Here is a 56,687-nt window from a genome sequence, read left to right as displayed (position 1 = left end):
GCAGCGCCACCGCCGCCGGCACCAGATAGTTCAGCGAGGCCGCCTGCGAGACCTGCCCCTTGCGCAGCAGATAGAGCAGCAGGGCGATGGCGCCGGCCGACAGGCCCAGCACCGACCACGCCATCGTCGCCCAGACGGCGAACGAATTATCGAAATGCGGGGTTTCGAGCAGGAAGGCGAGCGGCGCGAGGAAGACGAAAGCGCCGACATATTGCAGCAGCGCGATCGTCCTCAGATCGCCGCTATGCAGATGCTGTTTCTGATAGATCGAGCCATAGGTCACCGCCGCCATGCCGGCGACGTTGACGAGCACCGGGATCAGCGGCACGGCGTTCGCATCGGTTGCCATGAGCTTCGGCGCAATCGCGATGATGATACCGACAAAGCCCAGCGCCAGCCCGAGCTTCTGCCGGCGCGACAGCCGCTCGCCGACCAGAAAGGGCGCAGCCACCGCTGTCATCAACGGCTGGAGCGCCGAAATGAGCCCGGAAATCCCCGCGGGGACACCGTGGGCAATGCTCCACCAGACGCCTGTCAGATAGATCCCATGCAGAAACACACCGCTGATGGCGGCATGCAGGCTGGCGCTGCGGCCTTCCAGCCACCGCGCCCCGCTGATCAGACAGATGCCGGCAAAGAGCACGATCGCCAGGCCGAACCGGATAACGAGAAACAGAAGCGGGCTTGCATGAAATGCACCGAACTTGGCCACGATCCAGCCTGTCGACCAGAGCAGCACAAAGACGGCAGGGATGAGACGCTCGATCATGACAAGACGCGATTTGGGGGTGGGCCAGCGCGGCCGGATTAACGCTTCATAGGCCCATTGTTCCCGGGGGTCCAGCCCGCACATTTCTCGACTGCTCAAATTTTAGACAGCGCACACATGCCTTTTCCGAAGGCGCGGCCAGACCCGCCCATTTTTTAAGCGGAAACCCGGATGCCGTGCAAGCAACGGTCATGGAACTTTCTTAGAAATCAGTCATTTATACGAAATCGATATTATTCGCTTGGAACTGTGCATGGTTCTTGCATTATCGGTATTGTTGTATTCATATGAACAAAAAACGGGGGAACACGGCATTGGCATTTGATGAAATGTTGAATGCAGGCGCAGATCCAAGACCGCCATACCGCTCCTATCATGAATGGTATGCGGCGCAGGATCCGGCAAACCTGATTGCAAAATCGCGCGACGCAGAAAACATCTTCCGAAAGACGGGCATCACCTTCAATGTCTATGGTCATGAGGACCAGTCGGAAAAACTCATCCCCTTCGACATCATTCCCCGCATCATTTCCGCCCGTGAATGGCGCAAGCTGGCCCAAGGCATCGAACAGCGCGTCATTGCGCTCAACGCCTTTCTCGACGACATCTACCACAAGCAGGAGATCGTCAAGGCCGGCCGCGTCCCCCGCGCGCTGATCGAAAAGAACCCCACCTTCCTGCCCGAGATGATCGGCATGCGCCCGCCGGGCGGCGTCTATACTCACATCGTTGGCACCGACATCGTGCGCACCGGCGAGGACCAGTTCTACGTTCTGGAAGACAATGCCCGCACGCCCTCCGGCGTCTCCTACATGCTGGAGAACCGGGAAACGATGATGCAGATGTTCCCGGAACTCTTCTTCGCCAACAAGGTGCGTCCGGTCGAGGATTATCCCTACCAGTTGCGCCAGAGCCTTGAAGAGCTTGCACCTCCCGGCTGCAAGGGAAAACCTCGCGTCGCGGTGCTGACGCCTGGCATCTACAATTCCGCCTATTATGAACACTCCTTCCTCGCCGACCAGATGGGCGTGGAACTCGTCGAAGGCTCGGACCTTCGCGTTATCGACGGTAAGGTCTGCATGCGCACGACGCTCGGCTATCAGGCGATCGACGTGCTGTACCGCCGCGTCGATGACGACTTCCTCGACCCGCTGACCTTCCGTCCGGACAGCGCGCTCGGCATTCCCGGCATCATGGATGTCTACCGCGCCGGCAACATCACAATTGCCAATGCGCCGGGAACCGGGATTTGTGACGACAAGGCGATCTATTCCTACATGCCGGAAATCGTCGAGTTCTACACCGGTCGCAAGGCCATACTCGAAAACGTGCCGACATGGCGCTGTTCGGAAGAGGACAGTCTGAAATACGTGCTCGAGCATATCGACGAACTGGTGGTGAAGGAAGTTCACGGCTCGGGCGGCTACGGCATGCTCGTTGGTCCGACCGCCACCAAGAAGGAACGTCTGGACTTTGCCGAAAAGCTGAAGGCCAAGCCCGCCAATTACATCGCACAACCCACCCTGTCGCTTTCGACAGTGCCGATCCTCGTGAAGAATGGCGTGGCCCCCCGCCACGTCGATCTTCGCCCCTATGTCCTTGTTTCGAAGACCGTGAAGATTATCCCCGGAGGCCTCACCCGCGTGGCGCTGAAGGAAGGCTCGCTGGTCGTCAATTCCAGCCAGGGCGGCGGCACCAAGGACACCTGGGTTCTGGAGGACTGAGAGAATGCTCGGACGGACTGCAAACGGACTCTACTGGATGTTCCGTTACATCGAGCGCGCCGAAAACATCGCGCGCCTCATCGACGCCGGGCTTCGCATGGCCCTTACCCGCTCCGGCGCCACCGACGGCGACTGGGACGGCGTGCTGCAAAGCGCGGGAATGCAGCAGGCATTCCTGGAGGAATACGAGGCCGTCACGGATAGCGACGCCATCGACTTCATGCTCAGAAGCCGCAACAACCCCTCGAGCGTCATGTCCTGCATCGAGGCCGCGCGCAGCAACGCGCGCATGGTGCGCACGGCACTGACCCGCGAGACCTGGGAAGCGACGAACGAGTTCTGGATCGACCTGAAGCAGCTGCTCGCCCGCAAGGTGCGGCCGCAGGACCTGCCGAGCGTCATCGAGACGATCAAGCGTCGCGCCGGTCTCGTACGCGGGGCCTTCCACGGTACGATGCTCAGAAACGAGATCTACAATTTCTCGCGGATCGGCACCTTCATCGAGCGCGCCGACAACACGGCCCGTATCCTCGATGTGAAGTATTACGTGCTCTTGCCCTCGGTTTCCCATGTCGGCTCCTCGCTCGACAATATCCAGTGGGAATCGATCCTGCGCTCGGTCTCGGCGCATCGCGCCTATGGCTGGGTCTATGACGCAGTCTACAATCCCGCCAATATTGCCGACTTCCTGATCCTCAACGGACAGATGCCGCGATCGCTGCACTATTGCTACGAGAAGATCGTCGCCAACCTGTCCTATCTGGAACGCGAGTACAAGCAGCGCCTCGACGCCCACGACACCGCGGACGCGACGCTGCGGCTGCTCGAAAAGGGCTCGATCAAGGATGTGATGGACCAGGGCCTGCACGAATTCCTCGAGGATTTCATCGGCCACAACAACCGTCTCGGAATGCAGATTTCCGAGGGTTACCGTTTTTATTGAGCCTGAGCGGACCGCGACATGCGACTGAAGATCAGCCACACGACCGAATACACCTATGACGACCCAGTGCAGTATTCGCTGCAGCGCCTTCGCCTGACGCCCAAATCCGGCCCGACGCAGAAGGTGCTTTCCTGGAAGACCTCCGTGGAAGGCGCCAAGCTCGAGGTCGGCTATGACGACCAGTACCAGAACTATACCGAACTGGTCTCTCTGAACGGCGAGCAGCATTCCATCCGCATCGTCGCCGAAGGCGAGGTCGAGACCATCGACAAGGCCGGCGTTCTGGGCCCCCACACGGCCTATACGCCGCTCTGGCTCTATCGCCGCGACACGCCGCTGACCAAGCCTGGCAAACTCATCCGCGAACTGGTCAAGTCGCTCGATGCGGCCGAAGACTTGCCGAAGCTGCACCAGCTGATGAGCCGCATCAGGGCGCGCATCGTCTATACAGCCGGCACGACGGATGCGGCAACGACTGCCGAACAGGCCATGGAGCTGAAGACCGGCGTATGCCAGGACCACGCCCATGTGTTCATCGCTGCCGCGCGCCAGATGGGTTTTCCCGCCCGCTACGTCTCCGGTTACCTGCACATGCCCGGCAACCCGGCGCAGACGGCGAGCCATGCCTGGGCTGAAGCCCATGTTGACGGTCTCGGCTGGGTCGGCTTCGACGCCGCCAACGACATCTGCCCCAACGAGGATTATGTCCGCATCGCCTGCGGCCTCGACTACAAGGACGCCTGCCCCATCTCCGGCATGATCCATGGAGTCTCGGCAGAAACGATGAAGGTCGCGGTCATGGTCGAAGGCCCGAGCCAGTCGCAAAGTCAGAGCCAGAGCTGAAGGTTTAGCCGCAACTGAAAACGAAAAAAGGCCAAGCTATGCTTGACCTTCCTCATTGTCTACGCGGCACCAGTTCATCCGTGGCTCGCCTCTCGCTGACAAGGCTTTTCTACCGCAGGTATTTGACGGCAATATGACATGGACTACACTTGGTCCCTGCCGGTATGGTCTTCCGGAACCGGGAGGCTTCGGGATGCGGACGTTGGAACAGGCCATCAATGCGGCAGCACCTGTAAGGGGTGAGCGCTTCGATGGAAGCGACCTTCAGGAATTCCACATCAGCGAGGTGGAGTTCCGCACCTGCCGCTTCGTCAACTGCAATTTCGACTATGCAAGCGTCCGCGCCGCCAAGTTCCTCCAATGCAGCTTCGATCACTGCACCTTCAAGGAAGCCACGTTCAAGGATTGCGTCTTCGCTGAGGGCGAGACGGGCAGTGACTGGCGCTACTGCGACCTCTCCAAGGCCGAGTTCGAAAAGTCCAGCCTTTCGCTGAACAAGTTCGTCGGCTGCCAGGGCTACATGCTCTCCTTCACCGATTGTGCGGCACCGGGGCTCAAGGCGGATATCGAGGCACAAAGGAAGGTCCGCAGCCAGGTGATCCCCGGCGGCCTGCGCTTTATCCGTTGCAAGCTGCAATATGCCGAATTCGCCCCCGGCGATCTTAAGGACAGCATTTTCCAAAGCTGCGACCTGCGGGACGCCTCCTTCGCCGGCGCGAAGCTGAATGGCGCCAGCTTTCGCGGCTCAAGCCTCTCCAACATCGACTTTGCGGGCGCTGTGCTCGATCATGCCAATCTCTCGCATGCAAGCTTCGACGAGCTGGACTTCCAGTCCATGGCCTCGTTCCGCGCGCTCACCGTCACGCGCGATCAGCACGAGGCGATCGTCACGTCATTCGGTCTTCTGACGGCGGGCTGATCAAAGCAAATCCGGGCGCAACGGTTTCGCGTCTGAAATTACGTAAAACAAAGAGATAGCGTCAGCCGCACCGCGCTCCATTTCGCCAGGGCCGATCCACCACAAGCCACTGAAGATCGGCAAGGGCGAGAGAGGGGGCCCGCGTCCCGTTTGCCGCAAAAAGGCTCGGACAGGGTTGGATCTTCAAGATATCCGCCGCTGAACAGATGCTTCGCATTCAAGCCCGGCTTGAGACAACCCTGAGCAGGACGCCATGATCTTGGGACAAAGCCTTTTCGACGCCGTGCTCGACCGCCTCGCCGAAGAGCGGGACGACGAAGCAACAGAGCAGGAAGCCGCCTCCCCCAGCCTCGGCATACGCGGCCTCAATGCCGGCTTTGTCAGCGCCTCCGTCGGCATTCCACTGCCCGGAGGAGAGAGCCGCCTGCATGACGCCTATTTCGACTTCGAGGACAGGCCTTCGGTCATGCCGGAGCCGGTTTCCGACCCGCCTTTCGAGCGACTTGAGGCCCGCACCTTTTCGCGCCTCACCCCGCAGGATGTCGCCGAAGACCTCAAGCTTTCAGAAGCACGCTCCGCCGAAGCGCTGCACAGCCTGCGCCGCGCCTTCGCCCGCCAGAACCACCCAGACATGGTCGGCGAGCAATGGCGCGAACAGGCGACGCTCCGCATGAAGATCGCCAATCTGCTGATTGATGAAGCGCTGAAGCGCCTGCCGACGTCAGGGCGCTGAGGACTTACGCGTCGCGCTCGGCCGCGCGTGCCGCCTCAGCCTCTGCCTTCGCGGCCGCCTTGGCATCGGCATTGGCCCGATGCTCCGGGTAGCGCCAGATCAGCTCCCAGGCGGCAAAAAGCCCAACCCCGCCTGCAATCGTGCCCCAGAAGGGCGAGCCCCTTGTCAGCTCCAGCACCGACCACACAGCCAGAATGCCGACGATCAGCAGCCGCACCCACAGCGGACGGTAGATCGGATGTTCCGGCTCGATGTTCAGAAGCGGCTTCTTCATGACGATATGACCTCCGTGGACCAAAGCTGCCTCGCGGACGCGGCGTAACCGTTTCAGGCGTGGACGCTTGCGTAAAATCTATTGGCTCTGCGCAAAAACCGCAGCGGCGCTCTCAAAGTCTGCGGCAATACGCGTCTCGCGCAGCGGGCGGACGGAGGCCGTGATTTGACTGTAAAGCGGGTGCGCCTTGTATGCATCAAAATCGGCCAGCGTGTCGAACTCGGCATAAACGACAAGATCGACCTCATTGGCATAGAGATCGCGCTTGAGGTTGACGCCAACCTCAAACAGTTTCGCATGCGGAATTTCACCGAGACGCTGAAGACCCGCGCGCGCCTGTTCAAGATGCGCTTCCGAAACGGTAAAGAACACGACGTGTCGGATCACGCAAATCTCCAATCCTGCGAACGGTCCTCCGCCATAGTACAAGCCGCCGCCGCGCACAAGCAACCGCATGCTACGGGGCAAGCCCGATGGTGGCCCGCGAAGGGAGGAAAATGACCCCGCAACTCTCCTCGCCGCGCCCGGCACGACCCGCCACCGGCACCCCGCTGGACATTCAGGCACACCTTGACCACGCCCCAAATATTGTTATACATAATAACTAGTTTTGGGAGGAACACATGCCAGTGATATCCATGCCGGGCATTCGCCCCGTCAATTTCGGCACGCTCGACGTTTCGGTGACACGCGCAGAGAATGGTGCAACCTATATCCGCCCGGTCGCGCCCATTGGCGATGTTCCTGTCTCCACCATCGCCGTTCTCGACCACTGGGCCGAGCATATGCCTGACCGGCTGTTCCTCGCAGACCGCATGCCCAATGGCGAATGGCGGCGCGTGACCTATCGCGAAGCGCGCGACCTCAGCCGTGCGATCGCGCAATATCTCATCGATCACAAGCTCTCGGCCGACCGCCCTGTCGTCATCCTCTCCGGCAATTCGGTCAATCACGGCCTGGTCGCACTGGGCTGCATGACCGCCGGTATCCCCTACGCGCCGATTGCACCCGCCTATTCCACCAAGTCGAAGGACTTCGACAAGCTCCATCACGTCTTCGACCTGATCACCCCCGGCATGGTCTTCGCCGAGCATATCGAGCTGTATAAGGATGCGATCCGCGCCGTGGTACAGGAAAGCGTTCCCGTCTTCGGTACGGGCGACCTCTCCACCGTGCCCGGCGCGCGTAATCTCAACGAGATCCTGTCGCAGCCGGCCACGGACGCCGTCGATATCGCCATCTCCGGTCTCGGCCCCGAGACGATCGCCAAGTTCCTTTTCACCTCCGGCTCGACCGGCAAACCGAAAGCCGTGATCAACACGCAAGGCATGATCTCGGCCAACCAGGTGATGATCCGCGACACGCTCGCCTTCCTCAAGGACGAGCCGCCGGTTCTGGTCGACTGGCTGCCGTGGAACCACACCGCCGGCGGCAACCATAATTTCGGCATCGCGCTCTTCAACGGGGGCTCGCTCTACATCGACGACGGCGCACCGACACCGATCGGCATCCACAAGACCGTTCATAACCTGCTCGACATAGCCCCCACCCTCTATTTCAACGTGCCCAAGGGCTATGAAATGCTGGTGGAGCATCTGCGGTCGAACGAGACGCTGCGCAAGCGCTTCTTCTCCCGTGTCAAGGTTCTGCAATATGCCGGGGCAAGCCTTGCCGACCATGTCTTCAAGGCGCTGGAAGACCTCGCCATGGAGACCGTCGGCGAGAAGATCATGATCATCACCGGCTACGGTTCGACCGAGACCGGCCCGTTCCTGTCCACCACTGTCTGGCCCGTCAGCCGTCCCGGCGAAATCGGTCTGCCGGCCGCCGGCTCCGAGATGAAGCTGGTCCCGAATGGCGAGAAGCTGGAAGTGCGCGTCAAGGGCGCCTCAATCACGCCCGGCTACTGGCGTCAACCCGACAAGACGAAGGAAGCCTTCGACGAGGAAGGCTATTACCTGATGCAGGATGCCCTGCGCTATCACGACCCGAACGACATCGCCAAGGGCCTGCTCTTCGACGGCCGCGTGACGGAAGATTTCAAGCTCGACACCGGCACATGGGTCAACATGGCGAGCGTCCGCGGCGCGACCATTCGGGGCCTGGCGCCGCTGGTGCGCGACCTCGTGCTCACCGGGCTCGATCTGCCGCATATCGGCGGCCTGCTCTTCCTCGATTATGACGCCTGCCGTCGCGAGTTCCCGGAGCTCGCGACCGTCGAGGACACGGCCACGATTGCGCAACATCCGGCGCTCGTCGCCCGCATCCAGTCCGGCCTCAACGATCTCGCACGCCAGTCCACCGGCTCCTCCACCATGGTGGCCCGCGCCATTATCCTCGAAACGCCGCCTTCGCCGGATGCCAACGAAATCACCGACAAGGGCTCGCTCAACCAGCGCGCCGTCATGGCCACCCGCGCCGCGCATTGCGAGGCACTCTATGCGGCCGAGATTCCGGCGCATGTGCTGGTGGCGAACAGGAAGGGCTGAAATGTCCCGGCCTCACCCCCTCACCCCGCCTCCGCTTCGCTCGGCGGACCTCTCCCCGAAGGGGCGAGGATAAAGGCGAGGCTGCGGCTCCAGCCCTCTTCTCCCCGGCGGGGAGAAGGTGCCGGCAGGCGGATGAGGGGGAGCTCCGATTTCGAAGGCCAGAGGCCAAAATCCACCACGCACAAGAGGAAAAACCCCATGGATATCAACGGCATCACAGTCGCCATCACCGGTGGCGCATCCGGCCTCGGCGCAGGCGTCGCAAAACTCCTTGCCTCAAAGGGCGCGAAGGTCGGCATTCTCGATCTGAACGTGGATCTGGGCGAAGCGCTGGCAAAAGACATCGGCGCGACCTTCGCCCGCTGCGACGTCTCGGACGAGGCAAGCGCGATTACCGCGCTCGACGCACTGGAAGCTAAGAACGGCGTGGCTCGCGTCCTCGTCAACTGCGCAGGTATCGGCACCGCGAGCCGCATCGTCGGCCGCGATGGCCCGCATTCGCTTGCCGCCTTCGAGCGCGTCATCCGCGTCAACCTCATCGGCACGTTCAACATGATGCGTCTGGCAGCCCATCGCATGCAGACGCTCGCGCCGCTCAACGATGGCGAGCGTGGGGTGATCATCTCCACCGCCTCCGTCGCCGCCTTCGAAGGCCAGATCGGCCAGGCCGCCTATTCCGCCTCCAAGGGCGGCATCGTGGCCATGACGCTGCCGGCCGCGCGCGAGTTTTCCAAGATCGGCATCCGCGTCAACACCATCGCGCCGGGCCTGTTCAAGACCCCGCTGATGAACGAACTGCCGGACGAGATCCAGGCCAGCCTCGGTGCGTCGATCCCCTTCCCGTCGCGCCTCGGCTCGGCAGAAGATTTCGCCAGGCTCGCCGTCTCAATGATCGAGATGAGTTATCTGAACGGCGAAACCGTGCGCCTCGATGGCGCGCTGCGCATGCAGCCGAAATAAAACAATCTCATTCGCACGACATCGCCTATTTCTTGTATCTCCTGAATTCGGCCGTTCCCCCGGTCGGTTCAATCACAGTGATAGAGGCGCCATTCGACATATCCTGGGAGGAAAACCCTGAATACGTAAACTGGATTTCGAATTTGCAGATGTTCTTCGGCAAATTGTCGATCGAGTCGCATTTGTCGAAGAGATAACCGCTCATTCCGTCGCCAGTCACTGTTGAGAAGTCTATTCTGGCTCCGAAACCTGCGAGGCAACGGATATCTTCCTTGTCAGCGAGGAAACAATTGACCGTGGTCTGTATCAAGTGACCGTCATATTTGTGGCTCTGAACTCCAAGATCGTTGCCTTTGACTTTCTTGGCGCTATTATCCCATGCAAACGCGGTCGATGCGGACAAAATTACTGCAACGCATGTAAGAAAAAACCTCACGAGATACCCCTTCCTAACCTGACCATTTGTCACCCCGACGCATTCCCCGCGCGCGCCCCGGAAATGCATCGTCAAAGTAGCGCAATCTGAATTTTGCACTACGCTCATAAATTGTCCAGATTAGAATCAGAAATACATCATTGAGGGCGAGCGCCTCCACGTAACGCCGGGCACAACGTTAAATATTCAATGGTTCGAATGGAATGACCTACTCCGTCAGCCGGTTCACGAGGCGGATCAGTTCGTCACGGGCTTCCGGCCCGCCGAGCTTTTCGATCATGCGGTCCTCATGCGCCTTCCAGGTCGTCAGCATGTTGTCGGCGAACTGCTCGCCGAGCGGCGTCAGGTAAAGCGCCTGTACCCTGCGATCGGTCTCGGACTTGCGCCGCTCCACCAGCTCGCGGCGCTCGAGCCCGTCGACGATGGCGACAAAATTGGCCCGCTGGATGCCCAGCGCCTCCGCCACCTCGCTCTGCTTGAGGCCAGGATTGTGCTTGATAAGGAGGACGACGGAGAAATCGGCAGGGCGCAGGCCCTCGGCCGCGAAGGATTCACCGAAATCCTGGAAGACTGCAAGCTGTGCGCGGCGAAGCCGATAGCCGACCGCTTCGCTCAGGACTGAATAATTGATAATGGCATGCCTCCCATTCCCCGAAGGTATTGGCCCCGAAGGTTTGGCAAAGATTACATAATTCTCCACCAATTGCAAAAAATCGCCATAGCGCACCTTGCCCAAGCTTCTCTACAGTTATACTATATAACTAATTTCGAAGACGACGGCGAAATGCCGATCGCGCATGGGGGAGGCCAAGACAGATGACCGACAGCAAGCAGAATATCCGGATCAGCCTGGAAGGCAATCTCGCCTATCTGACCTTCTGCCGCCCCGAAAAGCGCAATGCCATCAACGACCGCACGCTCGCCGAGTTGCGCGCCTTCTTTTCCGCCCCGCCGCAGGGCGTGCGCTGCGTCATCATGAGCGGCGAAGGCGGGCATTATTCGGCCGGACTAGACCTCTCCGAAGCCGTAGAGCGCAACTCGGTCGACGTCTTCCGCCACTCGCGCAGCTGGCATGAGGTCATGGATCTGATGCAGTTCGGCGGCCTGCCGATCGTCTCGGCCATGCAGGGCGCCGTCATGGGCGGCGGTCTGGAAATTGCCGCCGCCACGCATGTTCGCATTGCCGAACCCTCGGTCAAGTTCCAGCTGCCGGAAGGCAAGCGCGGCATCTATGTCGGCGGCGGCGCGACCGCGCGCATCTCCCGCATCGTCGGCCCCGACCGCATGACCGAAATGATGCTGACCGGCCGCATCTATTCCGGCGAGGAAGGCCAGAGGATAGGCCTCGCGCACTATCTCGTCGGCGAAGGCGAAGCGCTCGCCAAGGCGAAGGAACTCGCCGAGAACATCGCAACGAACTCTACGCTCATCAACCAGATGGTCATCCAGGGCATCGCCCGCATCAACGACATGAGCCGCGCCGACGGCCTCTATGTCGAAAGCCTCACCGCCGCCATGACCCAGACCGGCCCCGACGCCCGCGAAGGCCTCAAAGCCTTCCTCGAAAAGCGCAAGCCCAACTTCTCCTAACGGCAACGGGCATCTGCCCTCCCCTCAACCTCAAGAAACCCGTGGGCGCAATCGCATTTCGAGTTGAAGCGCCCGCGCGAACACGCTAAGAAGCCGCATCGGATCGGCGAAAGCCGTAGGCAAGCACCCGTAGCTCAGCTGGATAGAGTGTTGGATTCCGATTCCAAAGGTCACAGGTTCGAATCCTGTCGGGTGCGCCATTTCAGTCTAGAACAGCGAACCATCGAAGCCGCCGTTTCATGGCGTTGACGCCAACTTTGGCGCGGCGATCGGATCGGATCTGTCCCCGTTCGGCGTTGCGACGGGCCTGACACGGGCAAATATCTGGATTGAGGCGCCTGAGATTCCCGCAGACTTCAGTGATGCGGAGAGCTCACGACTCGAAAGTGCGAGCCGCGACGTAGAGGCCCCATCAACCGAATGGACGATCTTCGCCAAAGACCGTGGCCTCAAACCGCTCACCGATCAGTTTGTGGGTCGCGGTATCGGGATGAAGGCGATCGGGCAGCGGATGATGTTCATGGTCGGCCTCCCCGTAAAGCTCCCGCCCGTCCAGATAGTGGAGGTTGGGATCGCTCCCCCGCCTCTGCGCGGTGATTGCGCGAAGGGCGTCGCGGATCAACGAGAGCGTCAGCTTGCCAACTGCCGTGTCGGTTTCGCTACCCGCCGCGCGGAACTTCAGTTGACCGTCCGAGAAATCCGGCACACTGGGGCCAGGTGTGACTTCATGGATCGGGCAGAAGATCGGGGAAACGATCAGCAACGGCGTGGTCGGATGTCCGTCACGGATCGTATCGAGAAAGCCATGGACCGCCGGACCGAAAGCGCGCAGCCGCATCAGGTCCATATTGACGACATTAATACCGAGCTTGAGGCTGATAAGATCGGCTGGCTGGTCCCTTATGGTTCGCGCGAGGAACGGATCGAGCAGCGCGCTGCCGCCGAAACCCAGATTCAAAAGATCGACACCGGCGATGGATGCCGCAACCGCAGGCCAGATGCCGCTTGGATGCACCGCGTTGGAGCCATGACTGATCGAGCTGCCATGATGGAGCCATATCCGCTGACCGGATGGCGGGACCGGCTCGATGGGGGCATTTGCGTGAAGAGCGACCAGTTCCGTCACCTCGTCATGCGGCAACCAGATTTCGATGACCTTCATGTTGTCCGGCAGCGTCTCGAAACGCAGCAGGCCGGGCGCGCCCGGCTCCATGTCGGCGACAAGGTTTGCATCGGCCGCCCACCTCGCCAGATCGATACGCACCACATTCCCCGTCGCGATACTGCCCTGACCGGCGAGGACACCGTCGATCACGAGATCATAGATCCCATCCGGACGCGCCGGCATTCCGACATAATGCCGCTTTGTCGGCAGAGCTTCGAGGGCGATCGTCGTGGCCCGCGTCCTGAAGCACAGGCGCATGCCGGATGGCTGCTGTTCCACCATGGAAAGCTGCGGATCGGTCCACTGCGTCCGCGCCCATTTGGGCAGTCGGTGCGGCAGGAGACCGGCTGGCGTCTCCTCAAGCTCAATCCAGCCACGCAGCATTGCGGCAGTGATGGGAGTCCTGCGCCAATCGGCATTCGCTTCGAACATCGCAAATCCAGTTCGTGTTGTTCAGGCAGCAAAGTGCGGAAGCATCGCGTCATTGCTATGACCCCGGCAAAGCCGGCCTCGCCCGACCGCCGCGAAACGCACTGTTTACCGCGCCGGAAAGACGGCGCCGAGCCAGGCATGAACCTCCTGGGCCAGACGCAGCGGATTGTTTCCCTGGCAATGCGCATCGGCCCCGGTTTCCGGTCCGAGCACCAGCAACTGGCTGCCTGGCGACGTCACGCCTTCGCTCCAGTTCCGTGTCTGCTTCTGCCAGACGCCGCCCTCCTGTGTGCCTAGCACCGAAAGAAACGGCATCCGCACTTTTGCAGGATCGGCATGTTTATCCTGCCACTTGCTGGCGAGAGAAGACAGGTCTTGCGTCCCACACTTCCACATCAGGACGTCCATGTTCCTCTCGGCAGCCTGCGACGGATTGGAATGGGCGCCAACCGCCGCCATGAAAAGCTCGACCGGTTTGGACAGGACCGGCGTGGCGATGACCGCAGCGAGCCGCGGCTCCTCGGCGGCAGCCCGGGCAGCAAAATAGCCGCCAAGACTCATGCCCAGCAAAGCCAGCCGAGAAAAATCGACACCGCAATTCGCACGGAGAAAATCGAGCACAGCCCCCACCGGCTTTTCGGTTTCGGGCTCCCAGAAAAGCCCGTCGGCCGCCGTGGCGCCCTGCCCAGGCAGGTCCACCAAAGCGACGTGATAGCCCCTGTCGATATAGTAGCGCCCCTGCGACAGGAAGCGATCTTCATGACAGGTGTCCGCGCCGCCGATCACCAGCATCGTGGGGGAAGCGGGATCGCTGGCGCGGAAGAAGTGCCCCGGCAAGACGGAGCCGCCATAAGGCACCTCAAACCGCTCCGACGGCAGACCCAGCTCGTGCATCGCCAAATCGAAAAGCTGCTGGCTGCGGCGGAACAGGAACAGGAACCGGTCGCCCGGAGAAATAAATTGCCACGCAAGACGGAAGCAGGTGAATGCGCGTAGACGGGTCTCGCCGGCAGCACGGGTCTCGCCGCGCGAAATCCATTGATCTGCTTGAGCGATCAGGGTTTCGCCCTGACCCTCGAAGGCGCTGGCCCAGGAATCGGCATTGCCATCCTCGATCATCGTGGCGACCTGAAAGGCCTCCCCTGCCGAGATGCCGCCGGCCGGAGCCCAACCGAGAGCACCGAGGAAGAAGAGGTCCATATTCGGATCGGAAAAGCGATAACGCTGGCTAAGCCTTTGGGTGGAATAGTCTTCACCACCGGTTGCGATCTCTTGCTTTGACATTGTGGTGCCCTAATGTGACATGGAACAGGCGCCGAAACCGGCGTTAAAGCAAATATATTCACTTTAAGGTCGGCATGTCAACCAGACGTCCCGGCGGGCGAACCGCCATTGTAAAAGCAAAGGCATTCGAGGCGGCGCGCGCTCTTGCAGTCGAGCAAGGCCTCCACAACGTCACCATGCCGGAAATCGCGAAGCTGGCAGGCATCGCCCCGACCAGTCTTTATCGGCGGTGGGGCGATGTCGGATCTCTATTGATGGAAATGGCCGTGGAACGGCTCAACGAAACATTTCCTTTGCCCGACGAAGGGGGCCTTCTGGCAGATCTGACCCAATGGGCGCGACGGATTGCCGCCGGACTGAACGCCGATGCCGAGGTCAACTTCTTCCGTGTGCTGCTGGCCACCACGACCATGTCGCCGGAAACCCGAAAGCTGATGCTGGCGCCGCGGCTGGAACAGCTTCAGGCAATGCTGGCTCGCGCCGCTACGCGCGGCGAGGCTACACCGGAGGCAGAGGGTGTGATCGATCACCTGCTGGCGCCGCTCTACATGCGCGCGATTTTGGGATTGCCGATTGATGAACGCTATGCGGATAAGCTCGTAAGGACATTGTTGGAGAGACTGACGCCTGAGATGCGCTGATCCGGTTTCCATTTCCTGGTCCGATGCTCTAGGAGAGCGTGCACCTTATCGCTGATGGCCCGCTCGACCGATTTTCAAGGGAAATTTGCATCAATGGGCTATAGCGTAGGCATAGTTTCCGTCTTCACCCGGCACAGCGCGCCATTTCTTCAGTTTATGTATGTCTGCACCTTGTTTGACTTACGGAGCCATCTATATCTTCCGACGAGTGCCTGCCTGCCCGCTTTTCGTATGACACACAGCGGCAAAACGACTAAGGATTCCGCCATGAGAATGTTTGTTCTTGTTGCAGCCATGGCTGCCGTCGTTCCGACCGCAGTCTGGGCCCAGACCGAAGACCCTGATCCGGCCGCCATCGATATCGTTGATGCGATCGAATGCCGGCTTGATGCGCCGACCTTCAACGCCCTGCTCTTTGCTTTGGGTGACGACGTCGAGATGGTGCAAAAGCGCGGTTGGACAAAGGTCGGTTCAAAGAACCTCATGCTCGCCGAATATAAACTCTCCAAACCGATCACGGTGGCCGGGCATTATCAGACCCGGCGCATAGCGTTCACGTCGAGCGCGGTGCTGGCCATTCTCGACCTACCCGATCCGGCACCGCTCGCACGCGAGCTCGGCATCACCAACGCCGCCGATTCTGGCCAGCTGCTCGACGCACTGCGCAAGGAAGGCCCTGTGCCGTCAGAAATGGCTGAGGCGATGCGCCGGTCGGGCAAATTCCTGGGCGAGAAGGTCGTCTCCGACACAACCGAGAAGGCAACCGCGGAAACCCGCTTCGGCAGTCATACGGTGATCGCCCGCAACCTCTCCACGGTCACTTCGCACCCCGGCAAGACGCTATACGGCTGCTCGTACCGGATCACGGTGCTCGACAAGAACGGAAAGCCTCTTTGAGTTGAAGACCTGCCCCTCAGAACGGGGGACGATCTGCCTCGGAACAGCAAAAAACAACGGCGGCGGCCGAGTGACCTCGACCGCCGCCAAATCATTACTTATAAGAATTGCGCCAGAGGCGAATATGTGTCTTTAAAAATTGCTGCCATTATGTTTTCTGAATAAATAACTACCGCTAGGCGCGCAATATACCGGAAATGCGCGCGAACCATTTTGAGACGCCAGGTCGAAAAAACGTCCCTAAAAAGGCCACGTTCTCAGGACTGCAAGGTGGCTAGGACCGCAGCTTCGACCAACACTTTTAGATTTTCGGAGGATGCAGGACTTATCTTCCATGACGCCCCAGGACCAACATTCGCGCCTGCCCTTTGCTCACATCGAAATCGATCCTTCCCAGCCGGCACCTCTGGACGCGGCGCGGCAGATCGTGGCCATGATGTTCGACCTCGACGCGCCGAGCCCGGAGGTCGCCGATCATTTTCATATGAACGTCACGGTGTATGACCTCGGACAACTCCAGATCTCCACCTGTCTCTCCTCCGCCAGCATTCTGCAGCGATCTCAGGCCCTGATTGCACTAACCCGCGTCAACCACTTCCTCGTGCAGTTCTATCGCAACGGCAGCTTCAGCGTCACGATAGAGGGCGAGAAGGTGGCGGTCCCGTCGAGGGCTCTGGCCTTTTTCGATCTGACGCGCCCCTGCACGATTGAGGCAGAGCGCGTTGACAATCTCGCGCTGGCCGTTTCACCCGACCTGCTGCTTCCCCTGGTTGCCAATCCGGACAGTATCCATGGACTGGTACTTGCGGCAGACAATGAGGCCAATGTTGCCCTCACCATGCATCTCGACGACCTGTGGCACAGACTGCCGGAGATGAGCCAGCAACAGGCGCAGGAGGAAGCCCAGGCGGTGGCGGCGATGCTGGCGGCGGCGATTGGCGCGCAAGCAAACACACGCTCAATGGCGCGCGCGTATCTGCGCAAGAGCCAGTTCGGAGCAATCTGCCGCTGGATAGACGAAAATCTCTGCGACCCCTCGCTGGCACCGGCCGATATCACCCGCAAATTCTACATCACCCGGCCGACGCTCTACCGGATGTTCGAGCAGCGCGGCGGCATCATGAAATACATCCTCGAACGGCGGCTGGAAAAGGTCTTTCATGATCTGGTCGATCGGTCTCGGCCGGCAGAGAAGATCGGCACTGTCATGCGTCGCTGGGGGCTGCGCGACCACACCTCTGCCGGTCGTGCGTTCCGCTCCTATTTCGGCGTCATGCCAAAACAGGTCCGCTCGCCCCAGTCGTCGCAGATGCGGTGGTTCCCGGTCAGCAGCACGGAAGCGTTCCGGGTCCGGAATATCGAGCAGCTGGGCCCACTTCTGAGGAAACACAAGGTGCGGTTCAGACAGGAGGATGGCACCGACGTGGAAGTGCCGGCCGAAACGGACGAAGCCGCCGAAGAATTGTCGAGCGTGTAATCGGGCCTGACGCCGCCTATATAGCCTCATGTCTGCCCCTACGAAGCAGCGCCATTGATCGAAGGCGAAGGACATGGACGCGATTGAAACCAAGCGACTGTTGTTGCGAAACTTCCGACCGGAAGACGCCGAAGATCTCTATGCCTATCTGCATCAGCCGACCGCACCCTGCTTCTTCTCCATGGCGCTGAAGGACAGGAACGCTGCGGAAGATGAAGCGGGCCAGCGGAGTGAAAGCGACGAATATCTTGCCGTATGCCTCAAGGACACCGGCCGCCTGATCGGCGACGTCTTCGCCATGCCGGAAGAGGATACCTATTCTATCGGATGGAACTTCAATCCGGAATTCGGCGGTCAGGGTTACGCCACCGAGGCGGCTCAAGCCCTGCTCACCCATCTCTTCACCACCGTAAAAGCCCGCCGGCTCTACGCCTATGTTGAAGAGGTCAATGCGCCCTCGCGCCGTCTCTGCGAGAGGCTGGGCATGCGGCAGGAAGCGATGTTCATCGAATTCGTATCCTTCGAAAACGATGCGAACGGCGATCCAATCTACGAGAACACGGCCCAATATGCCCTTCTGAAGAAGGAATGGGCGCTACGCTCCCGCCTATCGTGATGACAGAGGCGCCGCTGATGTCGGCACCGATGCCCCTGAAGGCTCCATCGACAGCAGATCGCCCTGCCCGGCTCCCCGGAACGCAATCTCGATCGGAACTGGAAACAAACTGATGGAGCGTTTCGGGCGCTCCCGTTTTCGCCAGAAGATCCTAGAGCATTTCCGGTGAAAGCCGCATCATCCGAAATACTCTATCTATTTGTTTTTACGCAATTCCGAAAGAAAACCGGTTCCCACTTTTCCTGGAATTGCGCTAGCTGGCCGACCTCAATAGAGCGGGCTGCAGCTCCGCATGTGCCGGGGCAGGCTCCGCAATCTTGCCGGCCCCGGTCGTCAGGAGTTTCCCGAAGGCTGCGATGTCCACGGGCGGGCTGAAGAGATAGCCCTGATACATCACGCAACCGGCTTCCCGCAGCCGATCAAGCTGTTGCGGCGTCTCCACGCCCTCGGCAAGGACCTGCAGTCCAAGTTTTTCCGCCAGCGTGATGATCGCCTCGGTCACGACCATGTTCGACCTGTTTGTCAGCATGTCGCGCACGAAGGCCTTGTCGATCTTGATCTGCCTCAACGGGAAGCGATGCAGAACGCTGAGCGAGGAATAGCCGGTGCCGAAATCGTCCAGCGACCAGAGGATACCGATCGCCCTCAGCGTATTCATCTTCGCAATGGTGGCCTCGATATTGTCGATGAACATGCTCTCGGTCAGTTCAAGCTTGAGCTTCGAGGGCGTGACGCCGCTGAGGCGGACGATTTCGCAGACACCCTGAACAAAATCCGGCTGGCGGAACTGCGATGCACTGACGTTGACCGACATGGTAAGATGGCGCGTTTCAGGCTGCACCTCCCACTGGGCAAGCTGCGCGCAAGCGGCCCGCAGAACCCAGTTGCCGATAGGCACGATCAGACCGGTCTCCTCGGCAAGCGGAATGAATTCGGCCGGTGGAATATTGCCCATTTTGGCATGCGGCCAGCGAATGAGGGCCTCCGCACCAACAACAACACCCGCATCGTTGAACTGAGGCTGATAATGAAGCGCGAAATCCCCGTTCGCGATGGCCTTGCGCATCTCGACATCCATCATGCGCCTGACCGAGAGATCGGCATTCATGATGAGGACGATGAAGGTCAGTTCGATAACCGCGGTTATGGTGTTGGTCCAGACGCCGATTGCGGCGACATTCTCGGGAATGACGAGCGCCGGATCGTGAATACCGATGGATGTGTTGGAAAAGACAGCAAAGCCCACCAGGCAAAGTGCCGGTATGACATATTTCATGTAGATGCCGCCGGAACGATACACGAAATATCCGCCAAGGGCGACGGAGAGAAAGTGCATCTGCGTTGCGCGATGCACACCCTCAGGAACATTGTCGAACAGGCAGGAAACGGCGATGAATAGCGGCAGGAAATGCGCTGCCAGAAGCGATGCCGCCTTGAGCCGGCGCTGATAGGCAAGCCACAAAAGGCAAACACCGAAGGCGATCAGGACGACATGCATGGCCGCAAGTAACGGCCGGTCGAAAAGAACGAACGCAGTGCCCCAGCCCATACCGATCAGGATTGTGATTATGCCGGAGCCCAATAAATTGGCCCTCACCCGGCGTCTATGGCCATCATCGCGCATGAAACACTTTAAAATTGAAGCTCGAAAACGTATACGCGAGTTTCGATACGCCTTAAGATCTAAATTAGTCATAAAATGACAAACAGCATTTTACGGATACAGCCACATTGTCGTCGATCAGGGCCAGACTTTTCACTGATCCACAACTGTTGCAAGAACACTGAGCAAACTTCACGGTCTCTGAAACACGCACTTTGGGACAGATGCGACCTTATCCGTATGTCGTGATCTCGACGCTACCCGACATCTCTCAAGCCTCCATGGTCATACCAAATTGCATATAATACTTAAGTTACACGCCTGAAAGTTTGACTTGGTTCAACCACTATGTCAAAAAGCAAAAAGACTTTGCATTTTGGTAGTACCATATCCGGGAGGGGTAACTATGGGGACTTGGAGTCAAATTTATGATCCGTTGGGCAATATCTGGCTCTCGAGCCTCTTCGCCGCGGTGCCGATCATCTTTTTCTTCGTCGCGCTGACGTTTCTGAAGCTCAAAGGCTATGTCGCCGGCACGATCACGGTTGCACTGGCGCTCGCGGTCGCGATCTTCCTTTATGGCATGCCCGTGCCCATGGCGCTCGCTTCGGCGGTCTACGGCTTCTTCTACGGGCTATGGCCGATCGCCTGGATCATCATCGCCGCAGTCTTCCTCTACAAGGTCTCGGTCGAAACCGGGCAGTTCGAGATCATCCGCCGCTCGATCCTCTCGGTGACGGAAGACCAGCGCCTGCAATTGCTGCTCGTCGGCTTCGCCTTCGGCGCGTTTCTGGAAGGGGCAGCCGGTTTCGGCGCACCGGTGGCCATCACCGCCGCCCTCCTCGTTGGTCTCGGCTTCCAGCCACTCTATGCCGCCGGCCTCTGCCTGATCGCCAACACCGCCCCGGTTGCCTTCGGCGCCATGGGCATTCCGATCATCGTCGCCGGTCAGGTCACGGGGCTCGATCCCTTCCATATAGGCCAGATGGCCGGCCGCCAGCTGCCGCTTCTCTCGGTTCTCGTGCCTTTCTGGCTCATTCTGATCATGGACGGCGTACGCGGCGTGCGCGAAACATGGCCGGCGATCCTCGTGGCCGGCGGTTCGTTCGCCATCGTCCAGTTCTTCACCGCCAACTTCGTGGGCCCGGAACTGCCGGATATCACCGCAGCGCTGGCCACCCTTATCATCCTACCGCTCTTCCTGAAGGTCTGGAAACCCCGCCGTATCTTCCGTTTTGAAACGGCCAACAATGGGCCGGCTGAAGCGCCGAAGACGACCTACACCGCCGGCCAGATGGCCCGCGCCTGGTCACCCTTCCTGATCCTCACCGTCTTTGTGATGGTCTGGAGCATCGCTCCCTTCAAGGCCCTGTTTGCCGGAAAGGGCGCGCTCAGCGGCATGGTCAGCCATCTCGGCGTCCCTTTCCTCGACAAGCTGGTCATCAAGCAACCGCCGATCGTGACAGCCGCAACGCCATTTGCCGCCGACTTCAAGTTTGACTGGTTCTCGGCCACCGGTACGGCGATCTTCCTCGCAGCCGTCGTCTCGATCCTTCTGCTGCGCATGAAGCCTGCCCGCGCCGTCGCCACCTTTGCCGAGACGATCAGGGGACTTCTGGTCCCGATCTATTCCATCGGCATGGTGCTCGCCTTCGCCTTCATCGCCAACTATTCGGGCCTCTCCTCGACGCTCGGCCTTCTGCTGGCGCAAACGGGCGCAAGCTTCACCTTCTTCTCGCCCTTCCTCGGCTGGCTCGGCGTCTTCCTCACCGGCTCGGATACGTCGGCCAATGCGCTCTTTGCCTCTCTGCAGGCGACCACCGCGCATCAGATTGGCGTCAAGGATGTGCTCCTCGTTGCCGTCAACACGACGGGCGGCGTCACCGGCAAGATGATCTCGCCGCAGTCGATCGCCATTGCCTGTGCGGCAACGGGCTTGATCGGCCGCGAATCCGATCTCTTCCGCTTCACGGTCAAGCACAGCCTCGCGCTTGCAGCTCTGGTCGGCATCATCACGACCGTGCAGGCCTATCTCCTGCCGTGGATGATCCCCTGACGAGAATGTCGCCGCCGGATATCGCATCAGGCGGCGACACAAATGGGCATTGTGAAAGGCTGAGCAGGAGCGCTACAACGTTCCCCCGTCTCCGCCTGACATGATCAACTGAGGGCTTCCGAAGATGCCATCGACCAACGCCTCCACGCCGCAGCAGCGCGTCACCGACCGCGTTGAACAGGCAATCGAAACGCTGATCGACGAACGCGCTCTTGCCGTCGGCGACCGGCTGCCCTCCGAACGCGCGCTGGCAGAGATGCTGGGTGCCTCGCGCAATTCGCTGAGGGAAGCGCTGATGCGGCTCGCCGCGCGGGGCCGGGTGACGATTCGCAAGGGCGGCAACATCATTGCCGACCCCGGCGAAACGCGCTGGACCAGTGCCACCATTGCCGAACCCCTGACTCCGGTCGTCGCCGGCAATCCGGGTTTCGGTCACGACGTACTGGAGGTGCGCCGCGGGCTGGAGGGTCAGGCCGCCTATCATGCTGCGCTGCGTGCAACGCCGGACGACATCGCGGCGATCCGCGCGTGCTTCGACCGACTGGCGGATGACCACGCCAGCGGCGATGCCGTAGCGGAAGCCCATGCGGACGCCGCTTTCCATCTGGCCATTGCCGACGCCTCGCATAACGCCGTACTGCGGTCGGTCATGGCGAGCATGTTCGACCTCCTGCAAAGCAGCATCTCGCAGAGCCTTGACAAGCTCTATATCGTGCCGCGCACATTCGAGCGCCTGTCCGAGCAGCATCAGGCGCTGGTCGAGGCCATCGCGAGCGGCGATGCTGATGCAGCCCAACTTGCCTCCGACACCCATCTCGAATTCGTTGCCCACACCATTCGCACCATTGACGAGGAACGTGCGCGCATCGAGCGCGCCGAAACGTTCCGCCGCACCACAAGCCCGAGGACCTGACACGCCATGATCATATCGTCGCCCACCGACTATCGCGAAGCCGCCCGCCGCCGCCTGCCGCCCTTCCTGTTCCATTACATCGATGGCGGGGCGAATGCCGAATACACGCTGGGCCGCAACGTTTCCGACCTCTCCGAAATCGAACTGCGCCAGCGGGTCCTGAAGAATGTCGAAAGCCTCGACATCTCGACCGAGCTCTTCGGCCGCAAGATGGCAATGCCCGTGGCGCTTTCCCCGGTTGGCCTGACCGGCATGTATGCCCGGCGTGGCGAGGTGCAGGCCGCCCGCGCCGCCACGTCCCGCAACATCCCCTTCACGCTCTCAACCGTCTCGGTCTGCCCGATCGAGGAGGTGCAGAAGGCCTCTCCCGCTCCGATCTGGTTCCAGCTCTATGTCCTCAAGGATCGCGGCTTCATGAAGAATGCGCTGGAGCGCGCCATGGCGGCGGGAATCACCACCCTGGTCTTCACCGTCGATATGCCGACGCCTGGCTCGCGCTATCGCGACGCCCATTCCGGCATGTCCGGGCCCAACGCCGCCTTCCGCCGTATGGTGCAGGCGGTGCTCCATCCGCACTGGGCCTTCGATGTCGGCCTCTTCGGCCGCCCGCATGATCTCGGCAACATCTCCGCCTATCGCGGCCAGCCGACCAAGCTCGAAGACTATATCGGCTGGCTCGCCAACAATTTCGATCCGTCGATCTCCTGGAGCGATCTGGAGTGGATCCGCGACTTCTGGAAGGGTCCGATGATCATCAAGGGCATTCTGGATGCAGAAGACGCCCGCGACGCCGTGCGCTTCGGCGCGGACGGTATCGTGGTCTCCAACCATGGCGGCCGTCAGCTGGACGGCGTGCGCTCAACCGCTCGCGCCCTGCCCGATATCGCCGACGCCGTGAAAGGCCAGATGAAACTGCTTGCCGACTCCGGCATCCGCTCCGGCCTTGATGTCGTGCGCATGCTGGCGCTCGGCGCCGACACCGTCATGCTTGGCCGCGCCTTCATCTACGCACTCGCAGCGAACGGCGAAGCCGGCGTTGCAAATCTCCTCGACCTCATCGCCAAGGAAATGCGTGTGGCCATGACACTGACCGGGGCACGATCGATTGCCGAGATCGACCGCAGCATGCTGGCAGCGGGATAACGGCGGCGGGATGATGCCGACTTGAACATCCGGCGGCAGGGCATGTCACAAATGCTTGAAAATTGTCTTGGTTCTGTCGTCTGATGATGGCATGAGCATGCGAAAAGTCGGACGCCTTTCAACGCGTCACGCTTGCCCGAAGCCTTGCCTTTGCTTCAGACCGAAGGCCCAGACAAGAGGATCTCCGCCATGACGGACACCACGCTCGAACGCGATGACATCTCGGAGAGCACCATCGTCGATTTCGATGCGGGCGATGGCGAGACGGCTGCTGCGGTCAAGATGGAAACCTATTCGAGCAACCTCAATGTCGCCAAGCAGAAATCCGTCCGCCTGGTCGACGCCATCACCGGCGCACCGCTCAAGCGCAAGGACGCAATCCGCGTCGACGACCTTCGTCCCGCATTGGCCGAGTACATCCGCAACCAGCATCCGACGATCACCTCCGACGACTATGTCAGCCGCCGGGCCATGGACGACCTGCGCGGGCGCTATATCGCGGAACTTCTGAAGGACGAGCGCGGCGAGATTTCCTTCCTCGAAGCGGAAGTGGTGGAAAGCCTCAAGACGCATGACACGCTGACGGAAAACATCGAAGACGAGTATGACGATGTCCGCACCCTTGGCGACCGCGTCGCCGACTGGGTCGCGGCCTTCGGCGGAAGCTGGACCTTCATCATCGGCTTCTTCGTCTTCCTCGGCTTCTGGATGATGCTCAACGTCGCGCTGGGCGAAAAGGAAGCCTTCGACGCTTACCCGTTCATCCTCTTGAACCTCATTCTCTCGACGCTCGCCGCCTTCCAGGCCCCCATCATCATGATGAGCCAGCGGCGTCAGGAAGCCAAGGATCGCCTGCGCGCGCTCAATGAATACAAGGTCAACCTCAAGGCCGAACTGGAAATACGCCACCTGCATGAAAAGGTCGATCACCTGCTGAACCGGCAGTGGGAGCGGCTGACCGAAATCCAGCAGGTGCAGATCGAGATGATGAACGATCAGGCCAAGGCGACGAAGCGCATGCTGAAGGCGGCCCGCGACATCAAGCCCGCCAAGCCGCCGAAACCGACCAAGACCACACCCAAGACCACCACCCCGCCCGCCGGCAACGTGTGAGCGTCATCCATCCGCCATCTTTGCGGCATCTCTCCTCGAACCGCAGGACCGCTTTGACCGGAAACGGGACGGCAAAGCTGAACGCCAGATGAACGGCACATTCCGGCATCGTTCAGCCCTGCGGAACTAGTCTCTCACTGTTCGCTGATGAGGCGACCGACGAGACAAACGGATCGCCCCCGGACAAGGCGCTGAACAGATCGCGCCGACCAGGGCTTTTGAGGAGAACTTTGATGACCAACATGTTTGGCAAGGCAATTCTGGCAGCAGCCATCGGCCTCAGCGCGCTGGCTGCCATCCCCGCAACGGCATCCGCCGATGAAATCGTCGTGATCCGTGACGGTTGGCACCACGGCTGGCGCGACCGTTACGAACGCCGCTACGAATATCGTCCCCGGTACGAACGCTATGACGGCCCCCGCTACGGCTACTGGGACCGCCCCTGGCGCCGCCACCATCACGTGCGCTGCTTCGAAAACCGCTGGGGCCGCCTGATCTGCGAACGGTAAAGCAATTCCAGAAAAAGTGTGAAGCGGTTTTTCGTCCGGAATTGCGGGAAAACAAAAGATGGAGCGTTTCAGGCGATTTCAGTTGCGCCGGAAACGCTCCAAACTTCGCCGTCACCACCTCCGTCGAGACTGCAAAGGGCTCCCCTCGGGGCCCTTTTGCTATCCGGCCGCCTGGCCCGAGCGGGCAGCATGGTGGCGGGCCAGCTGGACCCTGTCGTCAAGGGTGGATGACACGACGGCCAGAAGAATGCCGATGAAGGCGCCGGCGAGCGTGTCAAGGACGCGCTCGCCAACCATGGTTGCGCCGGCCCCGCCATTCGAGGCCAGATAACTCATCAGCAGGGCAAGCGGCGTCACGAAGATCTGGCCGAGCGCGTAGTTCGCGCCGATCACCATTTCGATGACGACCTGCAGGCAGGCAACGAGCGCAACGACCGTCCAGATGGATGGATCTTGCGTAAGGACAATCCACACCACTCCCGCACCGATCACTGTTCCCGCCATGCGCTGCAGGGCGCGGTTCATGCTGACATGCAGATGTGTTCCCTGCATCACCGCAAGTGTTCCGAGCGCTGCCCAGGCAGGATGCGTGGATCCGCATGCATGCGCCGCCAAAGCGGCAATCGCGGTGCCAAACGTAATACGGCCCGCAGCAATCAGGCGATGGCTGAGCGGTCGCACCGGCTCAACGGGCGTTGGCACATCCGGCGCGGCGGGGCGGCGCAGCCCATCGAAGGCAGCACAGATCACCCAGGCAAGCACGCCCGCAAGCGCGGTTGCGGCCGCGCGCTCGGCCACCTCCTGCCAGGAGGCGACATCGCCCATGACGGCACCGGCTGCAAAAACAAAGATCAGCGCGCCGGGTGGACCGAGCCGCGTCGTGTTGACCACGAAAAAGAAGAAGCCGCAGGCAAAGGCGAGAAGCCCAAGCCTGAGAGGCATCGGCGCCCCGAGCCGGGCCGCGACGGACATGCCGACGACGGCAAGGAAGAGCCAGGCCGCACAGGTCAGCACCACCCTGCCCCGCTGTCCAGCGGGCGCGAAACGGCCAAACAGGATGGCAAGCGCCCCAAGCGCCGCGATCCCCGCAAGATGCGGCCACGGCGAGAGAAGTCCGCAGACCAGCGTCAGGGAGGACGTCAGCGCCGCCTGAAGGCCGATGAGCACAGAGTTCCGGTCCCTGAAGCGGCCATTCAGCGCAAGGCTCTCCCGGATCTGGTGCGGCTTCACGAGATGAAGTGCCGCATCGATCCGGCGCACGGCGAGCGACGTCGGCGCCTTCGCGTCCTCTGACGGCGGAGACAGGGTCATGACGGCTCTCCTTCGGTCGTTCGCGTCTGCAGAGCCCGCAGGCGCTCTTCGATCAGCGAGAAATGCCCGAGCATGGCAGCGAGCTCAGCATCTGAAATGTCCTGCAGCATTTCAGCTTCAGCCTCGACCAGCGCCTTTCGGATTTCGGCGACACGCGCCCGCCCGGCCTGCGTGAGGAACACCAACCGGGCCCGCGCATCGGTCGCATCCGTCCGGCGCTCCAGCAGCCCCTGCCGGGACAGAATGTCGAGAAGCCGCACGAGACTGGAGCCATCAAGGCCCACACGCGCCGCCAGCTGCTTCTGCGTCACCCCATCCCCCAACTCATGAAGATGCATCAGCGGCACCCATGTCGCATCCGAAAGCCCGGAGGCAACCAGATGCGCATCAAGCGCCCGCCGCCAGCGGCGGGCCAGCATGGCAAAGCGGACGCCGAAACGGGCGCGGGGATTGTCGGACGTGTCTGTCATTCCCGCTCGATAGACCAATTTAATTTGGATTGCAATGTAAATTAAATTGGTCCGACTAGCCCTGAGCGCGGATAACCTTCCGAAAGGTCAGCGAAATCCGGCGCGATCGTTCAACCTTGTTTCCAAGGATGACATCGCTTTTGCGGGAAGGAATTTCATGGGTCCACGCGTAGCGCGCGGCATCTTTCATGACGACCACGGAGCAAGGCTCCAGAATTACACCCTGCCTTGCTCCGCTCGCCTTCTCTCGAAAGACCATCTCGCAGGAAGACAGAAGGCTCAGCGAAACAATGGTGTCGCTGAAGCATGGCTCACAATCGACATGCGCGCTGATCCCCTGCCCCGGCAGATACTCATTCGCAATCACCTGATCAGGCAGTTCATCGAAATGACCCGCCGCGACCAGATGCTGCCCCAAGGCCTGAAGCCACAAAGGCAAGTGCCCGAGATAAGCGTCGGATGTGACAGCCCGAGCCTTGTAGTCATACCGATACCCGAAATGCTGCACTCGCCGCTTGAGCTCACCACTCCACACACCGCCGTCTAGAAACCTAACGAAATCAGCCTCTTCCGCAGAAGAAATGAAAGCTAAAGTAAGTGCAGCACCCGGCGGCAAAGGTTCAGCCATTTTGCTCAACACAAAATCCATTTTCTGGCTGGCCTTTTTCGTTGGAAGACGTAGGTGACACAACGGCTTTCAGCGCCCGCAACACCTGTTCCGTCCTCTTTGGTTTTGACATGCGTGTAGCCTGAATAATCGGAAAAGTGGCAAGGATAGACAACCGGAATCTCGTAATCATTGCGTAACGCTGCTCCGTTGACGTCGAGTGCGCCATCGTAATGAGGACTATTAATAGCTGTGATTGCGGCCTTGCCTCCGGTCACTCTTTGTCGATAGGCCGCTCGACCGGAAGAAGATATCTGTCCCATTCCACCTCAACCGTTTCAACTATTTCGCGTTCGCCTTTCTTTGTAGGCAGTATCCGCTCAATCAGTTTCGGCGGGTCATCAGCATAAAAGAAGCTCTCTATTATATACGGGCGGTCATCTTTACTAGGTCTAGCTAGAAGCACTCGCAAGCTATCATAACCCTCAAATGTTACGCCGCTGAAATCACAATGTATAAAATATTGATTTGCCAAATAGACGCTCTTAACCGGACGTATTTTGGAGATGGCGCAATCGACGAAGAGGCATTTTGATAACTTGTAATCTATTTCGACGTAGCCCCCCACGACAGCAACCCGTACAAGGTTCCTTCGGCTATTTGGATCTCTGCCGGCGACGATCTCGTTTATGACAGTTTCGGGATGCTCAGCACCCCACATCGAGCCGCCAAAAAGTTCCAAACGCCTGAAACCACGTATCCAGTGCCAGTTGCGCAGGGTTCCGATGTGCTCGTATCGTTGCTGACTCGTCAGAGCAGCCATTTGACTCGCATCAAATGATTCCACCTTTAGCCTACCGTAGGCAACTTCGAGCCCGTGAACCTTGTTCGCGTTCTGAAGCGAACGTGTAGCTCTCTCTACAGATCGCTTGTGAGCCTCCACAGACCATTCGTCTTGAATGTAATGGCCCAACAAGTCAAGGGCCTCCTGCGCAACCCTCTTTTGAGGCTCATTTAGGCAAATATCTATCAAGGCGATGCCGGCAAGCCGGTCTTGCAAGCTGTCGTTGCTTCCAAGGAGTTTGGCTCCCCGCTCCAGAAGGGAAACGTAATTTGCGGTCTCATTGGCATCATTTTGCCGCCTCTGTTCATTCGCCTGACGGCTCGCCACCATGCCACGCCAAGCAACAGTGGCAAATGTTATGAGACCGGCAAACATGGTGCCAAGAGGTGTAAGAAGGCTTACGCGCGCAGATCTTAAAGTGTCAGCATCTACTTCGAAAACCCAAAAATAAGCAAAAACTGAGAGTATTGGCAGACAAATCGCCATAGCGACCGCGAAGGCATACCACTCGTCCTCGGTAAACCGCGGCATTTCCGGACCTCGCTTTTCGTCGCCTTCCATTCGGCCTCCCCATTCGGTTGCGGCCCTCAACCTACCACACGCTAAGAGGCAGCGCTCGCATGTTGCATGCCAATCCACAGGCAGGAAGTCCGCGTGCGCCAATACATTGCACTGAATGATGGTTGAGCTCGAAGCTGGAGAACCGGTTAGCGGTGTTAATTAGCTTAGGCCAAAGGCGATCATCATGAGAACCGCCGAAAACTCGATGGAAATAGCAAGGGCATTCCGCAAAGCCGTTTCGAGTGCACTCGTCTATTCACGCCGATCAGGATTATAATATCCAAATGAAATCAAGGAATGATTGTGTCGAAATGCTAATCCTTAGCTGTCGACTGCGTCAATGGTAGCGGAGGAGGGATTCGAACCCCCGACACAAGGATTATGATTCCTCTGCTCTAACCTACTGAGCTACTCCGCCAGCCTTGGCTGAAAAGGCCATTTAAAAAAGCGCTTCCGGGTGAGAAGCGCTGTCTGGCCTTCAGGTGTCGGGCTTATAGGGCGGGCGGGGCTTTTGTGTCAAGCGTGAATGCGGGAAAAAATCGGGGATGTGAAAACCATCCCCTGCCCCGGCGCCAAATCCATGAAATAGCTTCGCTTTCGCGCCGGAAATTCAGGCCGCAGCAGCGGAGAGGAGCGCCTTGAGGCGGGCTTCTGCAGCCTCGGCGCGTTCCGAGCGCGCAATGAAGCCGCCGCCATAGACGCGGGCGTCGGCACCCGGCGCGGAATAGAGCGCGCAGGCTTGACCCGGCGCGATGCCGTCCTCGCCATCCTCAAGATCGACGCGGATGCCGTTCTCTTCTGCGACCAGCATCGCCGGTCGCGGCGGCCGTGTGGAGCGCACCTTGGCAAAGCAGGCGAAGCCACCTTTCGCGGCCTCTTCCAGCGGGCCATCGCCCAGCCAGTTGACGTCGCGCAGATAGATGCGGTGCGTTTCCAGCGCTTCCTTCGGGCCAACGATGACGCGGCGCGAGCGCGCGTCGAGATAGACGACATAAAGCGGTTCACCAGTCGCGACGCCCAGACCCTTGCGCTGGCCGATCGTATAATTGACGATGCCGTCATGCTTGCCGAGCACGCGGCCGTCGAGATGGACGATCTCGCCGGACAAAGCCGCATCCGGCTTCAGTTTGGCGATGATATCGGAATATTTACCCTGCGGGACGAAGCAGATGTCCTGGCTGTCGGCCTTGTCGGCGACGATCAGGCCCATGTCGGCGGCCAAGGCCCTTGTTTCGGCCTTCGTCATGCCGCCCAGCGGAAAGCGCAGATAATCGATCTGCTCCTGCGTGGTCGCGAAGAGGAAATAGCTCTGGTCGCGTTCGGCGTCGATCGGCCGGTAGAGCGCACGGCGATGCGGAGCGCCCGGCTGCGGGTTGGCATCCGAGCGGATGTAGTGGCCAGTGGCCAGCGCATCCGCGCCCAACTCCTTGGCGGTTTTCAGAAGATCGGCGAACTTGACGGTCTGGTTGCAGGCAACGCAGGGTATCGGCGTTTCGCCGGCGACATAGCTTTCGGCGAAGGGATTGATCACGGTTTCGCGGAAACGCGCTTCGTAATCAAGCACATAATGGGCAATTCCTAAACGTTCGCACACACGGCGCGCGTCCTCGATATCCTGGCCCGCGCAGCAGGAGCCGGCACGATGCACGGCCGCGCCATGATCGTAGAGCTGCAAGGTAATGCCGAAGACATCATAGCCTTCGCGTTTGAGAATACCGGCTACGACAGACGAATCCACTCCGCCCGACATCGCAACGACGACGCGGGTATCTTCCGGGCGCTTGTCGAAACCAAGGCTGTTCACGATCTCATCTATCCAATCGAAATTTGATGCTGCTGACGGCAGCTTTCCCGGCTTTATATAGAAAGCGCTTTGCCGCTGCCAAGAAAAAAGGCGCAACCGGATTTTATGAGCGTTTTCAGAATGTCTTTTTTAACATTCTGCGGATTACTTTAAGCCAGATACGCGTCTGGCGACGGCCTGACCCAAAATTGAACAAAGCCTTTCAAAGGGGTTAGGCAATTTTTAAAAGTCCGACGTTAAAGTCGCGATATCTGGTCTTGTAGTGTTTGTAGAGAGTCCCATGACCGAATTGATACGACCCCGGGTTAAATATGTCATCGGCCCCGATGGCAGCCCACTGACGATTGCCGACCTGCCGCCCGCCAATACGCGCCGCTGGGTCATCCGCCGCAAGGCGGAAGTCGTCGCTGCCGTTCGCGGCGGCCTGTTGAGCCTGGAAGAAGCCTGCGAACGCTATACCCTGACTGTAGAAGAATTCCTGTCGTGGCAGTCCTCGATCAACGATCATGGTCTGGCAGGGCTGCGCACGACGCGCATCCAACAATATCGTCACTGACCGTTCCCGTCGTTGACAAAACGAAAACCGCCGCAACGCCAGCGCGTTGCGGCGGTTTTCGTTTGTAAAGCGAGATGTCCCTTTAAACGATTGCGGCCGGCCGGTTCCGCTCTGCCATGACAATGCCGCCGAGAACCAGAACCAACGAAACGATGTGATAGACATGCAGCGGTTCGCCGATCAGGCCGATCGAGAGCAACATGCCGAAGATCGGCACCAGATTGATGAAAAGCCCTGCCCTGTTCGAACCGATGATCTCGACGCCGCGCACGAAGAGTGTCTGCGCGAAGAGGGAAGGAAAGATCGCGATGAAGGCCACCACCGCCCAGCCCTTGGCATCCGGAACCTGCGCCGCGCCGTTCCACCATTCATAAACGCCGAGCGGAATGGCCGCGATCATCGCGCCGCCGGCGGTGGCCGCCATCATGCTCTTCCAGTGCAGTTCCGGCTTGAAGCGCAGACCGACCGTATAGGCGGCATAGACAAGCACGGCGAAGAGCATCAGCAGATCGCCGAAGTTCAATTTCAGACTCAAAAGCGTTTGCAGGTCGCCATTGGCCGCTGTCAGCGCAATCCCGCTCAGCGTCAGCAGGAAGCCGACCACCTGACCGCCGGTAGCGCGCATCCGGAAAATGAAGAAATTGGCAACAAAGATCACGAAGGGCATACCCGCCTGCTCGATGACGGCATTGATCGCGCTCGTATAATGCAACGCCGTATAGAGAAGCGCATTGAAGCCGGTAAAGCCTGTCGCGCCCATGAGCAGAAGATAAAGCCAGTTCCTGCGAATGGCAGGCCAATCCTGCCGCAGTTGCGGCACCGAAATCGTGACGATCAAGCCGAAGGCAATCACCCAGCGAATGAGCGTCATCAGGAAGGGGCTGACATGGCCGACCGCCATCTTTCCGGCCACGGCATTGCCGCCCCAGATCAATGCGGTCGTCAGCAGGAAAAGATAGGCTTTTCCCGTCGCGGGCTTCAGATCGGTCATGATTCCGTACTTTGTTTGTCGGGGATTACCAAAGATGAGCGTTTTAGCCGCGCCTTTGCCGCAATGTCACGCAAAAAGCCTTGATAGATTGATCATTTCGGGGTCGATTTTAAGAGATTGACACAGTATAGATGCGCGGGTTTGGGCAAGACGCGGGCCGCGCTTCGCGTACGAGTATAGGATTGAGTGAAGATGACGAATGTGGTGGTCGTAGGGTCGCAATGGGGCGATGAAGGCAAGGGCAAGATTGTCGACTGGCTTTCGGAGCGCGCCGATGTGGTCGTGCGCTATCAGGGCGGTCACAATGCCGGCCATACGCTCGTGATCGATGGCGTCAGCTACAAGCTGTCGCTCCTGCCCTCCGGCGTCGTCCGTCCCGGCAAGATGGCCGTCATCGGCAACGGCGTCGTGGTCGACCCTCATGCACTCATCGCCGAAATCGGCCGACTGGAAGCGCAGGGCGTGAAGGTCACGACCGAAAACCTCAAGATCGCTGACAATGCCACGCTCATACTCTCGCTCCACCGCGAACTCGACGGCATGCGCGAAGACGCCGCTTCCAATTCCGGCACCAAGATTGGCACGACGCGCCGTGGCATCGGCCCGGCTTATGAAGACAAGGTCGGCCGCCGCGCCATCCGCGTCATGGACCTGGCCAATCTGGAGGCGCTGTCCGGCAAGGTCGATCGCATTCTGACTCACCACAATGCGCTGCGCCGCGGCTTCGGCGCGCCGGAAGTGGCACATGAGACAATCATGAAGGAACTGACGGATGTCGCCGATCGCGTCCTGCCCTTCATGGACACAGTCTGGAGCTATCTCGACAAGGAGCGCCGTCGCGGCGCGCGCATCCTGTTCGAAGGCGCTCAAGGCTCGCTGCTCGATATCGACCACGGCACCTATCCCTTCGTGACCTCGTCCAACACGGTGGCCGGCCAGGCTGCTGCCGGCTCAGGCATGGGCCCGGGCGCACTCGGCTACATTCTGGGCATCACCAAGGCCTATACGACCCGCGTCGGCGAAGGCCCCTTCCCGACCGAACTGACCGACGAGATCGGCCAGTTCCTCGGCGAGCGCGGCCATGAATTCGGTACGGTGACGGGCCGCAAGCGCCGCTGCGGCTGGTTCGACGCAGCACTGGTGCGCCAGTCGGTCGCCACCAATGGCATTTCCGGTATCGCGCTCACGAAGCTCGACGTTCTCGACGGCCTCGACGAAATCAAGATCTGCGTCGGCTACAAGCTTGATGGCAAGGAACTGGATCACCTGCCGGCAAGCCAGGGCGATCAGGCGCGCGTCGAGCCGATCTACATCACGCTGGAAGGCTGGAAGGACTCCACCGTCGGTGCGCGCAAGTGGGCGGACCTGCCGGCACAGGCCATCAAATATGTCCGCCAGGTCGAAGAACTCATCGGCGCACCGGTCGCTCTCCTGTCGACAAGCCCTGAACGCGACGACACGATCCTGGTGACGGATCCCTTCGAGGACTGAGATGGGGGATAATGCGGCGGCCGCAACGGCCGCCGATCACTTGCCAGCACTGGCGGCGGGACACCGGCGACTGGCGCATGAGGATTGGAACCTGTGCTGAAAAGCGTTAAGAGCTTGTTTCGGAACTAAGGACTTGAACGGTCCGGGTTTCGCAAGGCGGGCTTCAGGCAGGCAGCTTGCTGGTAGAAAGGCGAGAAACCTTATATGGCAGATTTCATTGCGGTCATCCGCAGAGCGGTTGATGGACTGTCGGACAATACGCCCGAAATGCGTATCAGGGTCTATGACAGAGCCCGTACAGCGGTACAGCGCCAGCTCGACAATATGAAGCCCCGCCCGGCTGACGATGTGATTGCGCGCCAACTCGAAAAGCTGGACGATGCTATTGCCGCGATCGAAAGCGAATATTCCGGCGCGCCGCCCGTAGAACAGCCACAACAGTCTCCCGTCTTTGTTGAGGAAGAGACCACACCGCCGCAACCGCCTGCCCCGCCAGAGCCAGAACCGACCCCTGAACCGGAGCCCGAACCGGAACCGGAGCCCGAGCCGGAACCTGCGCCGCGCAACCCCGCTCCGGAGCCTTTCACGTCCCCTGCCCCCAGCGCGCCGCCTCTCGAGCCGCCATCCTTCCTGATGCGCGCGCCAAGGCCTGCCGTGCAAGAACGGGAAAAACCAAGGCCGGAACCAGTCTTCGTCGAGCCGGCACCCGCGCCGAAGCCGGAGCCGGCACCCGCGCCTGTGTTTGCAGAGCCGGAGACACCGGAACCGGAAAATCGCGCTGTAGAAGACGACACCATGCCGCCGCCGGCACCGGAGCCGAAGGCAGACCGCGACGCCTGGCATCGTGACCGCTTCGATGAGCCGCTCGGTCTGCGCGAACCCTTGCGTCCGGCCGAAGAGGAAAGTCGCCGGGCGGACAACCGTCTCGATCATCTGCCCACCGAACGGGTGGAAGAACAGGAATGGCCGCCGCGCGGGCCCGCCCGGGAAACCTTCGAGGCCCCGCGCCCGAGCCATGCCTTCGGCGACGACGCAGTGGTGCCCGCCTTCAATCCGTCGCCCGCGCCCACGCCGCCGGAAACCGTCTCCGACCCGTGGAACCCGGTCGTCACCGACAATCCGTTCCATGAGCCGGCCGAGATCTTCACGCCGGCAGCGACGCCTGAACCCTTGGCAAAACGCGACGATCCGTTCGGCCTCGACGCGCCGAAACCCGCCGCTCCTGCCAAATCATGGCTCGACGATCTGGGCGCGGCGCCCGTTGCCGCGCCTGCCAGCCCGCCGCCTTCCACGCCAGCGCGCGATACGAGCTGGGACACGTTCGAAGCCTTCGTGGGCGAGCGTTCCGGCACAAAACCCGGCGCGGACCAAGCGCTGCCCGAAATGACGCCCAAGCCGCCGCGCGGTCGCGACGGGATGTCGATCGGCGCCGAGCTGCCGGCCCGCGAAACGCCCCGCCCCTCCTCTGCGCCAAGCGAAGAGCGCGAAGGCCGCGGCAAGCTGATCGGAGGCATCGTCGCCGCCGTGATCGTGCTGGCGGGTGTCGGCTATGCAGGCTGGCGCTTCAGCGACAACATTCTCGGCTTCGTCAACGGCACGTCCTCAAGCAGCCAGACGGCCAGCAAGTCGCAGCCGGCCTCAAACCAGCAAGGCGCCGCCCCGACGACATCTTCGGACGGAAAGCCGACGACGGCCGCCGCAACGCCGGCCGCCACCGGTCCGCAGAAGTTCACCCAGCGACTGATGGCTGACGGCTCCGAGGTCGATAGCGGCACATCCGGCGAACAGGTTGCCAGCGCAGGACAGGCCGAGGGCAAGTCGGTGGCCAGCCAGAACGAGAAGCCGCCGAGCCAACCGGCGCAGACACCTGCGCAACCCTCGACGCCTGCCCAGGCCAACACGGCGAACGCCGCGCAGACGACACCCGTCAAGATGTTCCTGTACGAGGAACGTCTCGGACAGGCCTCTCCCACCGCGCTTGAAGGCACGGTGACCTGGTCGGTCAAGACGGACGATCAGGATGGCCACAAGGAGAAGATGATCCAGGGCGATATCTCCGTCCCGGGCCGCAAGATGTCGGCCATCTTTACGCTGCGCAAGAACAACGATCCGACCTTGCCGGCCAGCCACATCATCGAGCTCACCTTCTCACTGCCGAAGGACTTCGAAGGCCGCGGCATCGAAAGCGTCCTGCGCATCTCGATGAAGGAAAAGGAGCAGGAACAGGGCGACCCGCTCGTCGCCGTGCCTGCCAAGATCACCGACTATTTCCACATGATCGCGCTCAATGCCTTTGCCGATGCGGTCAAGACCAACCTGAACCTTCTCAAGTCGCGCGACTGGATCGATATCCCGATCACCTATTCCAACGGTCGCCGCGCCCTGCTGACACTGCAGAAGGGACCGGACGGCGAGAAGGTATTCGACGAGGTCATCTCGAGCTGGCAGGCAAGCGGCGACAGCAATGTGCCGATCCCGAGCCCGCCGCCGGCACAGTAAGCGGGCCATTCAAGCCGCTGGAGCCTACACCGGCGTGAAAGTCGCCAAACAAAAAAACCGGCGGGAGGCCTCTCCCGCCGGTTTTCTTATGAAGCGATATCCGATCCTCTTGTCAGACTTCAACGACCCGCAGGGCGGAGGCCTGCTCGGTCGCAAGCTTCCGAACGGCTTCCTGCACCTTCTCGAAAGCGCGAACCTCGATCTGGCGCACCCGCTCGCGCGACACGTCGAATTCGGCGGACAGTTCTTCCAGCGTCACCGGATCTTCCGCCAGACGGCGCGCCTCGAAAATGCGGCGCTCGCGCTCGTTCAGAACCTTGAGCGCGCGCGACAGCATCGACTTGCGCGCGTCGAGTTCGTCCTGCTCGATCAGCACAGCCTCCTGGCTGTCGTGATCGTCGGCAAGCCAATCCTGCCACTGACCCGAATCGCCATCCGCCGACTTGATCGGCGCGTTGAGCGAGGCATCGCCGGAAAGCCGGCGGTTCATCGAGATCACGTCTTCTTCCGGCACACCGAGTTTGGTGGCGATTTCCCTCACCTGCTCGGGCTTCAGATCACCTTCCTCGATGGCCTGCAAACGGCCCTTCAGGCGGCGCAGGTTGAAGAACAGGCGCTTCTGGTTGGCGGTGGTGCCCATCTTCACGAGCGACCACGACCGCAGGATATACTCCTGGATCGAAGCCTTGATCCACCACATCGCATAGGTGGCGAGACGGAACCCCTTGTCGGGATCGAACTTCTTGACGGCCTGCATGAGGCCGACATTGCCTTCGGAAATGACTTCACCGATCGGCAGGCCATAGCCGCGGTAGCCCATGGCGATCTTCGCCACGAGGCGCAGATGGCTGGTCACGAGCTGATGGGCGGCCTTGCGGTCATCATGTTCCTGATACCGCTTTGCAAGCATGTATTCCTGCTGCGGCTCAAGCATGGGAAATTTGCGGACTTCGTCCAGATAACGGTTGAGACCGCCTTCACCGGCAGCAATCGACGGCAATGATGTACGGGCCATAAAGCACCCCTCTCTTTTTAAGGTTCGGCTTCCATGAGGCAAGCCGTATCCGGAAACGGTCCCGAGCCGGACCATGACGAAATAGAACCTCCCAGGTTCAAAATCTGTCATCATGATCGACAGTAAAAATTACGGCCCCACTTCCGGACATGAAATCAAATAAGTCTGGAATGAGACACTTTCAAGGATCGTGCGATTACAGTTTCGTAACGCGTATTCCGGCCGTCGGTTCCCCTCTCACTGTGCAGAATGCAGCGCTTCGATGACGAATTTCATATCATCGGGAATTGGTGCTTCGAAATGCATGACCTCACCCGTCGAGGGATGTTCGAATTGCAGGAGATAGGCATGAAGCGCCTGACGGTGGAAACCGGTAACGGCAGCCCGCGCAGCCTCCGGCAGACGGTTCGCCTTGGTCTTGAATGCCGCACCATATTCCGGATCGCCGATCAGCGGGTGGCCGAGATGGGCCATATGAACGCGGATCTGGTGCGTGCGCCCCGTTTCCAGCCGGCATTCTACCAGGCAGGCCTGCGCTGTCGCATCCGGCTTTTCCAGAAACCGTTCGACAACCTCGTAATGCGTGATCGCCTCGCGCGCATCGTCGCTCGACGCGTGCTTCACCGCCCGCTTCGTGCGGTCGCCGGCGCGCCCCAGCGGCGCATCGATCGTTCCCTTGAGATTGCGTGGCCGCCCCCAGACCAGCGCGAGATAGGCGCGCTCCAGTGGCCCGGTGCGACCATGGTCGGCAAACTGCGCCGACAGATGCCTATGGGCGTTATCGTTCTTGGCAGCGACCATGACGCCGCTCGTCTCCTTGTCGAGACGATGCACAATGCCCGGCCGCTTGACGCCGCCGATGCCGGAAAGGCTCGCGCCGCAATGATGGATCAGCGCGTTGACGAGCGTCCCCGTCCAGTTGCCGGCACCCGGATGAACGACAAGCCCGGCGGGCTTCGCGATCACGATGAGATCGTCGTCCTCGTAAAGAACCTCCAGCGGAATATCCTCGCCCTGCGGCTCCGGATCTTCCGGGTCCGGCATGTCGATGACGACCTCGTCACCCGGCCGGATCTTCTTCTTCGGCTCTGTGATGACGATCCCGTTGATCGAAACCGCCCCGCCCTCAATGAGCGCCTTGGCGCGGCTGCGCGACATTTCTCCGTCAAGAGCCCCGCTCAGCCAGCTGTCGAGGCGACCGGATGCCGCATCATCGACTTCAAGGACTTTCCTATTCGCCGAAGCTTGTTTAAGGACGGTCATGACATTCCCATGAAAAAGGGCCTGAAACAGACATGAGCAATAACGATCACGACCAACAGGACGAAAAGCCGCTTGACCCGGTGCTCGAAAAGGTGCGCCGCAAGATGATCCGCCTGCAGCTCGTCTCGGCCGGGGTCATGGTTGTCGCCCTTATGGCCGTCCTGATCGCCATTGTCTATAAGGCGAACCGCGCGAACGAAGCAAGCCGCACCCCCGCCATCACCGAGGACGTGCCGAACGAAGGCTCCACGCTGGTCAAGGCGGCCTTGCCCGAGGGCTTCAAGGTCAATGCCACCCAGCTTTCCGGCGACCGCATTCTCTTCGACGGCACCGACAAGGACGGCAAGCGCAAGATGCTCGTCTTTAATCTGCGTCGCGGCCGGATCGACGCCGAGATCGCGGTCGGCGCGCCCTGAACACCGTGAGCGATCAGCGCCCGCTGCCGATCCGCATCGAGGACGCCGAAGATCCGGCAGTTGCGGAATTTCGCGACATCCGCGAGCGCGACCTGGTCGGGCGCACGGGGCGCTTCATCGCCGAAGGCACGGTCGTTCTCAACATGCTCGCCACAGCCCATGGACAGCATCGCGGCTTCCGGGCCGAGAAAATCCTCGTTCTGGAAAACCGCCTGGCCGGGATCGAAGAAACGCTCGGCCGTTTTCCGGCGGACGTCCCCGTTTACATGGCCTCCGCCGCCGTCATTGATGCCATCGCCGGCTTTAACCTGCATCGCGGCGTTCTCGCTCTGGGGCGCAAGCCTGCGCCGCGCCCTCTGGAGGCAGAGCTGGCCGATCTTCCCGCGCGCGCCCTGGTCACTGTGCTTTCGGGCATTTCAAACCATGACAATGCCGGAGCCATTTTCCGCAACAGTGCCGCCTTCGGCGCAAGCCTCGTCATCCTCGACGAGACAAGCTGCGATCCGCTCTATCGCAAGGCGATCCGCGTTTCAGTCGGCTCCGTGCTCACGGTTCCCTTCCACCGGGGTGGACGTATCGACGATATTTTGACGAAGCTCGATGAGGCGGGCTTTACCGTCTGGGGCCTCTCGCCGGCCGGAAAGACGCCGCTGCGCGACCTGCCCGCAAGCCCCCGCACCGCCCTGCTTCTGGGGACTGAAGGAGAAGGCCTGCCGCAGGATCTCATGCGCCGCATCAATACTGCGCGCATCGCCCAGATGCCTAGGCTCGATAGCCTCAACGTTGCAACCGCTGCTGCACTTTCACTGCATGAAATGGCGCATCGTATGCGCATCCTGGAAGACTGAAGGTGTCAGGCTTCCTTGCCCGCCAGGGCGCGCGCGGCGCGTGCCGCCAGGCTGATCCGGCCCCTGCCGGGATCGGAATTCGCTGCCTCAAGCACACCCGCAAGCGGGGAATCTTCCCCCTCCCGCGTTGCCGTCAATGCCACCATGCGGGCGGCGATGGACGCTATTTCATTGCGAAGCTCGCCATCACGGGCCGGGTCGGCGGGCCCGGCAAGCTGGTCGGAGAGGCTGCGCGCATCGCCTCGAATGCCGTCGGCAAATTTGGCCTGGTCGATCATCACGGGGCTCGTGCCAGTCACAGTCTTCGCCTCTGACGGCGTCTCGGCGGACTGGGGCTCTTCCTGCGGCTCCAGCGGCGGCGCGACGACCTCCGCAACGGCGGGGCGGGCAATGCTGCTGAGCTTTTCCCTCAGCTTTTCCAGCTCCCGCATGCGCCGGTCGAGCGATTCGTCCATCTCGGCATTGCGGGCCACCTCTTCATCCAGCCGCTGCTTGAGGCTGGAGACACGGCCATGGCTTTCCGTCATCTTGACTTCGGCATCGCGCGCGCGCTGCTCGGCGGCCTTGAGTTCGCCCCGCAACTGGTCGCGCTCGCTCTTGAGCTGGTTGACCGTCGACTTCAGATTTTCGATTTCCGTCTCGCGCACGGCGATGTCGATCTTGCTGTAGTCGACAAAGCCACCGAGATGTTCGGCTTCAATGCCCAGTTCCTGGGCGCGGCGTTCAGCCTCCGCCAGAAGCCCGTCACGCACCTGGATCTCGGCCTTCGCCCGCTCAAGCTCGCTGTCACGCTCTCCCAGTTCCGCGCCACGAGCCTCGAGCTCCGAGCGCAGTTCGGAAATCTGTTCGCTGAGCGCCGCAGCCTCGCTGATCGTGGCCTTCAGCTCGCTGCGCAGGCGCTCGGCGGTCAGCTCATGCGCTAGCCCCTTTTCGCGCTCGCGCTTGACGGCAACGCCGAGCTTGGCATTTTCAGCCGCGTAGCTGGCCCGCACCATGTCGGTCTGCGCCCGCAGCTCGGCCGCGCTGAGCGGCACGGTGGCGCGGATCCGGTTTTCCGTAAAATGCACAATGCGCCGGCGGACAGCCGGCGCGACCAGGACGGTGACGAGCACCGCTGTCAGAAACCCGAGCGAAAAGAGCAGAATATATTCGATCACTGTAAAATCGCTTTTCCGGGAAGGCGCCGGCCACGCCGGCACAGTTTACGCATTACTCATGAACCCTGGCAAGCCGAAGATCAGAAGGGGTTCCAGGTCGGCGCTGTGGTGAACTTCAGATAGCCGACATTGACGCCCAACCGTGCGCCAACACCGGTGTGGATCGGCACGAGCACGATATTCTGGTTCTCCACCACGGTCATGGACACCCCGGCAACCACATAAGCCGAACCGCTGACGCCGCCGAAGCGCTGATAGATCGCATCCGTCGACGGCAGATTGTAGACGAGCATCATCACGCGGCTGCCCTGCCCACCCCAGTCGAAGCCGAGCGACGGGCCCTGCCAGAACACCGGATGCTGGCCGGCATTCTTCGTATAGAGCTGCCCCTCGCCATAGGTCAGACCTGCCACGAATGCGCCGGAACCTTCCTGGCCGAGGATATAACCATTCGGCAGACCATATTGGCTGAAGGCGTTTTCGATGACCTTAGCCAGACCGCCGGAGGTTTCGCCGAAGAACTTGTGGCCGGTATCGACAATTTCCTGGGCCGAATATTGGCTTGCATCAGCGCGCGCCTCACGATGCGGAAAGGCCACTGCAACGGCAAGGAGCAGCGTGGTCAGCGCAAGGCGCAGGGCGCTCTGGAAATTGCAAAGTCGAACCATGATCATCCGTCCTCCGGAAATGATTTTGCCGATCGGCCGCTCCCCACGCGCCGGATCGGCACGCAGCGAGCCGGCATGCCGATACTCTGTTCCATTTTCGCCCGATCATGTTAACAATCGGTTTACCAAACGTGGTGTCATTATGGCGAAGAGATGAATCACTCCGCCCTGGGCGGGCGCCCTTTCCCTGGCTGCCTCCCTATTCTTCAATCCCGGCGGAAATCAGGAGACTTCAATGGCGAAAAATCCCAACCTCACCCTTTCAGGTCCGGATCTTGCCGCGCTTCTTTGCAGCCGCGTATGCCATGACGTGATCTCCCCCGTGGGAGCCATCAACAACGGCCTGGAGCTGCTGGACGAAGGCGGCGCCGATGCTGACGCCATGGACCTGATCCGCACCAGCGCGCTCAACGCCTCCGTGCGCCTGAAATTTGCCCGCCTTGCCTTCGGCGCGTCGGGTTCGGTCGGCGCATCGATCGACACGGGCGAGGCCGAGAAGGCCGCCAAGGATTTCGCCGCTGCCGAAAAGAAGACGGAAGTCACCTGGTCCGGCCCTCGCGCCATCGTCGCCAAGAACCGCGTCAAGCTGCTCCTGAACCTCTTCCTGCTCTCCTACGGCTCGATCCCGCGCGGCGGCCAGGTCGATGTCGTTCTGGAAAACCCGGAATATGATTGCCGTTTCACGCTGACCGCCAAGGGCCGCATGATGCGCATTCCGGCAAAATTCACCGAACTGCATACCGGCGAGGCGCAGGAAGCGATCGATGCCCATTCGATCCAGCCCTATTACACGCTGCTTCTGGCCGACGAATGCGGCATGTCGCTGAAGGCGGAAGCAACGGGCGAAGCGATCATTTTCACAGCCGAGCTTGCAGGCTGACAGGGCCTTTACCGGCCGTTTACCAAGCCTGGTAACGGTTTGTTTGTCCTGCTCCGCTACCCTTCTGTCATATTATTTCAGTGCCAGGGTATTTGCGGAGATTTGGCCCGATGAACCTCATGATTGCAGACCAGTCCGACGTTGTGCGCAAGGTCGCCAAGCGCATCCTGACTGGCATGAATTTCGAGGTCCTGGAAGCGCGCAACGCGGCGGAAGCCACCGCGCGCTGCATGAGTGCGCTGCCGCAATTCGTTATCGTCGAGGCCGCCATGGATGGTGCGCTGGAGCTCATCCAGTTCATCCGCAGCGTTCCCGGCAACGAGAACACGCGTATCTATTACTGCATCGTCGAGGCAGACCTCCGCAAGATGATGGCCGGCCGCCGCGCGGGCGCCAACGATTTCCTGATGAAGCCCTTCGACCGCAAGACCTTGGGCGCCGTCTTCAACGGTCTCGCCCAGCCGGCAGGCGAGGCATCGCCGCGTCAGACCGCGGCGCAATAAGCGCTCAACGGCTCCAGCTCCACCGCATGATCCACGACCGTGCCTGAAAAACCGGGCGCGGCGGCAACCGGCAACGGCATCATGTTGCCCGGCAGCGGAAACTTCTGCGGCTGACGCGTCAGATTATAGACAAACAGCAGCGCCCGTCCGCCTTTGCGCCGGACAAAGGCCAGGACGTCGGCACTCTCGCCCAGAAACTCGATCGTTCCTTGCGTCAGCTCCTTGCGGCTGCGGCGGAAGGCGAGCGCCCTGCGATAATGCGAAAGCACCGATTGCGGGTCGCGCTCCTGCACATCGACCGCAAGCGCCCGATGCAATTCCGGCACCGGGAGCCATGGTTTTTCGGCCTCGGTAAAACCGGCAAACGCCTGATCTGCCTCCCACGGCATCGGTGTGCGGCATCCGTCACGCCCCTTGAAGGCCGGCCAGAAGCGGATGCCGTAAGGGTCCTGCAAATCTTCGAAAGCCAGGTCCGCCTCGGGCAAGCCAAGCTCTTCGCCCTGATAGAGACAGATGGAGCCTCGCAGCGTCGACAGCAGTGTGATCGCGAGCCTGGCGACATGGGCGCGCTCTTCCTGCGTGGCGGCGAAGCGGCTGGCATGGCGCATCACGTCATGGTTGGAAAACGCCCAGCAGACCCAGCCATCCTTCACATCGCGCTCGAAACTCGAAACGCAATTGCGGATATGCCGCGCGGTGAAATCGGGGCCCAGCAGGTCGAACGTGTAGCACATGTGGAGCTTGTCGCCGCCGCTCGTATAATCGGCGACCGTCTTCAGCGAACGCGCACCATCGCCCACCTCGCCGACCGACATGCGCCCCGGATAACGGTCCAGCAGCGCGCGGAAGCGCGTGAGAAAGCCGATATTCTCGGGCCGCGTCTTGTCATAGAGATGCTCCTGCATTCCGTATGGATTAACGTCCGGCGCATCCGCCGAGGTCGCCCCGTCGTCGGGAAAATGCGGCGGATTATCCCGCAGATGCCTGTCGTGGAAATAATAGTTTACCGTGTCGAGCCGGAAGCCGTCGACACCCCGGTCGAGCCAGAACTTGGCTGTTTCCAGCAACGCATCCTGAACTTGCGGGTTATGGAAATTCAGGTCCGGCTGCGAGGTGAGAAAGTTGTGCATGTAATATTGCTTGCGCACGCCATCCCATTCCCAGGCAGGACCGCCGAAGATCGACATCCAGTTGTTGGGCGGCGTGCCATCCGGCTTCGGATCCGCCCAGACATACCAGTCGGCCTTCGGGTTCGTACGGCTCGAACGGCTCTCGACAAACCAGGGATGACGGTCCGACGTATGCGAGATGACCTGATCGATGATGACCTTGAGGCCAAGCCTATGGGCGTGCGTCATCATCTGGTCGAAATCGTCGAGCGAGCCGAATTGCGGATCGACATCGCAGTAGTCCGACACGTCATAACCCATGTCGGCCATGGGCGATTTGAAGAAGGGCGACAGCCAGATCGCGTCCACCCCGAGAAAGGCGATATGGCCGAGCCGCTGCGTGACGCCTTTGAGGTCTCCCGTGCCGCTCGCCGTCGTATCCTGAAACGAGCGCGGATAGACCTGATAGATCGACGCGCCTCGCCACCAGTCTGCGGATACCGCACGGGATTTCAAAACGGCTGCCATGCGGTTTCCCCAAGCTCTGAGATCATGCGAATTCATGCTGGCAAGCCGGCGCGATTGTCAACCGCTGCCGCTTCGACAGAGTAGTTTCATGAACCCGTAACACGCGCATCACATAGGCAAGACATAATAAGGCAGACTCAAGAAACGGGCGTGGCAACATGAAAAAGATCGCGATTGTGACGGATGCCTGGAGACCGCAGATCAATGGCGTGGTCCGCTCCATCGAGAACACGGTCGAGGAACTGAGGCGCATGGGTATAGAGGTCACCCTGATCACGCCGCAGATGTTTTCCAGCATCCCCTGCCCGACCTATCCCGAGATCCGCCTGGCCCTCGCAACACCCGGACAGGTCGGCCAGATGCTGGCGCAGGAACAACGCAGCTTCGTCCATATCGCCACGGAAGGCCCGCTCGGCCTTTCGGCGCGCGGTTGGTGCATGCGCAACGGCAAGCCGTTTTCCACCAGCTATCACACCCGTTTTCCCGAATATGTCTCGGCCCGCTGGCCGATCCCGGAAAGCCTGCTTTACGGCTATGTCCGCCGTTTTCACAATGCCGGCAATGTCTGCATGGTCGCGACGGAGAGCCTTGAACAGGAGCTGTCCGCCAAGGGTTTCCAGAATCTGCGCCGCTGGTCCCGCGGTATCGACGCCCGCCTCTTCCGCCCGATGGCAAAGCTTGAGACGCCCTTCGGCCTGCCGCGACCGATCTTCATGACGGTCGGCCGGGTGGCCGTGGAGAAGAACCTGCCCGCCTTCCTCGATCTCGACCTGCCCGGCTCCAAGGTCGTCGTCGGCGACGGCCCGGCGCGCGAGGAATTGCAGGCGCGTTACCCGCACGTCCACTTCACCGGCTTCCGCACCGGCGAGGCGCTGGCCGAGGCCTATGGGCAAGCAGACGTCTTCGTCTTCCCGTCCAAGACCGACACGTTCGGAAACACCATTCTTGAAGCCATGGCCTCCGGCATCCCGGTGGCCGCCCACCCGGTGACGGGCCCCGGCGACATCCTGAAGAACCACGAGGATGCCGGCGCGCTCGACGACGATCTGAGGGCCGCCTGCCTCAGGGCGCTGCAATGCTCGCCGGCCGCAGCACGGGCGCTCGCCGAAAGCTATAGCTGGCGCGCGGCGACCGAACAGTTCTGGGCAAACGTGGAGCTGGCGAACAGCGCTCCCTTTTGCATGGCGGCGTAAATCGGGGTGAACGGGTTCATTCCCCGAGGAACGCTCTATCTCGTTGTTTTTACGAAATTCCGGACCCGAAACCGGTTTCCACTTTCGCTGGATACTCTAAGCGCAGGGTCAATACAGCTCGCCGTGAGGTGCAGTATTGAAACGGAGGCCTTGAAGCGTCCACCGACGAGCCTGCAAGCGTTCTGTCACAATCCCGGCCCGTCGAGGCTGCCCTGCGGGCGGCGCCTCAGGGGAAGGAAGAACCTCAGCGCTTCTTCTTGCGCCCCTCGAACGGATTGGTCGACGCGCGGTAATACACACGGATCGGCACACCCGGCATGTCGAAATCCTTGCGCAGGTTGTTGATCAGATAGCGCGTGTAGCTTTCCGGCACGGCTTCTGGCCGGGTGCAGGATATCATGAACCCCGGCGGACGGGCCTTCACCTGCGTCATGTATTTCAGCTTCAACCGGCGTCCGGACACCGCCGGCGGCGGATGCGCCACCGTCTGGGCATCGAGCCAGCGATTGAGCCGCGCCGTCGAGATACGGCGGTTCCAGACCTTGTCGGTGTCAACGACCGATTGCATAAGGCGGTCGAGCCCGTCGCCAGTCTGACCGGAAACGGTGACGGCGCGAATGCCGCGGGCCTGCGGCAGCAGCCGTTCGGTCTTCTCGCGCAGTTCGGCGAGCAGCGCCTGCCGATCCTCGATCATGTCCCATTTGTTGAAGGCGAGCACCGCGGCGCGGCCCTCGCGCAGCACGAAGTCGACGATATGCAGGTCCTGCTTCTCGAACGGGATCGTCGCATCGAAGACGATCACCACCGTCTCGGCAAATTTGATGGCGCGCAACGTGTCGGCAACGGAAAGCTTTTCCAGCTTTTCCTGCACCTTCGCCTTGCGGCGCATGCCGGCCGTGTCGAAGAGGCGCACGGTACGGCCGCGCCATTCCCAATCGACGGAGATGGAATCACGCGTGATGCCCGCTTCCGGCCCGGTCAGCAGGCGGTCCTCGCCGAGATAGCGGTTGATCAGCGTCGACTTGCCGGCATTCGGGCGACCGACAATGGCCACGCGCAGCGGCTTCGTGTCGTCATAGACCGGCTCTTCCTCGTCCTCTTCGCCCTCAAGGAGATCGGTCGGCTCGAGATCGATATCAGTCTCGGGTTCATCGATTTCCGGCGGGAAGGCAACCTCCTCGCCGATCGCCTCGACAATGGCGTCGCGCAGATCGTGCAGGCCTTGGCCATGTTCGGCCGAAATGGCAACAGGTTCGCCCAGCCCCAGCGTGAAGGCATCGTAGAAGCCGCCATCGGAGCCCCGCGCTTCCGCCTTGTTGGCGACCAGAACCACCGGCTTGCCGCGACGGCGCAGGATTTCGGCAAACACCTTGTCATGCGGCGTGAGGCCAAGTTTCGCATCAACCACGAAGAGCGTCATGTCCGCCTCGTCGATGGCCGCTTCCGTCTGCTGGCGCATCCGGCCCTGCAGCGTCTCGGGCCCGCTCTCTTCCAGACCGGCGGTGTCGATGATCGTGAAGCGCAGGTCATCCAGCCGCGCGTCGCCCGGACGGCGGTCGCGGGTCACGCCCGGCGTGTCGTCGACAAGCGCCAGCTTCTTGCCAACCAGCCGGTTGAAAAGCGTGCTCTTGCCCACATTGGGACGTCCGACGATGGCGACCTTGAAGCTCATGAATTGTTCCCGCGGCGACCCGCTCAGCCCTTCGTATTGGCGGTCAGAAGATCAAGCATGATCCGGGCGCGGTTGGCGACATTGACCGGTGTCTGTTGATCGTTCGCGATCAGCTGGAACCAATCCTTCGCTTGCTTGAAATCGCCGTTCTTGTAGGCCGAAAGACCGAGCGCCTCGCGCGCCGAATGGCGCATCGGGTTCTGCGCATCCGTCAGCACTTCGACTTCCTTCGAGACATCCGCATAGGGCGCGGTATCGATCAGCAGCCAGCCGGCGCGAAGACGGGCGACATCGCGCACGGCATCGGGAACCGTCTTGTCATTGGCAACCGCATCGAGTTCGACAACGGCTGCCTTGGGATCGGTCGCGGCCTTCAGCGAGGCGGCGCGCATGCGCGCCAGCACCGGATAGGAGCCATAGCCATCCTTTTCCAGTTGCGCGAAGGCGGCCAGAGCCTCGTCCGTCTTGTTGTCGGAAGCAAGCTTCATGGCGGTGAGGAACTTGTCGCCCGAGGCCGACGCCTGCTTGCCGGACCAGTAGACATAACCGCGGTAACCGGCCGTGCCGATGACGATGGCGACAGCAATGGCGACGACGATCAGGCCATATTGGGTCCAGACGGCGCGCATCTGGTCGGACCGCAGTTCCTCGTTGACCTCACGGATAAAGCTGTCGTTCTGGTTTGTCATTCTAATGCCCGGCTTTGAATTTCTGGCGCCTTCTACAGGATTTTCGCGCCCTTGTAAGAAAAAATTGCCGCCGCCTCACAGGCCTGCGGCCGCAAGCGGCGAAACCCCGATCAGCATCTGGTGCAGATAAAGCAGGATGACGGCATAAAGCGCCACACCGCCAAGAATAGCGGCCGCATCATATTGCGTCGAAACGAAATCACGCACGACCTTCTCGCCCGCCCGCGCCCGACGCTTGGCGGAGATGCGCACCAGCACGGCCCAGATCAGGAATCCCCCGAAGAGCAGAACCGAGTTCAGCTCGCCATTGGACAGAAGATGCGCAAAGGCCCAGACCTTCACGGAGGTCACCATCGGATGCTTGACCCAGACGGCAATCTTGCCCGCCGGCAGGATCGAGGCCATCAGCAGGATCATCGCGATCAGCATCAGCGTCAGCGTGATATGCGTCATGAACATCGGCGGCGTGTAGAGGATCGGCGTTTGCGCGCGTGATGCGCCGAAGGCGTAGATCAGAAGCACGAGGCTCGCGATGGAGAGCAGCGAGTAGGCCCCTCGCCATGCCTTGACACCCATGCGCGCGATCGTCCGCTCGCGCCAGGCAGGCGCGAAGACGCGCAGCGAATGGAGCACCAGAAACAGAACGATCGAAAAGACGAGCAACGCCATGGATGCCTCCCATTCTCTGCCACCGGCAAGGACGACACCGGCATTTTCCCCGACAGATACAGTCAAAGCGCCGCAAACGCCAGCGTCAAGCTGGTGTCGGCGAACGCTTTGAAGAGTGTTGGCTCACGACTCGACGCCGCCGGCTTCGATATATTCCTGATCGATCGAGGGCAGCGGTTCGTCGTTGATGGCCGCTTCGAAAGCGCGAAGACGCTTGTAGATCGAGAGCAGTTCAACGATCGTCGTCCACGAACTCACCAGATACTGGAACGAGCCGCGTACCTGGTCGAACACGTTGGTGATCTGCGTCATCAGACCCAGCGTCAGCTTGCCGGCGATGATCGAGGGAACCAGCACGATCAGGCTGAACAGATTGTCGGCCTGCAGATAGAAGATGCGGGCGACGTTGAAATACATGTAGTGGAAATACAGCCGGAAATAGTTGCGGCGAACGTCGTCATAGAGTTCGCGGATCGTCATCGGATCGGCACGGCTCGGATCGTCTTCACCGTAGACCAGTTCCTTGCGGTAGGAGGCCTCGACGCGCTGGTTGCGGAACTCGAGCCCGGGCAGCTTCACACCGACGAGCGCCAGGAAGAACGTCCCAAAGATCGACCAGAACAGGGCCGCCCAGACAAGCGCATGCGGTACATTGCCGACCAGCGGCAGCTCGGTAATGTCCTTGCCGAGCTGGAAGAGAACCGGCAGGAAGGCGATCAGCGTCATGACCGAGCTGACAAGCGATACGCCCAAACCCTCGACCGTCGTCGAAAACCGCATCGTGTCTTCCTGAACGCGCTGCGATGCGCCTTCGATTTTGCGAAGCGTCGGCCAGTGCTCCATGTAATATTCGTTCATCGCGGTACGCCAGCGGAAGATCCAGTGGCTGACGAAGAAGCGGCTGAGCACGCCGATGGTGATGGCCACGAATGCAATGCCGGCAAAGCCGAGCATACCCAGATAAAGCTGCGCCGCCGTCACCGAGCCGGGCTTCGACAGCGCGCTCTGGATCATGTCATAGAAGGGCCCGTACCAGGCATTGATCGCCACACTGACCTGGACGCCGAAATAGGTCGTGAAGATGATCAGCGAGCTGCCCCAAATCGACCAGCGCTGCCAGCGATGCGGGCTGTAAATCTGCCAGAAGAGGCCGAAGATGGCATTCACGATGGCATAATAGATGTAGAACCAGATGAACGGCGCGGACCAGAAGACAGAAACCCCGATAGGCGCCTGTTCGCCCGCCTTCAGCGGAGGCAGACCGACATAGGCGCCGAGTTCCTGCACTCCGCCGTACCAGGCAAAGATCGCCAGCAGCGACCAGACGGCCGCAGAGATGAAGAGCAGTTTTGGTTTCGGGAAGAAGGAGACAAACACGGCGGGAATTCTTTCTGTCTGAACCGAAAGTGCGGTTTATGCTTTTGTCGGAGACTATGGCATCCAAGTGGCAGCGGCAATGCTTGGACGGTTACATGAGCAATTTGTAACGATGGGATGAAATACCCGTCATTTCAAAACGGTTCAATCTGCAAGCGTCAGGATCAGCGGCCCGTTTTTCGTCACCACCAGCGTGTGCTCGAACTGCACGGTCAGCGCCTTGGGCGACGAAAACAGCGTCCAGTTATCCTTGTCGCCATCTTCGGCGAAGTTGGCGCCGAGCGACAGGAAGGGCTCGATGGTGAAGACCTGCCCCTCTTCCATGATCCGGGTTTCGTCGGGATCCGGCCATGTGGAAATCTCGGTCGGCTCTTCATGCAGCGAGCGGCCGACGCCGTGGCTTGCGAGGTTCTGGATCAGCGTATAGCGGTTCTTGCGCGCGAATGTGCCGATGGCATCACCAATCGCCGCAAGCCGTCCGCCGGTCTTGACCTGGCTAAGCCCAACCCAAAGCGCCCGCTTGCCATCGCGCACCAGACGCTGTGTCTTCGCATCCGCCTTGCCGACCGTGAAGGAGGAACCGGTGTCGCCGAAAAAGCCGTCCTTGACCGCGGACACATCGATATTGACGAGATCGCCAACCGCGATCACCCGTTCGCCCGGAATTCCATGCGCCACTTCCTCGTTGACGGAAATGCAGGTGGCGCCCGGAAACTGGTAGCAGACTTCCGGTGCCGACTGCGCGCCCTCGCCCTCAATGAACTTGCGGCCAATCGCATCAAGCTCGCGCGTCGTCATGCCGGGCTCCATGGCCTCCGCCATGATCTTCACGGCGCGCCCGCAGATGCGCCCGATGTCTTTCAGCTTTTCCAGTTCGTCTTCGGACGAGATAATCATCGCGGCCCGGCCTCTCGTAGATTTTGAAGAAGCCGGTTGAACCGATCAGGCGCTTTCCGTCAATGCTTTTCTGACCAGCGGCGCGACTTTCGTGCCGTAAAGCTCGATGGCGCGCATCAGCTGCTCGTGCGGGACGAGACCGATCGCCATCTGCAACAGGAAGCGGCTGTTCTTGAAGATGCGGTGATGCGCGATGATCTTCTCAGCCAGCACCTCGGGACTGCCAAGGAAGATCGCACCGTTCGGCCCGATCGCCTGGTTGAAATGCGCCCGCGTCATCTGCGAGAAGCCACGCTCGCGGCCAATGCGGTTCATTACCGCCGCCTGCGGCTCGTAAAACTGCTCGGTAGCAAGCTCGGTCGTCTCGGCAACAAAACCGTGGACGTTGATGGAAGTCGCAAGCGTCGCCGGATCACGGCCCACGCGCTTCGCCGTCTCGCGATAAAGCTGGAACAGCGGCGCAAAGCGATGCGGCTCACCGCCAATGATGGCGAGCGCCAGCGGCAGCCCATGATAGGCCGCACGCGCCACCGAGTTCGGCGTCCCGCCCACGGCGATCCAAAGCGGCAACGGGTTCTGCAACGGCCGAGGATAAACGGCCAGGCCCGGCAGCGGCGCACGCGTCTCTCCCGACCACGAGACTTTTTCATTGTCGCGCAGCTTCATCAGAAGATCGAGCTTTTCCTCGAAAAGCTTGTCGTAGCCGTCGAGATCATAGCCGAAGAGCGGGAAGCTCTCGATGAACGAGCCTCGCCCCGCCATGATCTCGGCGCGGCCCTTGGAGAGAAGATCGACGGTCGCATACTGCTGGAACACGCGCACCGGATCGTCGGAGCTAAGCACCGAAACCGCACTGGTGAGCCGGATACTCTTCGTCTTGACCGCAGCCGCCGCCAGCAACGTGGCTGGGCTGGACGCCATGTAATCCGGTCGATGATGCTCGCCGAGGCCGAAGACATCAAGCCCGACCTGATCGGCCAGCTCGATCTCCGCAATCAGCTCCTCCGCCCGCTTCGCTGCCGCAGCGCCCTTATCAGGCGCATTCGGATCCACATCCGCAAACGTATAAAGCCCCAGTTCCATCGCTCATCATCCTTCCATTGATCTCAAAGCGAGATAAGCGAGAAACGGGCACGGGCCAAGCGGAAAGGTGGTGACGCAGTGTTCAGGGGGAGATCAAATGGAAATGTCGAACGGATTGAGAAGCGGAACGGGCAGCCCCTCAAAATCCTTGATGTTGCGGGTCACCAGCGAGAACCCGGCATGCATAGCCGTCGCCGCGATCTGCATATCCCGGAACGGTCTTGTCCGATCAGCGCTGAGACGCGCACAAACCAGAGCCTCTTCAACATCGAACGGCAATATCCTTGGCCCGAATTCCCTCAGAACATGGTTTTGCAGCCATTGCCGGATGTTTTCAGCCCCAGTTGGATCTTTAGCTTCTAGACTCTGAATTCCAACTTCGATTTCAAAAATAGTAATCGAAGAGAGATAGAGTGACTTCGAAGAAACACTTTCCGCCCAAGCCTGAACTGACTTGCTGCCTCTTCGAAGAGTTAGACGCCGAAATTCAGACAGGACATTCGTATCCAGCAGATACATCAGTCGAACTCGGCGGGCTTGAAACCGACATCGTCCTGCTTCGGCGGTTCGAAATCGATATCCATGGCGTCGGGCATAGTCAGGAGGTCGATAATGCTGGGCTCATCTGCACCCCGCCGCCTGAAATCTTCGTATGACATCAGAACATAGCCGATCTCGCCCCGATCGGTGATAAAAACCGGCCCCTTACGCGTCAGCTTCTTCGCTTCGCTGGTCTTCTGGTTGAATTCGCGACTTGTCATGACGCTCATGGCCGCCTCCATATGTAGCAACGTTACTACATCCTGCGGTGAGCGTCAAAGCAAACCGAACACTTCTCCCTCACCCCAGCGTCCGCCGCACCGCGTCCTTCCAGCCGCGCACCTTCACGGCCCGCGTCTTCTCGTCCATCTCCGGCTCGAACCTCCGGTCCTTCGCCCAGGCCTCGGCGAAGCCCTTGCGATCCGGCCAGACGCCGGCGCGGGAGCCGGCGAGCCAGGCAGCACCCATGGCGGTCGTCTCAAGGATCGTCGGGCGATCGACGGGCGCATCGAGAATGTCGGCGAGGCGCTGCATGGTCCAATCGGAGGCCACCATGCCGCCATCGACGCGCAGGACCGTGTCGCCCTCGGCGCGCTTCCAGTCCTTGTGCATGGCCTCCAGCAGATCTCGCGTCTGGTAGCAGACTGCCTCCAGCGCGGCTCGGGCAAATTCGGCCGGTCCCGTATTGCGCGTCATGCCATAGATGGCCGCGCGCGCATCCGGATCCCAGTGCGGCGCACCGAGGCCGACAAAGGCCGGCACGAGATAGACGTCCTGCGCCGGATCGGCCTTGGCGGCCAGTTCTCCGGTTTCGGACGCCTTCTTGATTACGCCCAGCCCGTCGCGCAGCCATTGAACGGCAGCGCCCGCGATGAAGATCGAGCCTTCGAGCGCGTAAGTGGTCTCGCCGTCCAGCCGGTAGGCGATCGTCGTCAGCAGCCGGTTCTTCGAACGCACCATGTCGGCACCCGTATTCAGCAGCGCAAAGCAGCCCGTACCGTAGGTGGATTTCATCATGCCGGGCTCGAAGCAGGCCTGCCCGATCGTCGCCGCCTGCTGGTCGCCGGCAACGCCGAGGATCGGTACTTGCGCACCGAAGATGCCCTTGTCGGTAACGCCGAAATCGGCCGCACAATCCTTCACCTCCGGCAGCATGGCGGCGGGGATGCGCAGCGTCTCCAGCAGTTCCTTGTCCCAGTCATTATCTGCAATATTGTAGATCAGCGTCCGCGAGGCGTTCGTCGCATCGGTCACGAAACTCTTGCCGCCCGTCAGCCGCCAGATCAAAAACGTGTCGATCGTGCCGAAGCAGAGCTCACCCTTGGCCGCCCGCGCCCGTGCGCCCTTCACGTTGGAGAGCAGCCAGGAAAGTTTGGTCCCGGAGAAATAGGGGTCGAGCAGCAGACCCGTCTTGCGGGTGAAGACCTTCTCCAGCCCCTCGCGCTTCAGCTTGGCACAATAGGAGGCCGTGCGCCGGTCCTGCCAGACAATCGCATTGTGGATCGGTTTGCCGCTCTCGCGTTCCCACACGACAACCGTTTCGCGCTGGTTGGTGATGCCGATGGCAGAAATGGCTTTCGCCTCGAGATCAGCCTCCTTAAGAGCCTTGCGGATCGACCACAAAACGCTCTCCCAGATCGCCTCCGGATCGTGTTCAACCCAGCCGGACGCCGGATAGATCTGCGGAAATTCTTTCTGGCCGGATCCGACAATCCGCATCTTCTTGTCAAAGACGATGGCGCGGCTCGAGGTTGTGCCCTGATCGATCGCCAGAATATACCCTGCCATGAAAGCCTCCTCCTCCGAATGATTTTCTGTTTCGGCCCTGAATGAAAACGAAACGAAGATAAAAAGCAAGGAAAACGCAAGCGCCTTTGTGAACATGCAAAAAGCAATTGCCACGCAAGCCGGAGTTGGATTAGCCTTCCTTTCTATTGCGCTGCAAAACGCGCTGCGGAAGCACCTAGCACGAACCGCCAAGGCCCCGCCAAGAAGGTATTAAACCGGAGTGGTGAACGCCAAATGCAACAGATTCGCTTCGTTCTGAACGACGAAACCGTTGTCATCGACAGCATATCCCCGACAACCACACTACTCGATTGGCTTCGGGAAACGAAACGCCTGACAGGCACGAAGGAAGGCTGCGGCGAAGGCGACTGCGGCGCATGCACGGTCCTGGTCGGCAAGGTCATCGATGGCAATCTCATCTATAGAAGCGTCAATGCCTGCATCCGTTTTGTGCCGTCGCTGTCGGCAACGCATGTCGTGACCATCGAGCATCTGGCCGGCCCCAATGGAGTGCTGACCCCGATCCAGCAGGCACTGGCCGATCTGCATGGTTCGCAATGCGGCTTCTGCACGCCGGGCATCGTCATGTCGCTTTACGCGCTTCTGATGGAAAACCCTGCGCCCTCAAGGGCCGAAATCGAAATCGCGCTGCAGGGCAATCTCTGTCGTTGCACCGGCTACGAATCGATCTTCCGCGCCGTCGAGGCCACGGCTGCCGATATGGCCAGCGCCACGCCCGACCGTCTGACGCTGACCCGCGAGCGCATCATCACGACGCTGAATGACCTGAAGCCGAAGCGCACGATCCGCATCTTCCACGGACAGCAGCGTTCGATCATCCCATTCAATACTTCCGATCTCGCCGATGCCTATGCCACGGAGCCGAATGCCGTTATCGTGGCAGGCGCGACCGATGTCGGCCTCTGGGTGACGAAACAGATGCGCCAGCTCTCGCCGGTCATCTTCATCAATCACCTGACCGAGCTGCAGACGATCGAAGAGACGGACGACAAGGTCCGCCTCGGCGCGGTCGTGACCTACACCCAGGCGCAGAACGTGCTGGCGAAGTCCTTCCCGGCGCTCGGCAAGCTCCTGATCCGCATTGGCGGCCAGCAGGTACGCAACATGGGCACGATCGGCGGCAATGTCGCCAACGGCTCGCCCATTGGCGACACGCCCCCAGCGCTGATCGCGCTCGACGCGACGGTCACTCTGCGCTCGCGCAACGGCGCACGCAGTCTGCCGCTTGAGGACTATTTCATCGAATATGGCAAGCAAGCGCGCGAGTCCGGCGAGTTTGTCGAGGCGCTGGAAATACCCACGCTGGCCGAAGACGAATTCTACGCGATCTACAAGATCTCCAAGCGCCGTGATGAGGACATCTCTGCCCTTTGCGGCGCCTTCAAGCTGAAGCTGGATGCGAGCGGCAATGTCGCCTCCATCCGCATCGCCTTTGGCGGCATGGCCGGCACCCCGAAGCGCGCGACCAACACGGAAGCGTTCCTCACCGGCAAGCCATGGAACGAGGCGACCGTGAACGCCGCTCGTGCCGAGCTCGCCAAGGACTATCAGCCGCTCTCCGACTGGCGCGCCAGCGCCGACTATCGCATGCTCGCCGCGCAGAACCTGCTCACCCGCCTCCTGCTGGAGACATCGGGCGAGAAGGCCTCGCTCGAACGCTATGCCATGCTGGAGGCAGGCGAATGAACAAGATGGACACGACCTTCCC

General features: G+C 60.7%; 54 protein-coding genes and 2 tRNA genes (2 of these 56 only partly in view). 28 read left to right on the top strand and 28 right to left on the bottom strand.

What is annotated here, in order from left to right:
- Window positions 1-769, bottom strand: partial view of a DMT family transporter gene (locus LQK83_RS20285; protein WP_230839301.1) — the 5' portion only. It extends 98 nt beyond the left edge of the window; 769 of the gene's 867 nt are visible here — the first part of the coding sequence; it begins with the start codon at window positions 767-769; its stop codon lies off the left edge, out of view.
- Window positions 770-1,083: 314 nt separating this feature from the next.
- Between LQK83_RS20285 and LQK83_RS20280 the strand changes: the two genes are divergently transcribed.
- The 5 genes from LQK83_RS20280 (at window position 1,084) to LQK83_RS20260 (ending at window position 5,931) form a co-directional block, all read left to right on the top strand.
- Window positions 1,084-2,493 carry a circularly permuted type 2 ATP-grasp protein gene (locus LQK83_RS20280; protein ID WP_230839300.1) on the top strand — a complete coding sequence of 470 codons (1,410 nt, stop codon included), beginning with the start codon at window positions 1,084-1,086 and terminating at the stop codon, window positions 2,491-2,493.
- A gap of 4 nt (window positions 2,494-2,497) precedes the next feature.
- Complete coding sequence (locus tag LQK83_RS20275; protein WP_230839299.1) at window positions 2,498-3,436, top strand: alpha-E domain-containing protein; 939 nt, start codon at window positions 2,498-2,500, stop codon at window positions 3,434-3,436.
- An 18-nt stretch (window positions 3,437-3,454) separates the two neighbouring features.
- On the top strand, window positions 3,455-4,279 hold the full coding sequence (locus LQK83_RS20270; RefSeq protein ID WP_230839298.1) for a transglutaminase family protein: 825 nt from the start codon (window positions 3,455-3,457) through the stop codon (window positions 4,277-4,279).
- 193 nt (window positions 4,280-4,472) lie between these two features.
- Window positions 4,473-5,198 carry a pentapeptide repeat-containing protein gene (locus LQK83_RS20265; RefSeq protein WP_230839297.1) on the top strand — a complete coding sequence of 242 codons (726 nt, stop codon included), beginning with the start codon at window positions 4,473-4,475 and terminating at the stop codon, window positions 5,196-5,198.
- 253 nt (window positions 5,199-5,451) lie between these two features.
- Window positions 5,452-5,931 (top strand): hypothetical protein, encoded by a 480-nt coding sequence (locus LQK83_RS20260; RefSeq protein ID WP_230839296.1) that lies wholly within the window; start codon window positions 5,452-5,454, stop codon window positions 5,929-5,931.
- A 4-nt stretch (window positions 5,932-5,935) separates the two neighbouring features.
- On the opposite strand, the gene LQK83_RS20255 is transcribed toward LQK83_RS20260, so the two are convergent.
- Both LQK83_RS20255 and LQK83_RS20250 read right to left on the bottom strand, forming a co-directional pair.
- Window positions 5,936-6,205: a hypothetical protein gene (locus LQK83_RS20255; protein WP_230839295.1), complete on the bottom strand. Its 270-nt coding sequence runs from the start codon at window positions 6,203-6,205 to the stop codon at window positions 5,936-5,938.
- A 78-nt stretch (window positions 6,206-6,283) separates the two neighbouring features.
- Window positions 6,284-6,592: a Dabb family protein gene (locus LQK83_RS20250; protein WP_230839294.1), complete on the bottom strand. Its 309-nt coding sequence runs from the start codon at window positions 6,590-6,592 to the stop codon at window positions 6,284-6,286.
- Between the two features lie 236 nt (window positions 6,593-6,828).
- Between LQK83_RS20250 and LQK83_RS20245 the strand changes: the two genes are divergently transcribed.
- A complete protein-coding gene (locus tag LQK83_RS20245; protein ID WP_230839293.1) occupies window positions 6,829-8,694 on the top strand; it encodes a feruloyl-CoA synthase in 1,866 nt (621 codons plus the stop codon).
- 198 nt (window positions 8,695-8,892) lie between these two features.
- Window positions 8,893-9,654, top strand: coding sequence for an SDR family NAD(P)-dependent oxidoreductase (locus tag LQK83_RS20240; protein ID WP_230839292.1), 762 nt, complete (start codon window positions 8,893-8,895; stop codon window positions 9,652-9,654).
- A gap of 644 nt (window positions 9,655-10,298) precedes the next feature.
- On the opposite strand, the gene LQK83_RS20235 is transcribed toward LQK83_RS20240, so the two are convergent.
- A complete protein-coding gene (locus tag LQK83_RS20235; RefSeq protein ID WP_230839291.1) occupies window positions 10,299-10,790 on the bottom strand; it encodes a MarR family winged helix-turn-helix transcriptional regulator in 492 nt (163 codons plus the stop codon).
- 116 nt (window positions 10,791-10,906) lie between these two features.
- Here LQK83_RS20235 and LQK83_RS20230 point away from each other — a divergent pair, with 116 nt between their 5' ends.
- The gene (locus LQK83_RS20230; RefSeq protein ID WP_230839290.1) at window positions 10,907-11,680 is read left to right on the top strand and encodes a crotonase/enoyl-CoA hydratase family protein; all 774 of its coding nucleotides are present in this window, start codon (window positions 10,907-10,909) and stop codon (window positions 11,678-11,680) included.
- 123 nt (window positions 11,681-11,803) lie between these two features.
- Window positions 11,804-11,880, top strand: a tRNA-Arg gene (locus tag LQK83_RS20225).
- 212 nt (window positions 11,881-12,092) lie between these two features.
- Here the strand turns inward: LQK83_RS20225 and LQK83_RS20220 are convergent.
- Together LQK83_RS20220 and LQK83_RS20215 are read right to left on the bottom strand one after the other, a co-directional pair.
- Window positions 12,093-13,277, bottom strand: a complete 1,185-nt coding sequence (locus LQK83_RS20220) for an SGNH/GDSL hydrolase family protein (protein ID WP_230839289.1) — start codon at window positions 13,275-13,277, stop codon at window positions 12,093-12,095.
- 105 nt (window positions 13,278-13,382) lie between these two features.
- Window positions 13,383-14,477 (bottom strand): alpha/beta hydrolase family protein, encoded by a 1,095-nt coding sequence (locus LQK83_RS20215; protein WP_230839288.1) that lies wholly within the window; start codon window positions 14,475-14,477, stop codon window positions 13,383-13,385.
- A gap of 158 nt (window positions 14,478-14,635) precedes the next feature.
- Here LQK83_RS20215 and LQK83_RS20210 point away from each other — a divergent pair, with 158 nt between their 5' ends.
- The 4 genes from LQK83_RS20210 to LQK83_RS20195 all read left to right on the top strand — a co-directional run bounded on the left by LQK83_RS20210 (window position 14,636) and on the right by LQK83_RS20195 (window position 18,192).
- Window positions 14,636-15,202 carry a TetR/AcrR family transcriptional regulator gene (locus LQK83_RS20210; RefSeq protein ID WP_269065798.1) on the top strand — a complete coding sequence of 189 codons (567 nt, stop codon included), beginning with the start codon at window positions 14,636-14,638 and terminating at the stop codon, window positions 15,200-15,202.
- A 93-nt stretch (window positions 15,203-15,295) separates the two neighbouring features.
- Entirely contained in the window at window positions 15,296-16,099 is an 804-nt protein-coding gene (locus LQK83_RS20205; protein WP_230839286.1) for a hypothetical protein, read from the top strand.
- 334 nt (window positions 16,100-16,433) lie between these two features.
- Entirely contained in the window at window positions 16,434-17,576 is a 1,143-nt protein-coding gene (locus LQK83_RS20200) for a helix-turn-helix domain-containing protein (RefSeq protein ID WP_230839285.1), read from the top strand.
- A gap of 73 nt (window positions 17,577-17,649) precedes the next feature.
- Complete coding sequence (locus tag LQK83_RS20195; protein ID WP_230839284.1) at window positions 17,650-18,192, top strand: GNAT family N-acetyltransferase; 543 nt, start codon at window positions 17,650-17,652, stop codon at window positions 18,190-18,192.
- Window positions 18,193-18,445: 253 nt separating this feature from the next.
- On the opposite strand, the gene LQK83_RS20190 is transcribed toward LQK83_RS20195, so the two are convergent.
- Entirely contained in the window at window positions 18,446-19,774 is a 1,329-nt protein-coding gene (locus tag LQK83_RS20190; protein ID WP_230839283.1) for a putative bifunctional diguanylate cyclase/phosphodiesterase, read from the bottom strand.
- Window positions 19,775-20,201: 427 nt separating this feature from the next.
- Between LQK83_RS20190 and lldP the strand changes: the two genes are divergently transcribed.
- The 5 genes from lldP (at window position 20,202) to LQK83_RS20165 (ending at window position 25,529) form a co-directional block, all read left to right on the top strand.
- Window positions 20,202-21,851 carry an L-lactate permease gene (gene lldP / locus LQK83_RS20185; protein WP_230839282.1) on the top strand — a complete coding sequence of 550 codons (1,650 nt, stop codon included), beginning with the start codon at window positions 20,202-20,204 and terminating at the stop codon, window positions 21,849-21,851.
- 124 nt (window positions 21,852-21,975) lie between these two features.
- Window positions 21,976-22,764 (top strand): FCD domain-containing protein, encoded by a 789-nt coding sequence (locus tag LQK83_RS20180; RefSeq protein WP_230839281.1) that lies wholly within the window; start codon window positions 21,976-21,978, stop codon window positions 22,762-22,764.
- A gap of 6 nt (window positions 22,765-22,770) precedes the next feature.
- Entirely contained in the window at window positions 22,771-23,907 is a 1,137-nt protein-coding gene (lldD, locus tag LQK83_RS20175; protein ID WP_230839280.1) for an FMN-dependent L-lactate dehydrogenase LldD, read from the top strand.
- A gap of 189 nt (window positions 23,908-24,096) precedes the next feature.
- The gene (locus LQK83_RS20170; protein WP_230839279.1) at window positions 24,097-25,020 is read left to right on the top strand and encodes a DUF1003 domain-containing protein; all 924 of its coding nucleotides are present in this window, start codon (window positions 24,097-24,099) and stop codon (window positions 25,018-25,020) included.
- A gap of 233 nt (window positions 25,021-25,253) precedes the next feature.
- Window positions 25,254-25,529 (top strand): hypothetical protein, encoded by a 276-nt coding sequence (locus tag LQK83_RS20165; protein WP_230839278.1) that lies wholly within the window; start codon window positions 25,254-25,256, stop codon window positions 25,527-25,529.
- 159 nt (window positions 25,530-25,688) lie between these two features.
- Here LQK83_RS20165 and LQK83_RS20160 read toward each other — a convergent pair whose 3' ends face one another.
- From LQK83_RS20160 to mnmA, 6 genes are all read right to left on the bottom strand, one after another.
- Entirely contained in the window at window positions 25,689-26,840 is a 1,152-nt protein-coding gene (locus tag LQK83_RS20160; protein WP_230839277.1) for an FUSC family protein, read from the bottom strand.
- Window positions 26,837-27,310: a MarR family winged helix-turn-helix transcriptional regulator gene (locus LQK83_RS20155; protein WP_230839276.1), complete on the bottom strand. Its 474-nt coding sequence runs from the start codon at window positions 27,308-27,310 to the stop codon at window positions 26,837-26,839. The genes LQK83_RS20160 and LQK83_RS20155 overlap by 4 nt, the downstream gene beginning before the upstream one ends.
- Window positions 27,311-27,365: 55 nt before the next feature.
- On the bottom strand, window positions 27,366-27,959 hold the full coding sequence (locus LQK83_RS20150; RefSeq protein WP_230839275.1) for an alpha-ketoglutarate-dependent dioxygenase AlkB: 594 nt from the start codon (window positions 27,957-27,959) through the stop codon (window positions 27,366-27,368).
- A 232-nt stretch (window positions 27,960-28,191) separates the two neighbouring features.
- Window positions 28,192-29,322, bottom strand: a complete 1,131-nt coding sequence (locus LQK83_RS20145) for a hypothetical protein (RefSeq protein WP_230839274.1) — start codon at window positions 29,320-29,322, stop codon at window positions 28,192-28,194.
- Window positions 29,323-29,663: 341 nt separating this feature from the next.
- A tRNA-Met gene (locus LQK83_RS20140) sits at window positions 29,664-29,740 on the bottom strand.
- Window positions 29,741-29,932: 192 nt separating this feature from the next.
- Window positions 29,933-31,126 carry a tRNA 2-thiouridine(34) synthase MnmA gene (gene mnmA / locus LQK83_RS20135; protein WP_230839273.1) on the bottom strand — a complete coding sequence of 398 codons (1,194 nt, stop codon included), beginning with the start codon at window positions 31,124-31,126 and terminating at the stop codon, window positions 29,933-29,935.
- Between the two features lie 280 nt (window positions 31,127-31,406).
- Between mnmA and sciP the strand changes: the two genes are divergently transcribed.
- Window positions 31,407-31,682, top strand: a complete 276-nt coding sequence (gene sciP / locus LQK83_RS20130) for a CtrA inhibitor SciP (RefSeq protein ID WP_007769470.1) — start codon at window positions 31,407-31,409, stop codon at window positions 31,680-31,682.
- Window positions 31,683-31,764: 82 nt separating this feature from the next.
- Here the strand turns inward: sciP and LQK83_RS20125 are convergent, their stop codons facing one another.
- A complete protein-coding gene (locus LQK83_RS20125; RefSeq protein WP_230839272.1) occupies window positions 31,765-32,673 on the bottom strand; it encodes a DMT family transporter in 909 nt (302 codons plus the stop codon).
- Window positions 32,674-32,865: 192 nt separating this feature from the next.
- Between LQK83_RS20125 and LQK83_RS20120 the strand changes: the two genes are divergently transcribed.
- Together LQK83_RS20120 and LQK83_RS20115 are read left to right on the top strand one after the other, a co-directional pair.
- Window positions 32,866-34,164, top strand: a complete 1,299-nt coding sequence (locus LQK83_RS20120; RefSeq protein ID WP_230839271.1) for an adenylosuccinate synthase — start codon at window positions 32,866-32,868, stop codon at window positions 34,162-34,164.
- A 204-nt stretch (window positions 34,165-34,368) separates the two neighbouring features.
- Window positions 34,369-36,663 carry a hypothetical protein gene (locus tag LQK83_RS20115; RefSeq protein WP_230839309.1) on the top strand — a complete coding sequence of 765 codons (2,295 nt, stop codon included), beginning with the start codon at window positions 34,369-34,371 and terminating at the stop codon, window positions 36,661-36,663.
- Window positions 36,664-36,775: 112 nt separating this feature from the next.
- Here LQK83_RS20115 and rpoH read toward each other — a convergent pair whose 3' ends face one another.
- Window positions 36,776-37,678, bottom strand: coding sequence for an RNA polymerase sigma factor RpoH (gene rpoH / locus LQK83_RS20110; RefSeq protein ID WP_230839270.1), 903 nt, complete (start codon window positions 37,676-37,678; stop codon window positions 36,776-36,778).
- Between the two features lie 237 nt (window positions 37,679-37,915).
- On the bottom strand, window positions 37,916-38,941 hold the full coding sequence (locus LQK83_RS20105) for an RluA family pseudouridine synthase (RefSeq protein WP_230839269.1): 1,026 nt from the start codon (window positions 38,939-38,941) through the stop codon (window positions 37,916-37,918).
- 32 nt (window positions 38,942-38,973) lie between these two features.
- On the opposite strand from LQK83_RS20105, the gene LQK83_RS20100 reads away from it, so the two are divergent.
- A complete protein-coding gene (locus tag LQK83_RS20100; RefSeq protein ID WP_230839268.1) occupies window positions 38,974-39,357 on the top strand; it encodes a hypothetical protein in 384 nt (127 codons plus the stop codon).
- A 5-nt stretch (window positions 39,358-39,362) separates the two neighbouring features.
- Window positions 39,363-40,205 carry a TrmH family RNA methyltransferase gene (locus LQK83_RS20095; RefSeq protein ID WP_230839267.1) on the top strand — a complete coding sequence of 281 codons (843 nt, stop codon included), beginning with the start codon at window positions 39,363-39,365 and terminating at the stop codon, window positions 40,203-40,205.
- A gap of 5 nt (window positions 40,206-40,210) precedes the next feature.
- Here LQK83_RS20095 and LQK83_RS20090 read toward each other — a convergent pair whose 3' ends face one another.
- Together LQK83_RS20090 and LQK83_RS20085 are read right to left on the bottom strand one after the other, a co-directional pair.
- Window positions 40,211-41,362: a hypothetical protein gene (locus LQK83_RS20090; RefSeq protein ID WP_230839266.1), complete on the bottom strand. Its 1,152-nt coding sequence runs from the start codon at window positions 41,360-41,362 to the stop codon at window positions 40,211-40,213.
- 80 nt (window positions 41,363-41,442) lie between these two features.
- Window positions 41,443-42,030, bottom strand: coding sequence for a DUF1134 domain-containing protein (locus LQK83_RS20085; RefSeq protein WP_230839308.1), 588 nt, complete (start codon window positions 42,028-42,030; stop codon window positions 41,443-41,445).
- A gap of 235 nt (window positions 42,031-42,265) precedes the next feature.
- On the opposite strand from LQK83_RS20085, the gene chpT reads away from it, so the two are divergent.
- Both chpT and LQK83_RS20075 read left to right on the top strand, forming a co-directional pair.
- Complete coding sequence (chpT, locus tag LQK83_RS20080) at window positions 42,266-42,910, top strand: histidine phosphotransferase ChpT (RefSeq protein ID WP_230839265.1); 645 nt, start codon at window positions 42,266-42,268, stop codon at window positions 42,908-42,910.
- Window positions 42,911-43,020: 110 nt separating this feature from the next.
- A complete protein-coding gene (locus LQK83_RS20075) occupies window positions 43,021-43,413 on the top strand; it encodes a response regulator (RefSeq protein ID WP_230839264.1) in 393 nt (130 codons plus the stop codon).
- Here the strand turns inward: LQK83_RS20075 and bglA are convergent.
- Entirely contained in the window at window positions 43,395-45,050 is a 1,656-nt protein-coding gene (bglA, locus tag LQK83_RS20070; protein ID WP_230839263.1) for a beta-galactosidase BglA, read from the bottom strand. The genes LQK83_RS20075 and bglA overlap by 19 nt on opposite strands.
- Before the next feature lie 158 nt (window positions 45,051-45,208).
- Here bglA and LQK83_RS20065 point away from each other — a divergent pair, with 158 nt between their 5' ends.
- Window positions 45,209-46,243: a glycosyltransferase family 4 protein gene (locus LQK83_RS20065; protein WP_230839262.1), complete on the top strand. Its 1,035-nt coding sequence runs from the start codon at window positions 45,209-45,211 to the stop codon at window positions 46,241-46,243.
- A 244-nt stretch (window positions 46,244-46,487) separates the two neighbouring features.
- Here LQK83_RS20065 and der read toward each other — a convergent pair whose 3' ends face one another.
- The 9 genes from der to glpK all read right to left on the bottom strand — a co-directional run bounded on the left by der (window position 46,488) and on the right by glpK (window position 54,958).
- On the bottom strand, window positions 46,488-47,915 hold the full coding sequence (der, locus tag LQK83_RS20060) for a ribosome biogenesis GTPase Der (protein WP_230839261.1): 1,428 nt from the start codon (window positions 47,913-47,915) through the stop codon (window positions 46,488-46,490).
- Window positions 47,916-47,938: 23 nt separating this feature from the next.
- Window positions 47,939-48,604 (bottom strand): tetratricopeptide repeat protein, encoded by a 666-nt coding sequence (locus LQK83_RS20055; protein ID WP_230839260.1) that lies wholly within the window; start codon window positions 48,602-48,604, stop codon window positions 47,939-47,941.
- A 75-nt stretch (window positions 48,605-48,679) separates the two neighbouring features.
- Window positions 48,680-49,273, bottom strand: coding sequence for an NnrU family protein (locus tag LQK83_RS20050; protein WP_230839259.1), 594 nt, complete (start codon window positions 49,271-49,273; stop codon window positions 48,680-48,682).
- Between the two features lie 123 nt (window positions 49,274-49,396).
- Window positions 49,397-50,650 (bottom strand): peptide antibiotic transporter SbmA, encoded by a 1,254-nt coding sequence (gene sbmA / locus LQK83_RS20045; protein ID WP_230839258.1) that lies wholly within the window; start codon window positions 50,648-50,650, stop codon window positions 49,397-49,399.
- Between the two features lie 144 nt (window positions 50,651-50,794).
- Complete coding sequence (map, locus tag LQK83_RS20040; RefSeq protein WP_230839257.1) at window positions 50,795-51,547, bottom strand: type I methionyl aminopeptidase; 753 nt, start codon at window positions 51,545-51,547, stop codon at window positions 50,795-50,797.
- 45 nt (window positions 51,548-51,592) lie between these two features.
- The gene (locus LQK83_RS20035; protein ID WP_230839256.1) at window positions 51,593-52,630 is read right to left on the bottom strand and encodes an LLM class flavin-dependent oxidoreductase; all 1,038 of its coding nucleotides are present in this window, start codon (window positions 52,628-52,630) and stop codon (window positions 51,593-51,595) included.
- Between the two features lie 93 nt (window positions 52,631-52,723).
- Window positions 52,724-53,149 (bottom strand): type II toxin-antitoxin system VapC family toxin, encoded by a 426-nt coding sequence (locus LQK83_RS20030; RefSeq protein ID WP_230839255.1) that lies wholly within the window; start codon window positions 53,147-53,149, stop codon window positions 52,724-52,726.
- Window positions 53,149-53,400, bottom strand: coding sequence for a type II toxin-antitoxin system Phd/YefM family antitoxin (locus LQK83_RS20025; RefSeq protein WP_230839254.1), 252 nt, complete (start codon window positions 53,398-53,400; stop codon window positions 53,149-53,151). The genes LQK83_RS20030 and LQK83_RS20025 overlap by 1 nt, the downstream gene beginning before the upstream one ends.
- A 70-nt stretch (window positions 53,401-53,470) precedes the next feature.
- Window positions 53,471-54,958, bottom strand: coding sequence for a glycerol kinase GlpK (gene glpK, locus LQK83_RS20020; protein ID WP_230839253.1), 1,488 nt, complete (start codon window positions 54,956-54,958; stop codon window positions 53,471-53,473).
- Window positions 54,959-55,192: 234 nt separating this feature from the next.
- Here glpK and xdhA point away from each other — a divergent pair, with 234 nt between their 5' ends.
- Window positions 55,193-56,665, top strand: a complete 1,473-nt coding sequence (gene xdhA, locus LQK83_RS20015) for a xanthine dehydrogenase small subunit (RefSeq protein ID WP_230839252.1) — start codon at window positions 55,193-55,195, stop codon at window positions 56,663-56,665.
- Window positions 56,662-56,687 carry the 5' portion of a xanthine dehydrogenase molybdopterin binding subunit gene (xdhB, locus tag LQK83_RS20010; protein WP_230839251.1) on the top strand. Its footprint extends 2,308 nt past the window's final position, so the window shows 26 of its 2,334 coding nt (coding positions 1-26); the start codon lies at window positions 56,662-56,664; its stop codon lies beyond the right edge, outside the window. Before xdhA ends, xdhB begins: the two co-directional genes overlap by 4 nt.

Source organism: Rhizobium sp. C1 (assembly GCF_021026335.1).
GTDB lineage: Bacteria > Pseudomonadota > Alphaproteobacteria > Rhizobiales > Rhizobiaceae > Ensifer_A.
The sequence above is the reverse complement of the archived record's forward strand: the minus strand, read 5'-3'. Positions and strand labels throughout refer to the sequence as shown.

Excerpts from the sequence above, each read along its gene's own strand:
- LQK83_RS20275 (WP_230839299.1), top strand. The coding sequence starts at position 2,498 with ATGCTCGGACGGACTGCAAACGGACTCTACTGGATGTTCCGTTACATC.
- LQK83_RS20270 (WP_230839298.1), top strand. The coding sequence starts at position 3,455 with ATGCGACTGAAGATCAGCCACACGACCGAATACACCTATGACGACCCA.
- LQK83_RS20265 (WP_230839297.1), top strand. The coding sequence starts at position 4,473 with ATGCGGACGTTGGAACAGGCCATCAATGCGGCAGCACCTGTAAGGGGT.
- LQK83_RS20260 (WP_230839296.1), top strand. The coding sequence starts at position 5,452 with ATGATCTTGGGACAAAGCCTTTTCGACGCCGTGCTCGACCGCCTCGCC.
- LQK83_RS20255 (WP_230839295.1), bottom strand. The coding sequence starts at position 6,205 with ATGAAGAAGCCGCTTCTGAACATCGAGCCGGAACATCCGATCTACCGT.
- LQK83_RS20245 (WP_230839293.1), top strand. The coding sequence starts at position 6,829 with ATGCCAGTGATATCCATGCCGGGCATTCGCCCCGTCAATTTCGGCACG.
- LQK83_RS20240 (WP_230839292.1), top strand. The coding sequence starts at position 8,893 with ATGGATATCAACGGCATCACAGTCGCCATCACCGGTGGCGCATCCGGC.
- LQK83_RS20230 (WP_230839290.1), top strand. The coding sequence starts at position 10,907 with ATGACCGACAGCAAGCAGAATATCCGGATCAGCCTGGAAGGCAATCTC.
- LQK83_RS20220 (WP_230839289.1), bottom strand. The coding sequence starts at position 13,277 with ATGTTCGAAGCGAATGCCGATTGGCGCAGGACTCCCATCACTGCCGCA.
- LQK83_RS20215 (WP_230839288.1), bottom strand. The coding sequence starts at position 14,477 with ATGGACCTCTTCTTCCTCGGTGCTCTCGGTTGGGCTCCGGCCGGCGGC.
- LQK83_RS20210 (WP_269065798.1), top strand. The coding sequence starts at position 14,636 with ATGTCAACCAGACGTCCCGGCGGGCGAACCGCCATTGTAAAAGCAAAG.
- LQK83_RS20205 (WP_230839286.1), top strand. The coding sequence starts at position 15,296 with ATGGGCTATAGCGTAGGCATAGTTTCCGTCTTCACCCGGCACAGCGCG.
- LQK83_RS20200 (WP_230839285.1), top strand. The coding sequence starts at position 16,434 with ATGACGCCCCAGGACCAACATTCGCGCCTGCCCTTTGCTCACATCGAA.
- LQK83_RS20195 (WP_230839284.1), top strand. The coding sequence starts at position 17,650 with ATGGACGCGATTGAAACCAAGCGACTGTTGTTGCGAAACTTCCGACCG.
- lldP (WP_230839282.1), top strand. The coding sequence starts at position 20,202 with ATGGGGACTTGGAGTCAAATTTATGATCCGTTGGGCAATATCTGGCTC.
- LQK83_RS20180 (WP_230839281.1), top strand. The coding sequence starts at position 21,976 with ATGCCATCGACCAACGCCTCCACGCCGCAGCAGCGCGTCACCGACCGC.
- lldD (WP_230839280.1), top strand. The coding sequence starts at position 22,771 with ATGATCATATCGTCGCCCACCGACTATCGCGAAGCCGCCCGCCGCCGC.
- LQK83_RS20170 (WP_230839279.1), top strand. The coding sequence starts at position 24,097 with ATGACGGACACCACGCTCGAACGCGATGACATCTCGGAGAGCACCATC.
- LQK83_RS20165 (WP_230839278.1), top strand. The coding sequence starts at position 25,254 with ATGACCAACATGTTTGGCAAGGCAATTCTGGCAGCAGCCATCGGCCTC.
- LQK83_RS20160 (WP_230839277.1), bottom strand. The coding sequence starts at position 26,840 with ATGACCCTGTCTCCGCCGTCAGAGGACGCGAAGGCGCCGACGTCGCTC.
- LQK83_RS20155 (WP_230839276.1), bottom strand. The coding sequence starts at position 27,310 with ATGACAGACACGTCCGACAATCCCCGCGCCCGTTTCGGCGTCCGCTTT.
- LQK83_RS20150 (WP_230839275.1), bottom strand. The coding sequence starts at position 27,959 with ATGGATTTTGTGTTGAGCAAAATGGCTGAACCTTTGCCGCCGGGTGCT.
- LQK83_RS20145 (WP_230839274.1), bottom strand. The coding sequence starts at position 29,322 with ATGGAAGGCGACGAAAAGCGAGGTCCGGAAATGCCGCGGTTTACCGAG.
- sciP (WP_007769470.1), top strand. The coding sequence starts at position 31,407 with ATGACCGAATTGATACGACCCCGGGTTAAATATGTCATCGGCCCCGAT.
- LQK83_RS20125 (WP_230839272.1), bottom strand. The coding sequence starts at position 32,673 with ATGACCGATCTGAAGCCCGCGACGGGAAAAGCCTATCTTTTCCTGCTG.
- LQK83_RS20120 (WP_230839271.1), top strand. The coding sequence starts at position 32,866 with ATGACGAATGTGGTGGTCGTAGGGTCGCAATGGGGCGATGAAGGCAAG.
- LQK83_RS20115 (WP_230839309.1), top strand. The coding sequence starts at position 34,369 with ATGGCAGATTTCATTGCGGTCATCCGCAGAGCGGTTGATGGACTGTCG.
- rpoH (WP_230839270.1), bottom strand. The coding sequence starts at position 37,678 with ATGGCCCGTACATCATTGCCGTCGATTGCTGCCGGTGAAGGCGGTCTC.
- LQK83_RS20105 (WP_230839269.1), bottom strand. The coding sequence starts at position 38,941 with ATGACCGTCCTTAAACAAGCTTCGGCGAATAGGAAAGTCCTTGAAGTC.
- LQK83_RS20100 (WP_230839268.1), top strand. The coding sequence starts at position 38,974 with ATGAGCAATAACGATCACGACCAACAGGACGAAAAGCCGCTTGACCCG.
- LQK83_RS20085 (WP_230839308.1), bottom strand. The coding sequence starts at position 42,030 with ATGGTTCGACTTTGCAATTTCCAGAGCGCCCTGCGCCTTGCGCTGACC.
- chpT (WP_230839265.1), top strand. The coding sequence starts at position 42,266 with ATGGCGAAAAATCCCAACCTCACCCTTTCAGGTCCGGATCTTGCCGCG.
- LQK83_RS20075 (WP_230839264.1), top strand. The coding sequence starts at position 43,021 with ATGAACCTCATGATTGCAGACCAGTCCGACGTTGTGCGCAAGGTCGCC.
- bglA (WP_230839263.1), bottom strand. The coding sequence starts at position 45,050 with ATGGCAGCCGTTTTGAAATCCCGTGCGGTATCCGCAGACTGGTGGCGA.
- LQK83_RS20065 (WP_230839262.1), top strand. The coding sequence starts at position 45,209 with ATGAAAAAGATCGCGATTGTGACGGATGCCTGGAGACCGCAGATCAAT.
- der (WP_230839261.1), bottom strand. The coding sequence starts at position 47,915 with ATGAGCTTCAAGGTCGCCATCGTCGGACGTCCCAATGTGGGCAAGAGC.
- LQK83_RS20055 (WP_230839260.1), bottom strand. The coding sequence starts at position 48,604 with ATGACAAACCAGAACGACAGCTTTATCCGTGAGGTCAACGAGGAACTG.
- LQK83_RS20050 (WP_230839259.1), bottom strand. The coding sequence starts at position 49,273 with ATGGCGTTGCTCGTCTTTTCGATCGTTCTGTTTCTGGTGCTCCATTCG.
- map (WP_230839257.1), bottom strand. The coding sequence starts at position 51,547 with ATGATTATCTCGTCCGAAGACGAACTGGAAAAGCTGAAAGACATCGGG.
- LQK83_RS20035 (WP_230839256.1), bottom strand. The coding sequence starts at position 52,630 with ATGGAACTGGGGCTTTATACGTTTGCGGATGTGGATCCGAATGCGCCT.
- LQK83_RS20030 (WP_230839255.1), bottom strand. The coding sequence starts at position 53,149 with ATGTATCTGCTGGATACGAATGTCCTGTCTGAATTTCGGCGTCTAACT.
- LQK83_RS20025 (WP_230839254.1), bottom strand. The coding sequence starts at position 53,400 with ATGAGCGTCATGACAAGTCGCGAATTCAACCAGAAGACCAGCGAAGCG.
- glpK (WP_230839253.1), bottom strand. The coding sequence starts at position 54,958 with ATGGCAGGGTATATTCTGGCGATCGATCAGGGCACAACCTCGAGCCGC.
- xdhA (WP_230839252.1), top strand. The coding sequence starts at position 55,193 with ATGCAACAGATTCGCTTCGTTCTGAACGACGAAACCGTTGTCATCGAC.